The sequence below is a fragment of the Methylococcus sp. S1M genome, assembly GCF_051295855.1.
GTDB classification, from domain to species: Bacteria; Pseudomonadota; Gammaproteobacteria; order Methylococcales; family Methylococcaceae; genus Methylococcus; species Methylococcus capsulatus.
The window spans coordinates 285,445-341,880 of sequence record NZ_JBPDXO010000002.1 but is presented as its reverse complement, the minus strand read 5'-3'; the positions used below and the strand labels follow the sequence as shown (position 1 = coordinate 341,880).

The window sequence follows — 56,436 nt, the reverse complement described above, 5'->3', positions numbered from 1 at the left end:
CCAGGAGTTCGGGCTGCCCCTGCTCGATCTGGACGCAGTCGTCTTCGACATTCCCCCCACGCAGTGGGTCGGCGAGAAGCTGATACGCCGCCATCACATCCTGCCCTTGCTGCGACGGGGGAATCATCTCTTCGTCGCGGTCTCGGATCCGACCAATTTCCTGGGACTGGATGAAATCACTTTCCAGACCCGTCTCGTCACCGACTGTGTCCTGGTCGAGGAGAACAAGCTTTCGCGCTGCATCGAGGCGGTCCTGGATGCGGCGGATACCAGCCTGAAGCAGCTGCTCGAAGAGGATCTGGACAGTCTGCAGATCACCGCCGGGGACGACGAAGGCCCGCACGCCGAGCCGGAAATCTCCGGTATCGACGATGCGCCGATCGTGCGCTTCGTCAACCGCCTTCTGCTGGACGCGGTGCGGAAGGGGGCCTCGGACATCCATATCGAGCCTTACGAAAAGTTCCTGCGCATCCGCTTCCGGCACGACGGCATCCTGCATGAGGTGGCGAATCCGCCGCCTGCGCTGGGCGTCAAGATCTGCGCTCGCATCAAAGTGATGTCGCGCATGGATATCGCGGAACACCGCATTCCCCAGGACGGACGCATCAAGATGACGCTGTCGCGCTCCCGCGCCATCGATTTCCGCGTCAATACCTGTCCGACGCTGTTCGGGGAAAAGATCGTGCTGCGTATCCTCGATCCGAGCTCGGCCCAGATCGGCGTCGAAATGCTGGGATTCGAGCCGGAACAGCGGGACAATTTCCTGCGTGCGCTGGAAAAGCCCTATGGCATGATCCTGGTTACCGGCCCCACCGGCAGCGGTAAAACCGTTACCCTCTACACCGGTCTGAACCTCCTCAACCGCGTCGAAGCGAACATCTCCACGGTGGAGGACCCGGTCGAGATCACAGTGCCGGGGATCAACCAGGTCAATGTCAATTACAAGACCGGCCTCACTTTCGCCGAGGCGCTGCGGGCGTTTCTGCGCCAGGACCCCGACATCATCATGGTGGGCGAGATCCGCGACCTGGAAACCGCCGAAATCGCCGTCAAGGCGGCCCAGACCGGGCATCTGGTGCTGTCGACCCTGCACACCAACGATGCCCCGCAGACCTTGAACCGTCTGATGCAGATGGGGATCCCCGCGTTCAACATCGCCTCCTCCGTGCTCCTGATCATGGCGCAGCGGCTGGCCCGCCGGCTTTGTCCGCGGTGCAAGCGGGAGGAGAAAGTGCCGCCCGAGGTCCTGCTCGCCTCCGGCTTCCGGGAGGAAGACATCGGCAATTTCACGCTGTTCGGGCCGGCGGGCTGCGATCAATGTGTGAAGGGCTACAAGGGGCGGGTCGGCATTTACCAGGTCATGCCGATTTCGGAAGAAATCAACCGCATCATCCTGGAGGGAGGGAACGTGATGGCCCTGACCGAGCAGGCGCATGCGGAAGGTATCGCGGATCTGAGGGAGTCTGGCTTGAAGAAGGTGAAGGCGGGTATCACCAGCCTCGAGGAAATCGACCGCGTGACGAGGGACTGAGCACGTGGCGAACCAGGAAACCGCTTTGTTCGTCTGGGAGGGCCTGGACAGGAACGGCAGCCGGACCCGGGGTGAAATCAGCTCCCGGTCGGAGATCACGGCGCGCACGGAGCTGAGGCGCCAGGGCATCCGCGTCGTCAAGATCAAGAAGAAGCCCAAGCCCCTCTTCAGTGGTCCACGCCAGAAGATCACGCCCAAGCACATCGCCGTGTTCAGCCGCCAGTTGGCGACCATGCTGTCGGCCGGGGTTCCCCTGGTCCAGGCATTCGACATCGTGGGCCGCGGCCATGACAATCCGGCCATGCAGGATCTGCTGATGAGCATCAAGGCCGACGTGGAAGCCGGCACGACCCTGGCGGACGCCCTGTCGAAGCATCCGGTCCATTTCGACGAGCTTTTCTGTAATCTGGTCCGGGCCGGCGAACAGGCCGGCGTGCTGGAAACCTTGTTGCACAAGGTGGCGGACTACAAGGAAAAAACCGAGTCCCTCAAGGGCAAGATCAAGAAGGCTTTGGCTTATCCGATCGCCGTCGTCGTGGTTGCGGTGATCGTGACGTCGATCTTGCTGATTTTCGTGGTGCCGACCTTCGAGGATCTGTTCAAGAGCTTCGGCGCCGATCTGCCGGCCTTCACCCAGATGGTGATCAACCTTTCGCGTTGGCTGCGGGACTGGTGGTACGTGGTGTTCGGCTCGCTAGGCGTAGCCGCCGCGGCGTTCGTGAAGGCCCGGCAGCGCTCGCCGGCGTTCAATCATCTGCTGGACCGGCTGGCCTTGGGGCTGCCGGTCGTCGGCGCCATCCTGCGCAAGGCCGCCGTCGCGCGCTTCGCCCGGACCTTGTCCACCATGTCCGCGGCCGGCGTGCCCCTGGTCGAGGCGTTGCAATCGGTGGCGGGGGCGACCGGAAACATCATCTACGGTGAAGCGGTCATGCGTATGCGCGAAGACGTATCCACCGGCCAGCAGCTCCAGATGTCGATGCGCCAGGCCAATCTGTTTCCCAACATGGTGATGCAGATGGTGGCGATTGGCGAGGAGTCGGGGGCGCTCGACAGCATGCTGTCCAAGGTCGCCGATTTCTACGAGGAAGAAGTGGACAATGCCGTGGATTCGTTGAGCAGCCTGCTCGAACCTTTGATCATGGTGGTTCTGGGCGTGTTGATCGGGGGGCTCGTGATCGCCATGTATCTGCCGATTTTCAAACTGGGTTCCGTCGTCTGAAGGAGGGATCTTTGACCGACTTTATGATGTTGTTGCCGACCGGGCCGGCGGGGGTTGCCCTCTGCGGATCGTTCGGACTGATCATCGGGAGTTTTCTCAACGTGGTCATCCACCGCCTGCCGCTCATGATGGAGCAGGCCTGGCGCAGGGAGTGCGGGGAGTTGCTCGAGCCCGGCACCGGACGGCCGGTGGGGGAAGCCGAATACAACCTGTGGAGACCCGGATCGCAGTGTCCGCACTGCCAGGCGCCGGTCCGGTTCTGGCAGAATGTCCCCGTGTTCAGCTATCTTTGGCTGCGTGGCCGTTGTGCCGCTTGCGGCACGGCGATTTCCTGGCGTTATCCTTTGGTCGAAACGCTCACGGGGGTGCTGTTCGCAATGGTGGCTTGGCATTTCGGCGCGTCCTGGCAGGCGCTGGCGGCGTGCGCCCTAACGGCTGGCCTGATCGCCTTGGCTTTCATCGACCTGGATCACTTGGTACTGCCGGACGACATCACGCTTCCCCTGTTGTGGCTGGGGCTGCTGCTGAACGCCCAAGGTCTCTTCTGCACTCTGGAGACGGCGCTGTACGGTGCCGTTGCAGGCTATCTCCTGCTATGGACGGTGCATCGCGGCTTTCTGCTCCTGACCGGCCGGGAGGGCATGGGGTTCGGCGACTTCAAGCTACTCGCCATGCTCGGTGCCTGGATGGGTTGGCCGATGCTGCCGGTCATCATCCTGTTCTCATCCATCTCGGGTGCGGTGATCGGTTCGGTTGCGCTGGCAGTCGGCGGCAAGGGGAGGGACACGCCGATTCCCTTCGGGCCGTTTCTGGCGGCGGGCGGCTGGATCGCCCTGCTGTGGGGAAATGCGCTCAACGACGCCTATTGGCGCTGGGCCGCTCCCGGAGGCTAGCATAACGATGCTCGTAGTCGGTTTGACGGGCGGTATCGGCGCCGGCAAGTCCACGGTCGCCCGCATGTTCGCCGCACGCGGCGTCGAGGTGTTCGAGGCGGACGAAGTGGCACACCGACTGCTGGAGCCGGGACAGCCGGCGCTCAAGGCCGTCGCCCGGGCGTTCGGCAGCGACATCCTCGGCGCGGACGGCAGACTGGACCGGGCGGCGCTGCGGCGCCGCGTGTTCGCCGAACCGAAGGCCCGCAAGCGTCTGGAAGGGATCGTACACCCCCTGGTCTATGCCGAACTCGCGCGTCTGGTGCTGGGAGCGGCAGGCAGCTATTGCGTGCTGTCCGTTCCGCTGTTGCTGGAGACGGGCCGGCGCCGGTTCGTGGACCGCCTGCTGGTCGTGGATTGTCCGGAAAGCCTCCAGATCGAGCGGGTGGTCCGGCGGAGCGGTCTGCGGCCCGAGGAGGTGCGGGCCATCATGGCTGCCCAGGTCTCCCGCAGTGAGCGGCTGGCGGCGGCGGACGACGTCATTGTCAATGCCGCCGACACCGCCGGCCTGGAGGCGGAGGTGGATGCCTTGCACAGGCGCTACAGCCTTCTCGCCGCGGCTTGACTAATGGGGACCAAAGTTGACAATGTCGCCGTCGACCGATCGTCTGGTCCGACGATCCCGCGGGCATATCCCTATCCCCCAATCCGACCGGTTTCCCGAACTTGAAGAATCAAATCGTTTATGAGTTTCCGTTGAACGAACGGATGCGCTTGTTTATGCGCCTGGAGCAACTGTTCCGTCAGGCCCGGCATTTCAACCAGGGCGGTTCGGTCTGGGATTGCCGTGCGGTCGTGGCGACCTTGAACGAGATCGTCGCGCTGCTCGCCCGGAATGACATCAAGTCGGAGCTGCTCAAGGAACTCGATCGGCTCGGCGGCGGGTTGGGCAAGATGCAGGGCAACCAGCATATCGACCAGGCCGCATTGGCGACGGTGCTCGGCCAGATCGATGCCGCCGCCCAGCGTATCTACGGCCATAGCGGACGGATCGGCTATCAGGTGATGGAGAACGAACTGTTCAAATCGGTCGCGCAGCGGACGGCGATTCCGGGCGGCACCTGTTCGTTCGATCTGCCGGGCTATCATTTCTGGCTGGAGCGGGACGTCGAGCGGCGAAGGAACGAGGCCACCGAATGGCTGGACTGTTTCCATCCCGTCCAGGAGGGGATCGCGCTCATCCTCGGGTTGCTCCGTGACAGTGCCGCTGGCATCTGGGAAACCGCCCATGGCGGATTCTTCCAGAAAAATCTGGATCATGCCGCGGCGGTGCAGCTGCTGCGTGTTGCGGTGCCGATCGAGCTGCCCTATTTCGCCGAAATCAGCGGCAGCAAGCACCGTTTCACGGTCCGTTTCCTCACCGGCCTGCCGAACGAGCGTCCCGTCCAGTGCAGTGAGGATGTGCCTTTCCAGTTGACCGTCTGTCTGCTTTGAAGCTCATTGTCGATGTCGCACATTTACACCGTCGTGCGTTGTCCCCGCTGCGGCAAGCCGGTGCCCTGGAACGAAACGCAGAGCTTCAGGCCATTTTGCAGCGAACGTTGCCGGCTGATCGATCTGGGCAGTTGGGCCAACGAGGACTACGCCATTCCCGGTGAACCGATCGGTCCGGCGGAGCCGTCCGAGGACCGGAACGGCACGGAAGAACCCCCTGCCGCTTGAGCCGGGTCCCTCTCAGCCGTTTCCGGACCTTCCCTCGGTTTCCAGGCGGCTGCGGTACCAGGCGAGTTTTTTCCGCAGCGCTACCACCTCGCCGATGATGATCAGGGTGGGGGCCTTGATTCCCGCGTCGGCGACCCTGTCCGGGAGCGTTTCCAGCGTGGCGGTCAAGACCTTCTGGTCGCGGGTGGTGCCCTGCTGGATCAGCGCTGCGGGACGGGATGGCGGCGCCCCGTGGCGGATCAGTTCGGCGCAGATCTGTGGCAGGCCCTGTAAGCCCATGTACACCACCACGGTCTGGTGGGGTTGGACCAGCTGAGGCCAGTCCAGATCCTGCAGGGTTCCATCCTTCAGGTGGCCGGCGACGAATACGCAGGCATGCGCATGGGCGCGGTGGGTCAGGGGGATGCCGGCATAGGCGGCGCATCCCGACGCCGCCGTGATTCCCGGGACGACCTGGAATGGGATGCCGCAGGCCATCAGGGTTTCGATCTCTTCGCCGCCCCGACCGAAAATGAAGGGGTCGCCGCCTTTGAGGCGGACCACCCGGTTGCCTTCGGCGGCCAGATTCGCCAGCAGGGCGTTGATATCGTCCTGCGGGATGCTATGGCGGCTGCGTTCCTTGCCGGCATAGATGCGCCGCGCGTCCCGGCGCGCCAGCGCCAGGATCTCGGTCGAGACCAGACGGTCATAGACGATGACGTCGGCTTCCTGGATCAGGCGCAGAGCGCGTAGCGTCAGGAGGTCCGGATCGCCGGGTCCCGCGCCGACCAGCGCGACCGAGCCCCACGCCGGTCTTTCTTGCCGGGCGGCCGCGTCCGCTGCTTCGAGCAGCACGCGCTCTGCCTCCTCGGCGCGCCCCTGCAGCGCCAGTTCTGCGGCTGGCCCCTCCAGTGTCCGCTCCCAGAAATGGCGGCGGGCGCGCGGTTCGGGAATCGCCTGCCGGACCCGTTCCCGCAAGTCGGCGGCGAGCCGGGCCAGCGTACCGAAACGGGAGGGAATACAGGTCTCGATGCGGGTCCGAAGCTGCCGGGCCAACACGGGTGAGGCGCCACCGGTGGAAACCGCGACCAGCACTGGCGAGCGGTCGATGATGGCCGGGAAGATGAAGTCGCACAGGTCGGGGCAATCGACCACGTTGACCGGGATGCCGTGTCGCCGCGCAGCGGTTGCGACGGCGGCGTTGACCGCGCGGTCGTCGGTTGCCGCAATGATCAGCCGGAAACCTTCGCTGTCGGTCGCCTCGAAAACTTTGGTACGTAGTCGGATCAGGCCGCGGTCGGCGAGTTCGACGATGACCGCTTCGGCGCTGGCGGCGATCACGGTGACTGCTGCGCCCGCATCGAGCAGCAGGCCGAGTTTGCGGACGGCGACCTCGCCGCCCCCCACGATCAGGCAGGGGAGGTCGCGAAGCTTGAGGAAAATCGGCAGGTAATCCATGGAACGGCTTTTGTTAGAATGAGGCCCCGGGCAACGGAGTCAAAAAACATGATCGTCATCGACCAGGAGCTGGATACCAGCGGGCTGATGTGTCCGCTGCCACTGCTGCGCCTGAAAAAGGCCCTGCAGACTCTGGGCAGCGGCCAGACCGTGCGTGTACGGGCGACCGATCCCGCCTCGGTCCTCGATTTCGGCGTCTATCTCGAACAGGCGGGCCATGTGCTCGTCGATTATGCCGAAGAGGCCGGGACGCACCTTTTCCTCATCCGCAAAGGCTAAGAGGATCGTCAGGCCGCTCGCAGGCTGATCACCGGCCAGCCCCGTTGCTGGGCCGTGCGGTGCAGCAACGGGTCGGGGTCCACCGCCACGGGATGGGCGACACGCGAGAGCAAGGGAATGTCGTTGTGGGAATCGCTGTAGAACCAGGTGTCTTCCAGGTCGTGACCGTCGTTGTCCGCCAGCCAGGCCGAAAGCCGCTGGACCTTGCCCTCCTGGAAGGACGGGATGCCCTCGACCCGGCCCGTATAGCGGCCTTCGCGGAACTCGGGCTCGGTGGCGATGAGGTTGTCGATGCCGTACAGCCGCACGATGGGTTCGGTCACGAAGCGGTTGGTAGCGGTGATGACCAGGAGCGTATGGCCGGCCGAGCGGTGCCGTTCGACCAGCTCCCGCGCCGCCGTTTGCATGATCGGTAGGATTTTTTCTTCGATGAATGATTCACGCCAGCGAAACAACTGCTCGGGGTCGTTTTCCCTCAGCGGGCGCAAGGCGAACTCCAGGAATTCGCCGATATCCAGTGTGCCGTTCTTGTAGGCTTCATAGAAACGGGTGTTGGCCATTTCATAGATCTCGGGATCGACGATGCCCCGGTCCACCAGGAAGCGCCCCCACAGGTAGTCGCTGTCGCCGGCGAGCAACGTGTTGTCGAGGTCGAATATTGCCAGAGTCACGGGTTTCCTTTACATTCCAAATACATTGACGGAATTTCGCAGCGGTGTACTGCTTCGTCTGCCTTCGAGCTTTTCCACCGGCTCCTTTGGGGCGGTGGCAGGGGCGATGGCCGGCGGAACGACGCTATGGCACTTGCGACCGGGAACAGTATACCAGTTGGAGATTATGGGCGGATTAGCGGGAGATATGATCGATGCCGAGGGCTATCGCTTGAATGTCGGCATCATCCTCAGCAACGACGAGGGCCGGGTGTTCTGGGCGCGCCGGGCGGGCATGCGGTCATGGCAGTTCCCTCAGGGAGGCATCAAGGTCGATGAAGACCCGGATGCCGCGATGTTCCGCGAGCTTTACGAGGAAGTGGGCCTGGAGCGCCAGTACGTCGAAATCATCGCCCGCACCAAGGGCTGGTTGCGCTACCAGCTTCCGGAGCGCTTCATCCGCCGGCGCTCTTATCCGCTTTGCATCGGCCAGAAGCAGATCTGGTACATTCTGCGTCTGACCGGAACCGATGCCAACATCCGGTTGGACTGTTCCGAGCGTCCGGAGTTCGACCGCTGGTGCTGGGTCGATTACTGGCATCCCTTGAGCGATGTCGTTTATTTCAAGCGGGAAGTCTACCGCCAGGCCTTGAGCGAACTGCAGCGGGCTTTGCAGGCCGGCCGGCCGGCCGGCGCTCAGGCCGTGTCCGATGCCGGCGGTACCGCGACCCGGCAGATCCCCGTGGCCACCGAACCGTCCGGACCCAGCTCGAGCCAGCGGTAGCCAGGCCGTTCCGCATCCAGCGCGAAGGTCTGGCTGGCGGGGCGGAACTGGATGCAGGTCGAGGGGGTCCCCAGCACTCGCGTTCCCTCGATCTCCACGTCCGCGACCTGATGCGTATGGCCGTGCACGACCGCCTTTACCTGCGGGTGCCGGCGGAGGACGGCGAAAAACTCGCCGGCGTTGTCGAGGATCATCGTGTCCATCCAGGCGCTCCCCGAGGGAACGGGATGGTGATGCAGGGCGACGAGGGTGTGCAGCGACGGATGACGGCTCAGGGTCCGTTCCAGCAGGTCGAACTGTCCCGTCGACAAGGATCCGCCGGCCGAGCCGGGTACGGTGCTGTCCAGGCAGACGATCAGCCAGCGGCCTCGCCGGATCACGGGTTGGTGCAGCAGAGGCGTGGATTCCAGGACGTGGCGGGCGAGCGCGGGTTCGTCGTGATTCCCCGGCAGCCAGTGGCACGGCGCCGGCAGTGCGGCACAAATCCCGGCGAGCCGCCGGTAGCTTTGCGGCACCGGCTCCTGCGCCAGGTCGCCGGTGAACAGGACCAGGTCGAAGCGGCGCCGGTTCGCATGGTCGATGACGGCGCCCAGGCTGGCCGCGCTGTCACTGCCGTAAAACCGGGACTCCGCATCGGGCAGGATGTGCGAATCGGTGAGCTGGAGGAGGCACAGCGTTCCGGAGTCTGGCATGGTGTTCAGCTTTTTCGGGGAACTTCACACGGCCTGATCGTCTTGATCAGCACCTGGGAGTTGCGCTCGGGGCTGTAACTGGCACGCCGCTGCGCAGGCAGGTCCGTGAGTGAGGCAGGCTCGAAACCGCGTTCGCGGAACCACTGCATGGCCTGGGTGGTCAGTGCGAAGAGCCGCGCCAGGCCGAGCTTGCGGGCCCGCTGCTCGATGAATTCCAGCAGCCTTTCGCCCCGGCTTTCGCCCCGGTATTCGGGGTGCAGGGCGAGGCAGGCGAACTCGCCCACGGATTCGGCCGGAAATGGATGCAGGGCGGCGCAGCCTACGATCAGTCCGTCGCGCTCGATGACGACGTAGTCCTCGATTTCAGTCTCCAGGCGTTCACGGGAGCGGTTCACCAAGGCGCCGGTCTGTTCGAGCGGCCGGATCAGATCCAGGATGCCGACCACGTCGTTGATGCGGGCCGGGCGCAATTCCTCGAACGGATTGGCGCTGACGAGGGTGCCGACGCCGTCGCGGGTGAACAGCTCCAGCAGCAGGGCGCCGTCGATGTGGCGGTCCAGCAGATGGGCGCGGGCCACGCCGGAGCGGCAGGCCTTGAGGGCGGCGGCCAGGTGGGCGGCCACGCCCGGTTCCAGCGAACCGCCGCGTTCCAGCAGACGCTCGGCTTCCTGCACCGTGATCTGGTGGATCATCCGGCCGTCGGGACCGGCGCAGGGCTGTTCCATCAGCAACAGAAGCTTGTCGGCCCCGAGGGCTCCGGCCACGGCAGTCGCCACCTCCTCGGCGCTGAGGTTGAAGATTTCCCCGGTGCGGGAATAGCCGAGCGGAGACACCAGAACCACGCTGCCTTCGTCCAGCAGCCGGCGCATCGCCCCGGCGTCCACCCGGCGCACCTCGCCGGTGTAGCCGAAATCCACGCCGTCGCGTACGCCCAAAGGTTTGGCGACCACGAAATTGCCCGAGGCCACCCGGATCCGTGCCCCGGCCATGGGTGAATTGGCGGCGCCCATCGACAGCAGGGCCTCGATTTCGACACGGACGGCGCCGGCGGCCTCCTGCACGCATTCCAGTCCGGTCGCATCGGTGATCCGCAGACCCTGGTGGTAGCGCAGTTCCGCACCGCGGCTGCGCAGGCGCCGCTCGACTTGAGGACGGGTACCGTGCACCAGCACCAGCCCGACCCCCAAGCTGTGGAGCAAGGCGAAGTCGTGGACCAGCTCCGCGAAGCGCCCATCGGTCAGGGCTTCGCCGCCGAAACTGACGACGAAGGTGCGGTTCCGGTGCGCATGGATGTAGGGAGCGGCGCTACGGAGCCAGCGTACGAAGGTCTGGGGAGCTATGTCTGGATTCATCCCGAGCTATCCTCCGTCAGGGTGCCGGCGCGATGCAGTAGCGCTCGATGAGACCGCGGAGAATCGCAGTTGCAGGCTCGATGTGTTCCAGCGGGAGGTATTCGTCGGGCTGGTGGGCCTGTTCGATGTGGCCGGCGCCCAGGACCACGGTTTCCACGCCGAGCCGGGACAGGAAGGGGGCCTCGGTGCCGAAGGACACCGCGCCGGCCCGGGCGTGACTGAGATGCTCGCAGCTGCGCACCAGATCGGCATCCGCCCGGGTCTCGAAAGCCGGCACGCCGCCGAACAGGGATTCGACGGAAAGCCCGAGCCGCGGCGAAGCCGGCAATGCCTGTCCCAGCCGCTGCTTCAGCAGGCTGCGGAGTTCCCCGATATCCATGCCGGGCAGAGGCCTCAGGTCGATGCTCAGCTCGCAATGGCCGCAGATGCGGTTGGGATTGTCGCCGCCGTGGATGGCGCCGAGGTTCAGGGTCGGCACCGGCACGGCGAAGGCCGGATCGCGGTAGCGCTCCTGCAACTCCTCGCGGATGGCCAGCAGTTCGGAAATCACCCGGTGCATGCCCTCGATGGCGTTCGCGCCGAGGGCGGGATCGCTGGAGTGCCCGGTCTGGCCGCGGACGCGGATCGACTCCATCATGACGCCCTTGTGCATGCGAATGGGCCTGAGGCCGGTCGGTTCGCCGATCACGCAGCAGCGGGCCGGGGCGAGCTGTTCCGGCAGGAGCGCCTTGGCACCGGCCATGGAGCTCTCCTCGTCCGCCGTGGCGACCAGCAGCAGGGGCCTCCGCAGCGTAGCCGGGTCGATTTCGCTCGCAGCGGAGAGCACCAGAGCAAAGAAGGATTTCATGTCCGCACTGCCGAGGCCGTAGATCCGCCCGTCCTTCTCGACCGCCGTGAACGGGTCGCTGTGCCAGCGGTCGGGATCGCAGGGCACCGTGTCGGTATGGCCGGACAGCGCCAGACCTCCGCCACGTTCCGTCGGCCCGAGGCTGGCGATCAGGTTGGCCTTGCCGTGTGCCAGCGGCTGGATCGCGACGCGGAATCCCAGTGCTTCGGCCCATTCCGCCAGCAGGTCGATCACCGCCCGGTTGGACTGGTCGAAGCGCGGATCGGTGCAACTGACCGAAGGCCGGGCGATCAGCGCCCGGATCATCTCGCGCAGGGACGGCAGGCGCCGGGCCATGGTCGCCGTGACGGTGTCAGAGGCCTTCGTCGGTGACGGCGCCTTCCGAGGCCGAGCTCACCAACCTGGCGTATTTGGCCAGCACGCCCTTGGTGTAGCGCGGCGCCGGTTGAGTCCACTGCGCCAGGCGCCGGCCGATTTCATCGTCGGTGACGTGCAGGCTCAATTCGCGGGTCTCGGCGTCGATGGTGATGGTATCGCCGTCCCGGACGATCGCCAGCGGCCCGCCGGTGTAGGCCTCCGGCGTGATGTGGCCGACCACGAAGCCGTGGGTGCCGCCGGAAAAGCGGCCGTCGGTGATGAGGGCGACCTCCTTGCCCAATCCCTTGCCCATGACCGCCGAGGTCGGCGAGAGCATCTCGCGCATGCCGGGGCCGCCCTTGGGGCCTTCATAGCGGATGACGATGACGTCGCCTTTCACGATCGTGCCGTCGAGGATGGCCGTGAGCGCCGCTTCCTCGCAGTCGAATACGCGGGCGGTGCCGGTGAAGCTCAGTCCTTCCTTGCCGGTGATCTTGGCGACCGCGCCTTCCGGCGCCAGGTTGCCCCTCAGGACCACCAGATGGCTGTCCTTTTTGATGGGGTTGTCCAGCGACCGGATCATGTCTTGTCCGGCCGGGTAGTCGGGCGCGTCGGCCAGGTTTTCTTCCAGGGTCTTGCCGGTTACGGTCATGCAGTCGCCGTGCAGGAGTCCCGCGTCCAGCAAGGTCTTCATCAGCGGCTGGATGCCGCCGATTTCCACCAGTTCGGCCATGGAGTATCTGCCGCTGGGTTTCAGATCCGCCAGCATCGGCACTTTGCGCCCGATGCGGGTGAAATCGTCGAGCTTCAGGTCGACGCCGCAGGCGTTGGCCATGGCCAGGAGGTGCAGCACGGCGTTGGTGGAGCCGCCCAGGGCGATCACCACCGTGATGGCGTTCTCGAACGCCTTCTTGGTCATGATGTCGCGGGGTTTGAGCCCCAGGTCCAGGAGCTTGAGGACCTGCGCGCCGGCCCGCTCGCAATCCAGTTCCTTGGCGCGGGAAATGGCCACCTGGGCCGAACTGCCCGGCAGGCTCATCCCTAATGCCTCGATGGCGGAGGCCATGGTGTTGGCGGTATACATGCCACCGCAGGAGCCCGGACCGGGGATGGCATTGGATTCGATGGCGTGCAGTTCGGCATCGTCGATGCGGTGGTTGGCGCGGGCGCCGACCGCTTCGAACACCGACACCACGTCCAGCTTCTTGCCGTCGTGGCAGCCCGGCAGGATGGTGCCGCCATAGACGAACACCGCCGGACGGTTGAGGCGGGCGAGGGCGATCAGGCAGCCGGGCATGTTCTTGTCACAGCCGCCGATGGCGACCACGCCGTCATAACCCTGACAGGCCACCACGGTTTCGATCGAGTCGGCGATGACTTCCCGCGACACGAGGGAGTATTTCATTCCTTCGGTGCCCATCGAGATGCCGTCGGAAATGGTGATGGTGTTGAAGATCACTGCCTTGCCGCCACCGCCGTCGACGCCGCGTGCTGCGTCCTCGGCGAGCTTGTTGATGTGCATGTTGCACGGCGTCACCATCGCCCAGGTGGAAGCGATGCCGATCTGCGGTTTGGCGAAGTCGGCATCGGCGAAGCCGACGGCGTGCAGCATCGCGCGGCTCGGGGCGCGCTCCATGCCGTCGACGACCTGGGACGAATGGGGACGGGGGTGCTTGTCGGTCATGATGAGTTTCCTTGTGAAATGTCCGGTTCGCCGGGGATGAGGTGCGTCAAAACGAATCCCAGCTGCTGCGTCGGCGCCAACCGAGCCGGGGAGCGATCAGGCCCAGCAGGAAGCCGCCGGCCAGTACGCCGGCGCCGATCAGGAACCAGCGCTGCCGGCTGTCTTCGGCCAGCGCCTGGTTCTCCAGCCGCTTGGCTTCGAGATCACGTTCGACGGTCGCCAGGGTTTCCCGCAGCCGGTTGCGTTCCGCTTCGATCTGAAGGGCATTGGCCGAAGTCTGCCGGATCGCGGCCAGTTCGGCCGTCAAACGCTCGTTTTCCGCGCCGAGACTGCGGGAGTTCGATTCCGCCGCCTCCCGCCCGGCCCGGAGGCCGGCGAGCTCCGCTTCCAGCGATTTACGCGCGTTTTCCAGTTCGGCGAGTTTCTGTTTGAGCTCGAGGTTTTTCTGCTTGACCTCATTGAAATCCTTCAGGAGAACGACTTGCCCGCCGCGTGGTTTCGAGACCTGGGCCGGAGGGGGGGCGGCATCGGCCGGCACGCGGCCGTGTTCTGGTGCAGCGTTCGCTGCCGAGGCCGCGGCAAGCAGAAAACAGGCTAGGGTCCTTTTCATTTCGGGCCGAACACCAATGAGAGTACGGACGAATGCGGATGGGGACGGGTCATGTCCTGCATCGAAACCGGAATTATAACGCCGACAGCGGAGTCCCCAAGGCGGCCGGTAAACCGCTTCAGGCCGTCAGCAGGAATTCCAGCAAGGCTTTCTGGGCATGCAGCCGGTTTTCGGCTTCGTCCCAGACTACGCTTTGTGGTCCTTCCAGCACCTCTGCGGACACTTCCTCGCCGCGGTGGGCGGGAAGGCAGTGCATGAACAGCGCGTCGGCGTGGGCCAGGGCCATGAGCGCCGCATTCACCTGGTAGTCCCGAAACGCGCCCGTGCGCTCGGTCTGCTCACTCTCCTGCCCCATGCTGGCCCAGACGTCGGTCACAACCAGGTCGGCGCCGTTCACCGCGGTCCGGACGTCATGACCAACCTCCACGCATTTCCCCGCCGCTTCGACCAGCTCGGCTTCGGGTTCATACCCCGGCGGGCAGGCGATGCGCAACCGGAAATCGAGCAGTCCGGCGGCGTGGACGTAGGTCTGGCACATGTTGTTGCCGTCGCCGATCCAGGCGACGGTCTTGCCGGCGATGTCTCCCCGGTGTTCGAAATAGGTCTGCATGTCTGCCAGCAGCTGGCAGGGGTGGAAGCGGTCCGTCAGCCCGTTGATCACCGGTACCCTGGAATACTCGGCGAAGATTTCCACGGTGCGATGGGCGTGGGTGCGAAGCATGATGCAGTCCACCATGCGGGACAAAACCCGTGCCGAATCCTCGATCGGCTCGCCGCGCCCGAGCTGGGTGTCCCGCGGCGACAGGAAGATGGAACTGCCGCCGAACTGGGCCATGCCGACCTCGAACGACACCCGGGTACGGGTCGACGATTTTTCGAACACCATTCCCAGGACCTTGTTTTTCAGGGGTTCGTAGGGTTCCTTCCGGGCCTTGAGATCGATGGCGCGGGCGATCAGCGCACGGAATTCGGCGGAACTGAGATCGCGCAAGGTGACGAAATGACGCGGTTTCATGGCGAATCTGCTGGATCGGTGATATCAGCCGGCGGCGTCCAGATGGGCTTCGACGAGGGAGCACAATCGCTCCACCAGATCGTCGGCCTGGGCATCCGTCAGTATCAGGGGCGGGAGCAGGCGCACGGTCCGCTCCGCGGTGACATTGATGAGCAGGCCCCGCTCCAGGGCCATCCCGACGAGGCGGGTACAGGGGCGCTCGAGTTCGAGACCGATCATCAGGCCCAAGCCTCGGATTTCGATGACGCCGGGACGTCCGCTCAGGCGGGTCCGGAAGCCGTCCAGCAGTCGCTGGCCGAGGATCTCCGCCCGCTGGGCCAGGGACTGCCGGGTCAGGGTGTCGATCACCGCCAGGGCCGCAGCGCAGGCCAACGGATTGCCGCCGAAGGTGGAGCCGTGCTTGCCGGCCGTGAGCATTTCCGCGGCCACGCCGCGGGCGAGACAGGCACCGATCGGCACGCCGTTGCCGAGCGCTTTCGCCAGTGCCATCACGTCCGGGGTGATCCCCGTATGTTGGTGGCCGAACATCCGGCCGGTACGGCCCATGCCGGTTTGTACTTCATCGAGCATCAGCAGCCAGCCGCGGCGTTCGCACAGCGATTTGAGCCGCGCCAGGTAGTCGTCAGGCGGAATGCGGACCCCGCCTTCGCCCTGCACCGGTTCGACCAGGACGGCGACGACGTCGGGGTCGTCGACGGCGGCGACGGCCTCCGCGTCGCCGTAGGGGAGGCGGACGAAGCCGCCGACCAGGGGGGCGAATCCTTCCTGCACCTTGGGGTTGCCGGTGGCGCTCAGCGTGGCCAGCGTCCGGCCGTGGAAGCTCCCTTCCATGACGACGATTTTCGGGGTGTCGATACCGCGGTGATGGCCGTAACGGCGCGCGATCTTGAGCGCGGCCTCATTGGCCTCGGCGCCTGAGTTGCAAAAGAAGGCATTGTCCATCCCGCTCAGGTCGCATAGCTGCTTGGCCAGGTCTTCCTGCAGCCCGATACGGTAGAGGTTGGAGCAGTGGACCAGCCGCCCCGCCTGATCGCACAAGGCCTTCGCAACTGCCGGATGGGCGTGGCCCAGGCTGCAGACGGCGACGCCGGAAACGGCGTCGAGGTAGCGTTTGCCTTCGGTGTCGAAAAGCCAGGCCCCCTCACCGTGGGTGAACGTCACGGGTTGCCGGGCATAAGTCGGCATGATGTTGCTCGTCATCGATGTGCGGAAAAACCCGAAAAAACAAAAGGCAGTCGAACCAGACTGCCTAGATGAGGTTCGGAAGGTTAACGGAAAAGAGGGAACAGCACAAGAACTTCATCGACCCGATACGGCAGGCCGTTTCAACCGGGCTGGCAGGTGCCGGGCCGTCGGTCGTTCCGCTTGACGTTTCGGGGTGGGTGTCGAAAAATCGACAGGTTTCATCCGAAGTGAACGAGGCAAACAGTGGACGTGATCGAGAATATCAAGCGCCAGATCGCAGACAATCCCGTCATCTTGTACATGAAGGGGACGCCCGATTTTCCCCAATGCGGATTTTCCGGACGAGCCGTTCAGATTCTCGACAAGTGCGGCGTTGAATACGCTTTCGTCAACGTCTTCGAGGCGCCCGAGGTCCGTGAAAACCTGAAGCTCGTGTCCCATTGGCCGACGTTTCCCCAGTTGTTCGTTCGCGGGGAGCTGGTCGGCGGCAGCGACATCATGATGGAGCTTTACGAGAGCGGCGAACTGCAGAAACTGCTGGCGGGGGTAACGAAGGCCGGGGAGCAGCAGGACTGAATCCGGCCGATCACTCCGGCGGCAGGAGTTCGGTCATCCGCTTCCAGCGGTTGACGATGGTGCAAAACAGCCGGGCGGTCTGGTTGGCGTCGTAAGCGGCGGAATGGGCCTCCTGATGGTCCCAGCTGAGTCCCGCCGCTTGCGCCGCTCGTGCCAGCACGGTCTGGCCGTAGGCGAGTCCCCCCAGGGTCGCGGTGTCGAACGTGCTGAATGGGTGGAAGGGGTTCTTCTTGATCCTGGCGCGGCTCGATGCCGCGTTGAGGAAGGCGATGTCGAAGGCCGGGTTGTGACCCACCAGGATCGCCCTCGTGCAGCCGTGCTGGCGGATGGACTGCTGGACGGCGTCGAAAATCTGCGACAGAGCCTCGCGTTCGTCCACCGCGAACCGGAACGGATGAAACGGGTTGATTTTGTTGAAGTTCAGTGCGGCCTCATCCAGCTTGGCGCCTTCGAAGGGTTTTACATGCAACTGATGGGTGCGGACGGGGTGAAGATTCCCCGATTCGTCCATATCCAGGTGGACGGCGGCGATTTCGAGCAAGGCATTGGCGTGCGGATCGAACCCTGAGGTTTCGACGTCCACGACGACCGGCAGATAACTCCGGAAACGCCGGGCCAGGGGGGATTTGCGGGATGTCATGACGAGTGCCGATCGCGGGTTTGCGGTGCATTAAACCCATTGTAAGGCGATTTCGGGGGGGATTGCATTGCGGATTGCGGTGTAGCGTTTAGAATACGGGATACGCGTCAAGATCCCCTGGAATCACGAGATCAAGGGTACAAAAACAGTATGGAAAACTCTCGAATCATAGGCGGCCGGCTGGCGCTGGTCTTCATCGTCGCAGCAGGGGCGGCCGGCTGTGCCTCGGACAAGGTCAAACAGGAGGGGCCCAAGGCGGGCGCCCCCCGGACGCATGTCGATTCGCGCGACCCTTGGGAGGAGTGGAACCGCGGTGTTCAGTCCTTTAACGATGGACTCGACGACTATTTCATGAAGCCCGTGGCCAAGGGCTATCAATGGGCCACTCCCAAGTTCGTCGACAAGGGGGTCACGAATTTCTTCAGCAACGTCGACGACGTCTCGGTGATCGCGAACGATCTGCTGCAGTTCAAATTGTTGCAGACGGGGCAGGACCTGGGGCGCTTCCTCGTCAACTCGACGATCGGCATGGCGGGATTCATCGACGTGGCCGATAAGCTCGATCTGCCCAAACACTACGAGGATTTCGACCAGACTTTGGCGACCTGGGGGGTGCCATCCGGTCCCTATCTCGTGCTGCCCGTCATCGGGCCGGGTTCGCCGCGCGGTGTGGTCGGGTTTGCCGGCGATACCGCGGCCAATCCCATCAACTACATCACTCCCGCGAGCATTCCCTGGGGCGCGGGGGCCGGGCGGTTCGTGGACGTCCGGGCCGACATGCTGAGCGCTACCAAGATCGCCGACGAGGCGTCGGTGGACCGTTACGAGTTCATCCGCAATGCCTATTTCCAGCAGCGGAACTATCTCATTCATGATGGCAATCCTCCACTGGGGGAGGATTTTGGCGGGGGCGAGGGCGTGGAAATGGAGTTCGAGCTGCAGGGCATCGAAGACCGCGCCAACGAAGCCATCGAGAAGGAAAAGGCAAAACCGGTATCGCCCTGACGGTTTCTTGCTTTACTGCAAAAAGCCCGCTCGTGAAGCGGGCTTTTTTCTGGACGGTCTAACCCGAGTGGCGGGATGCCCGCCAAGGGATGCCTTCTCCGGCCATGGCGGGAACCAGGCTGTCCCGTCCGAATGGCAGAGTGTCGGGAACCTGCCACGGCGTCCGGTGCAGGGTGAGGGTTCCGCGGTTCCTGGGGAGGCCGTAGAAATCGGCGCCGTTGTGGCTGGCGAAGCGCTCGAGCTTGTCCAGCGCGCCGGCCCGCTCGAATGCAAGGGCGTAAAGTTCCACGGCCGTGAATGCCGTGTAGCAGCCGGCGCAACCGCAGGCACTCTCCTTGTGCAGCCGGGGGTGGGGAGCGCTGTCGGTGCCCAGAAAGAAGTGAGCGTCGCCGCTGGTCGCGGCCGATACCAGTGCCTGCCGGTGGGATTCGCGCTTGAGCACCGGCAGGCAGTAATGGTGAGGGCGGATGCCGCCGGCCAGCAAGGCATTGCGGTTATAGAGCAGATGGTGGGCCGTGATGGTGGCCCCGATCCGGGGACCGCAGCCTTGCACGAACTCCACACCCTCCTTCGTCGTCACGTGTTCCAGGACGATGCGCAATGCCGGGAAGCGCCTGACCAGCGGTTCGAGGACCGATTCGATGAATCGCGCTTCCCGGTCGAAAATGTCGATTTCCGCGTCGGTGACCTCGCCGTGAACCAGCAGGGGTACATCATGCCGTTCCAGGGCTTCGAGCGTCCGCTGGATCTTTTCGATGGCCGTGACGCCGGCCTCGGAGTGGGTCGTGGCGCCGGCCGGGTAGAGCTTGAAGCCGATGATTTCGGGCGTTTCGGCCGCGCGCCGGACTTCATCGGCCGGCGTGGCATCCGTCAGATAAAGCGCCATCAGCGGCTCAAAACGCGCGTCGTCCGGCAGGGCCGCCAGGATACGGCCACGGTATTCCAGTGCGGCCGTCACCGTCGTCACCGGTGGCTTCAGGTTGGGCATGACGACCGCCCGGCCGAACTGGCGGGCACTGTGGTCCACGATGTCCGCCATGGCTGCGCCGTCGCGCAGGTGCAGATGCCAGTCGTCGGGTGTCGCCAGCGTGATCGAGTCCATGCCGATTCCGGGGAGATGAGCTGCTCCTGGAATTATACCGGCCTCCCGCCGGTTTTCCTTCAGAATGCCAGCTTGACGCCCGCCCAGGCGGCCCTGGGCGATCCTGGTCCGACGAAGCGGTTGTTGGTATAGGCAGGTCCCAGCACTTCCTGCGGATTGCCATACATGCCGAACGTCTGGTATTGCGCGTCGAACAGGTTGTTGACGCGGAAGAACATCGAGAAGTGCTCGTCGTAGCGGTATTCTCCGTGCAGCATCACGAGGGTGTAGTCCTGCAGCGGTGCGGTCAGATTGGCTTCGTCGCCGCGCAGATACTGCCCGCTGTTGTAGATGATCTCGGTGCCGGCAGTGAGCCCTTCCAGAATGGTCACGGAAGCATTGAACTTCAGCATGTTCTGCGGGATGCCGGGGATGTGGTCGCCTTTTTGCACGTAGATCAGGCCGTCCCGGGCATAGGGGTTGTTCGGACTGTTCTCGACGAACGGCGTCTGAAAAGTGGCGTCGAGCAGGGTGTAGTTCAGCCCCAGCCTGAACCGCTCGAATTCGGCATTGATCCCAAACTCAAAGCCCTGGCGCAGGGTCTGGCCGACGTTGTCGAAATAGCCCTGGTTGTTGTACACCCCGCTGGCGGCGATGAACAGGATGTCGTTGCTGTTCTCGGTCTGGAACAGCGTCGCGTTCCAGTTGACATCGCCTTCCAGTCCCCCCCCGAAATCGATGTCCTCGAACATGCCGCGCGCGCCGATTTCGCCGGTGGTCGCGACCACCTGTTTGAGCGGCGGATCGGATAGGAAGGCGTTGGGCAGCTTGCAGGGCTGGGCCGGGTCGGCACAGCTGAGTTCGAGCGGCGTCGGCGCGCGGTTCGACTGGCTGAAGTTGCCGAAGAAGTTGAGTTCCGGTCGCCAGTTGTAGGTGAGGCCGGCGGAAGGATTGATCCGGTCGTAGCTGTGTTTGCCGTTCAGCTCGGTACCTATCTGATCGGTGAGTTCGATCTGGGTCAGATTGTAGCGGCCCGATACGGTGAAGGTGAGTTCGTCGGTGAGCGAAAACGAATCGCTCAGATAGACTCCGTAGTTGTAGACGCTGGTATGGAGGCGCACCCGCGGCTCTTCAAGGATGACACCGCTGCCCAGGGTGCCACGGCTGCTCAAGAGTGCAGCCAGTTCGGTGTCGGCGCCGTAATCGACCTGACCCTGATTGTAGACGCCGCCGACCAGCAGACGGTTGCCGTAGCCGCCCAGCGTCTGGTTGAAGGCCGTCTGCAGGCTGCCGCCGTAGTTGCGCTGGTTGGTCTGGGTGAAATTGTTGGTGGCGCCCTCGACCTTGGGGGTGGACACCACGGGCCTGCCTTCGATGTCAAGTACTTCTTCGCCTTCCCCGCCGTCGTTGCACATATAGGTGGGATCGTTTTCACAGGGTTCGTAGTCCGAACCGTCGCCGTTGAAGGTGCTGATCAGGTTCTGGCGGAAGAAGGCGTTGCCGGACAGTTCGATGTCGTCGGTCAGCCAGTGGTTGCCGTCCAGCGAGGCCAGGAAGAGGTTCGTCTTGGTCTGGTCCGGATAGGTGAAGACGGCGTTGGGCTGCTGGTCGTAGAGCTGGACCGGGACAGCGCCGTTGCCGACCATGTTGTCGTCGGTGGCCGCGAAGTTCAAGTTCAGGTTGGAGCGGTCGTCGTTTTTCCAGCTGAGGGTGGAGAACCACTGCATCACGCCGGTGGGTGAGTATTCGCGCCAGCCGTCCTCGTGGAAATTGCGGAAATGGAAATAGGCGCCGAATTCGCCGTTGTTCCAGCCTGTCTCGACCTCCTCCGAGTTGCGTCCCCACGAACCGCCGAACAGTTCCGCGCGGTAGCCCGGTGCGGTGAAACCGGTTTTGGTGCGGACGCTGATCGCGCCACCCAGGGTGTTCTGGCCGAACACCGGATTGGAACCGGATTCGAGGCTCATCCTGTCGATGGCGCCCTCGGGGATCAGGTCCCAGTTCACCGTGTCGCCGAAGGGCTCGTTGAAGCGGATGCCGTTGACGTAAATGGAAAGCCCTTGCGGCAACCCCAGCAAAGGCGAGGCGACGAAACCGCGGTACTGCACGTCCGGCTGGAACGGGTTGTTCTGGGCGTCATTGACATTGACGCTGCCGAAGAAGCGGTTCATGTAGTCCGGCAGAGTGACGCTTTCCGCCTGGTCCAGCTCCTTGGCGTCGACGGTCTGGACATGCGAAGGCAGCTTGTATTCCTCCACCCCTGAATCACCCACCGGCGAGTCGGTTATGACCTTGACGGTTTCCATTTGCACCGTCTTGTCCCCCGCCGCCCCGGCGTCGGCCGTGCTGGAGGTGTCCTCCGCTGCGCCGGCGCACTGGGCGAAACTCAAGGCGGCGAGGCTGCACACCGTGATCTTGCGCATGTCGATGTCACTCTCAAAAAATCGCGCAATGATAGGGAACGGCTGCCCGGAATGGATAGGGAAAATATCCCGTCTTTCGGAGGCTTTCCGGATTTGACAAAACCCTCCTGTACCCAGAGACGGCCGCCGGCGCGTCATCTTGCCGGTTCGAGTCAACTGAGGAGCCAAGGCAGCCATGCAGTATGCAGGTGTGGTCCTCGTCCTGATCATCCATTCGATCGTTTTCACCTACGACGCACTGGTGCGGCTCAAGCGCCGCCACGATCTGGTTTCGAACTTGCTGGAAACCATGAAGGCACATGTCGCGAACGAAAAGGTGCGCTGGAGGCACTCATCGCTGCCGGTGATCGGGCGATGTCGGTTCGGGGCCCCGCCCGTGCCTTCTTCGAGCTTGACGAAACCGCCCAGCGCAGGGTGCCGGCCGTTTGCTTCGATGGCAGGGGCCGGTGCTGGGGACGCGGTGGGCGGTCCTGATTTTTGCGGGAGCGGCCCACGATGATGGCGCGGGCCGCGTCAGCCATGAGCTCGGCGCCGCGCAGCTCCGGCGGGTCCGGCTTCGGCGGGGGAGGTTCCGGCAGTGGTTTCGGCGGCAGGGGGACTATCCGTCCTGCTGCGGATGCTCCGCCGTCCGTGCTATGGTTTATCCACACGGGCAAACCGGCCTTACAGGCCTCGACCGCCCTCCGTAACCGACCACTGAGGATCACGCCAAGTCATGAACGACCGTAACGATTCGAGCAATGACCAGGGGTTGCGCTTGTCCGTCTTGGGCATGCGTTGTGCCGGATGCGTCGAGGCGGTGGAAACCGCGTTGAAGGATGTGCCGGGTGTGGAGTCCGTCAGCGTCAATTTCGGCGACCATTCCGCCCTGGTGAAGGGCGAGGCCGATCCGGAAAGCCTGAAGGCCGCGCTCAAGGAGGCGGGCTATGACGGTGCGGTGATGGAAGCCCTCGAAGACCCGGCAGCGCAGGAGCGGGCCGAAGAGGAGCGCTACCGCGAACTGCTGAAAAAAGCCGCCTGGGCCGGCTCACTGGGCGTGCCGCTGATGCTGGGGGCGCACCTGGATTGGTTTCCGATGATCGGAACGGCCTCGGGGACGACGTTCTGGACCCTCGTTTCGCTGCTCACCCTGGTCGTGCTGTATTTCTCCGGCGGGCATTTCTTCCGCGGCGCGGTCAAGTCGTTCCAGCACCGCCAGGCGAACATGGACACCCTGATCGCGCTGGGCACTGGCGCGGCCTGGTTTTATTCGACGGTTGCCATCGACTCCGTCGAGCTGCTGCCGGCGCAAGGGCAGCATGCCTATTTCGAGGCGGCGGCGGTCATCCTCGCGTTCATCAATCTCGGTTCGGCGTTGGAGACGCGCGCCCGCGGCAAGACTTCTTCCGCGATCCGCGCGTTGATCGGCCTGCAGCCCCGCACCGCGCGGGTGATCCGCGACGGCCAGGAACTCGACGTACCGATTGCCGAGGTCGGTCTGGACGAAATCCTGCGGGTACGGCCGGGAGAAAAGATTCCCGTGGACGGCGTCCTGGTCGAGGGCCGGTCGACCGTGGACGAGTCCATGCTGACCGGCGAGCCCATGCCGGTGGAAAAAGGCGAGGGCGATACCGTGGTGGCGGGCACTTTGAACCAGTCCGGCAGCTTCTTGTTCCGCGCCACCCGCATTGGGCGTGATACCGTACTGGCGCAGATCATCGCCAGCGTGCGTCAGGCCCAGTCTACCAAGCCCGAGATCGCCCGCCTGGTGGACAAGGTGTCCGCGGTGTTCGTGCCAGTGGTGGTCGGCATTTCCGCCTTCACCTTTCTGGTCTGGTGGATTTTCGGGCCGGCGCCTTCGTTCGGCTATGCCTTCGTCACCGCGATGACGGTATTGGTCATCGCCTGTCCCTGTGCCCTGGGGCTGGCGACGCCGATTTCGATCATGGTCGCGGTCGGCCGCGCCGCCCAGCACGGCATCCTCATCCGCCGGGGCGAGGCGTTGCAGAGCGCGGGCCGTCTCACCGCCGCGGTGCTGGACAAGACGGGGACGATCACCGAAGGCCGGCCCAGCGTGATGGGCATCGACACGGCCCCGGGCTGGTCGGAGGAACGGGTGCTGGGCCTGGCCGCGAGCCTCGAAGCAGGGTCCGAACATCCGCTGGCTTCGGCGGTGCTGCGGGCCGCGGAGGCGGGCAAGATAGCCACGTCCGCGGTGGAGGGTTTCGCCGCGGAGCCTGGTCACGGTGTGGCCGGCAGCGTCGACGGCAGTCGCTTGCTGCTCGGCAACGTGGCCATGATGGAAAAGTACGGCGTCGATTTGCATGCGTTCGAGGGTCTGCTGGCGAACTGCTTCCAGGAGGCGCTGACGCCGCTCCTGCTGGCGGCCGACGGCCGGGTGGTCGGTCTGCTGCGGGTCGCCGACCCGATCAAGCCGGATGCGCGCGAAGCGGTGCAACGCCTGAAGGAGCTGGGTGTCCGGGTATTGATGGTGACCGGCGATCATGAGGCGACCGCCCGGGCGATCGCCCGCTCGGTCGGGATCGACGAAGTCCGAGCCCAGGTATTGCCGCAGGACAAGGCGACGGTGGTGAAAGAACTCCAGTCGCGCGGCGAGATCGTCGGCATGGTCGGCGACGGCATCAACGACGCTCCGGCCCTTGCGCAAGCCGATGTGGGTTTCGCCATCGGCACCGGCACCGACATCGCCATCGAAAGCGGTGACGTCGTGATCATGGCGGGTTCGCCGCTGAAAGTCTCCGAGGCCGTTCACTTGTCGCGGCTGACGGTGCGCAACATCAAACAGAATCTGCTGGGGGCGTTCATTTACAACACCCTGAGCATACCGATCGCAGCCGGAATCCTGTATCCCTTCGCCGGCATACTGCTGAACCCGATGATCGCCGGCGCGGCCATGGCGCTTTCTTCGGTCACCGTGGTCACCAATGCCAACCGTTTGCGCTGGCTATGAATCGGCGGAAAAAGGCCTATGCTTGTCCGCTGCAGCCGAGACAACCCACAACTAGGAGGAGCACATGACGGCATCTGCACGGGCCACGGTATCGCTGGGTTTCACCGCAGAGCTTTTTCCGCCCGGCACCCATATGTGCTACATCTACAACGACGAGCGGGAACGCCTGGAAATCATGTCCGAGTTCGTGCGCAGCGGCATCGAAAGCGCGGAAAAGATCGCGTATTTCGTCGAGGAAATGAGTCCTCAGGCGCTGCGCGACTACCTCGCGGGCCTCGGCATCGTACCCACCGAGGAGACGCAGTTGGAAATCGACCCGTCCGTCGACGTGTATTGCCCGGAGGGCCGTTTCTCGCCCGACAGGATGCTGGGCCGGTTGCGTTCGGCCTACGAGGATGGCATCCGGGAAGGGTTCAACGGCGTCCGGCTGACCGGGGAAATGCACTGGGCGCTGCGGGGGCTGCCGGGCTCGGAACGGCTCGCCGAATACGAGTCCCGCATCAACCTCCTGGTGGTCGATTGCCCGCTCACCGTGATTTGCCAGTACGACGCCAACCACTTCGATGGCGCCACCCTCTTCAAGATTCTCAACGCCCATCCCATGATGATCGTGCGGGGACAGGTCGTGCACAATCCCTACTACCTCTCCCCGGAGGAATATTTCGCCCGTTATCCTGTCCCCAACGTCTGAGCGATGACACGGCTGGAATTGGAGGCGACCGTCCTCGGCCGTCTCCTGGTGATTCAGGAGACGCTGGACATACTTCCCGACCCTGCTGGCATAGGGGAGTTCTTGAACGCTGCTTTGGCCGAGGTGCCCGGGGTGGCGGGCGCCCATCTTTGCATCGATGGCAGGCTGATGCCGGCGTGTGCCGAGCTTGCGTCCCTGTGTGCCGGGATGGAGTCCAATCATGCCCGGATCGTGGCCGGCCCTCTGGGGAAAGGCCAGCGGCTTTTCGTTTACCCCTTGCGGATCGCGTCTCGTTTCTATGGGGTATTGCTGCTGCGCCTGTCGGATCCGGCGGAGTTCCGCAATTACCGTGATTTCCTCAGCAACATCGCCAATGTCGTGGCAAGGACACTGGAGAATCGCGTGTTCGTGGCGGAACTGGCCCGCTCCAACCGCCTGCTCGAACAGCGCGTGGAAGAGCGCACCCGCGCATTGTCGGAAAAGACCCAGGAGCTTCAGCGCGAATGCGACATTCGCCGGGCCGTCCAGGACGATCTGGCCGAGAGCGAGGAGAAGTTCCGCCAGATCAGCACGGCGGCGTTGGACGCCATTGCGATCATCGACGGTCACGGTCGGGTGACCTACTGGAACCCGGCGGCGGAGGCCATGTTCGGTTACTCGAGTGATGAAATCATGGGGCGCGATCTCCATGAGGTGCTGGCGCCTGGTCCCTACCTCGAGCGTTACCGCGCCGGAATCGCCGAGTTCCGGCGGAGCGGCACCGGTGCGGCGATCGGCCAGACACGGGAAATGTTCGCATTGCGCAAGGGGGGCACTGAATTTCCGATAGAGCTTTCGGTCTCTTCGGTGAAGATTCGCGGGGAGTGGGCTGCCATCGGCATCATCCGGGACATCACCGAGCGCAAACATGCGGATGCCCTCAAGGCCCGGCTGGCCGCCATCGTCGAGTCGTCGGAGGACGCCATCGTGACCAAGAATCTCGATGGCATCATCACGAGCTGGAACGCCGGTGCCGAGAAGATGTACGGATACCGCGCCGAGGAAATCATCGGCCAGCCCGTCACCCGGCTGGTGCCCCCGGAACTCCACGGCGAGATTCGCCGGTGTCTGGCGGAAATTGCCCAAGGCAGGGCGGTCAGGGGCGTTGAGACCCGGCGTCTGACCCGGAGCGGGAAGCTGTTCGACGTTTCGCTGACGATATCCCCTCTGCGCGGTGAAGACGGGAAAGTGGTGGGCGCTTCCGTGATCGGGCGCGACATCACCGAGGTCAAGCGATCGGAGCAGGCGTTGCGGCGGCTCAACAGGGTTCTCGAGACCATCATCGGCTGCGACAGCGTCCTGGTCCGGGCGCGGAGCGAAGCCGAGCTGCTCGGCGAGATGTGCCGCGTCATCGCCGACGCCGGCGGCTATGGCAAAGCTTGGGTGGGCGTGCTCCCGGAGGATGCGAACGCACATCGGCCGCCTGAGGTTTATCACAGCTCAACGCCGGGGATTGCGGATTTCGCTGCTCGGCTGCGGGATCGCGGGGTGTTCGATTCCATCCTCCGCAGCGTGGGCCATTCGGGGGTCAGGCGGGTGGCCAGGGAGGTCGACGAAGCATCGCCGCTGTTCCCCTTGCGTCACTGTGCCATCGCCCTGGGCTGTGATGCCTTCGCGCTGATTCCGATACGGAACGGCTCGGAGGTCACCGGCATGCTGGGGCTCTGCGGGGACACTGTGGAGGCTTTCGATGGCGACGAAATGGCGCTGCTGGAAAAGCTTGCGGGGGACATGGCCTACGGCATCGCTCATCTGCGGGATCAGGCCGAACGCCTGAAGACCGCCGATCGGATCACGCGAAGCCTGGAGCAGACGATTCAAGCCGTCGCCACCACCCTCGAAATGCGGGACCCTTACACCGCCGGCCACCAGCGGCGGGTGGCCGAGCTGGCTGCGGCCATCGCGAAAAAGCTGAATCTTTCCGAAGACGAAGTGCAAGGTATCCGCCTGGCCGCCATGGTCCACGATCTCGGCAAGATTCGCATCCCCGCCGAAATCCTGACCAAGCCCGGGCGGCTGACCCCCTTGGAATTCGATTTCATCAAAACCCATTCCCAGGTCGGGTACGACATACTCAAGGACATCGCATTCCCCTGGCCGATCGCAGACATGGTTCTGCAGCATCACGAGAAGCTGGACGGTTCGGGGTATCCGCAAGGACTGGCCGGTGAGGCCATTCTCCTCGGTGCCCGGATCATCGCGGTCGCGGACGTCATGGAGGCGATGTCGTCACACCGCCCCTACCGGCCCGGTCTCGGCAAGGAAGCGGCTTTGGCGGAATTGGAGGCGCGCCGCGGGAGCTGGTACGACCCGCGGGTCGTCGACGCCTGCAAGGCCCTTTTTCGGGACGAAGGCTACCCTCTGTAATAAACTCCCTTCGCGGGCAGGCTCGAGGCGCGGCTGGTGACGCCCGGAGGCGGTGAGTCGTAACCGAGTGTCGAGATCAGAGCACGGACTCATGCTTGAGCCTGGCAGGGTGCGGTGCGCGCTGCCAGAACCGAGGTGAAATGATAAGATGCGTGCGGCTACTGCACGCACCCACGCCTCGGTGGTGAAACTGGTAGACACAAGAGACTTAAAATCTCTCGGCTGCAAGGCCGTGCCGGTTCGATCCCGGCCCGAGGCACCATAGCTATCGCAATAGCAGGCATTGCAGCGTAGTGGTGCAGTGAACTGGTACACAACTGCGAGCGACCATGGCTGCATTTCAGCGTCGTAACGGCGCGAGACGCGCCATCGTCCCCGAATAGCCGGACATCCGATCCGCCCCGCCACATTCGACACCGAAACCGAGGCCCCCGGCCCAAAAAGCCGGCGACCGGCAGGGAGGGGACGCGATGCCGATCGCCGAAGATGGGAGATGATGAACCATGAATAGTCACCCGCAGCTTTGCCGAGGTGGCTGATTCACGGTGAACAGTTCAGCACGGGGTTGTGTCTTGAATGTGTGCGGAATGTCAGCATTGTGTAATCGCCTTCTGGCGTGCCGTACAGGCGAAGGCCCCGTGGTCTGCCGAACCGGCGAGGGCGGAGTCTTGCCGGGACGGCTCCCTTTCCAGGTCGTTTGGAACAAGAGCCCGCTCGATGGAAGGAACCGCCTTCCGTTCCTCGTCTTTGACTTCGTCCCAGGCGGCAGTGTAGATTCCGTCCACTTTTCATAGCCGACTTCAAAAGGTATCAAATGGCCAGTTTTCCGCGTTGCCCCGGATGCAATTCCGAATTCACCTATGAAGACGGCGACATGTTCATCTGTCCGGAATGCGGATACGAATGGGCCAGAACCGCCGCAGGCGAAAGCGCGGAAGGCGGGAATGTGGTGAAGGACGCTTACGGCAACGTGCTGAAAGATGGGGACAGTGTGACGGTGATCAAGGATTTGAAAGTCAAGGGCTCATCATCGGTGGTCAAAGTCGGTACCAAGGTCAAGAACATTCGTTTGGTCGATGGCGACCATGACATCGATTGCAAGATCGAAGGTATCGGCGCGATGGGTCTGAAATCGGAATTTGTCAAGAAAGCCTGAATCGGCCTGCGGTGACAAGGAGGGGGCCAAACATCCATCCCACCCATCAGGTGCAGCTATGAGAGAGAATCATGTGCGTGAATCATCGATCTTACACGAGCGTCGCAGCTTTCTTGTCGCATCCGCGGGAGCCGTCGCCTGGTTGGCGGCAGGCGGGCTCCCCAGAGTTTCGAAGGCTGCATCCCCCCATGTCTTGCCGCCGCTGCCTTATGCCGAGAACGCCCTGGCGCCGGTGATTTCGGCCAATACCATCGGCTTTCACTATGGCAAGCATCACAAGGGTTATGTGGACAACCTGAACAAGCTCGTGGCAGGGACGGAATATGCCGATTCTACTTTGGAAAAAATCATTCACGATACTGCCGGGAAGGCGGACCGGACTTCGATTTTCAATAATGCGGCCCAGGTTTGGAATCATACCTTTTACTGGAAAAGCCTGCGGCCCAACGGTGGTGGCGAGCCCCCGGCCGCACTGAGGCGGAAAATCGAAGCTTCGTTCGGCAGCGTCGCTGCTTGTAAAAAGGAGTTCGCGAGCGCAGCGGTTTCGCAGTTCGGTAGTGGCTGGGCCTGGCTCGTTCTCGATGGCGACAAACTCGAGATCATCAGGACGGCCAATGCCGACATTCCTTTGACGTCCGGAAAAAAGCCATTGCTGGTAATCGACGTCTGGGAGCATGCTTATTATCTGGACTACCAGAACCGCCGCGCCGATTATGTGAATGCCGTTCTCGAAAAGCTGTTGAACTGGGAGTTTGCTCTCCAGAACGCCAGCTAACGGGTGAAGGGGCGGCCAGCCGGGCACGTGAGGTGAGGGAGGGGCAACCCCGGCCGGCCGCCGAAAGGGACCCAAGCTACGCGAGACACCGAGGAGGATCGTCATGGTGTTTCCATTCCCTAACGACAGTTCAACACTCGTGTGTATCGGGATTATTTCCGGGATGTAGCCGGTTTTTCCGGTCTTTGTGGCGGGAAGGAGACGGAGAGGGCGGGGCGCACGGGGACGCCATAGTGTTGCCGGTCGAGTTCGGGGGCGGGGATCGTGGAGGGCCGCGGCGGGGTTCGAGGCAGGGAGCGGCCAGCTAGGGCGGCTGGCCGCTGGGGCACCGGTTCCATGGTTGACTGTCGATGTGGGCCGGGGAGTAGGCTTCGACCCACGATGCCAAGTAGATCACGAGGTTGTATCGGGAGTATTTCCCCAACGTTGCGGAGCGGACAGAGTCGGTCCGGTCCGTTCGGCGAGCGGCCCGCCACCGTTTTGCCGGGCATCGGGAGTGGGCCGGTAGGCGCAGCGGTCGTATCTATGGCATGATGCAGGGTTTCTCACACAAAACCGTCGGAGTCATTCATGCGCATCATGTTGCTGGGAAGCCCTGGGTCTGGTAAGGGTACGCAGGCCAAGTACCTCACGGAGCGTTTCGGCATCCCCCAGATTTCCACCGGCGACATGCTGCGTGCCGCGGTGCGCGAGGGTACGCCTCTGGGCATGGAGGCGAAGAAGATCATGGATGCCGGGCAGCTGGTGTCGGATTCGATCATCCTCGCCTTGATCAAGGAGCGTATTGCCGCGCCGGACTGCGCGAACGGCTTTCTGTTGGATGGCTTTCCTCGAACGATCGTCCAGGCCGACGCTTTGGCCGAGTTGGGCGTGACGCTCGACCACGTGGTGGAGATCGCGGTGGATGACGAGGAGATTGTCCGGCGTTTGAGCGGCCGGCGGGTGCATCCGGCTTCCGGGCGTACCTACCACGTGGTGTTCAATCCCCCAAAGGTGGAAGGCAAGGACGACGAGACCGGCGAGCCGCTGGTCCAACGCGAGGATGACAAGGAGGAGACCATCCGCAGGCGCTTGGAGATCTACCATGTCCAGACCAAGCCATTGGTCGATTACTACCGGAGCAAAGCGGCACAGGGCGGGGTGAAGTTCCACACCGTGCCGGGGGTGGGCAGCGTCGAGGCGATCCGTGACGCGGTGCTGGCCAGCCTGGCCTGAAGATGCCGCCGGAACCATCTTTGCATCTAGAAGCCATGAGCGGAAAAACCCTTTACGACAAGCTGTGGGACGACCACGTCGTGCATGTCGATGCGGACGGATCGTGCCTGATCTACATCGATCGTCATCTAATCCACGAGGTGACCTCGCCTCAGGCATTCGAAGGGCTGCGGATGGCGGGGCGTGTACCCTGGCGGGTGGATGCCAATCTTGCGGTGGCCGACCACAACGTCCCCACCGCCGACCGCGACAGGGGTATCGCCGATCCGGTGTCGCGCCTGCAGGTGGAAACCCTGGACAAGAACTGCGCCGATTTCGGCATCACCGAATTCGCGATGGACGACGTGCGCCAGGGTATCGTGCATGTGATCGGGCCCGAGCAGGGCGCGACCCTGCCGGGCATGACCATCGTTTGCGGCGATTCGCATACTTCGACTCACGGTGCTTTCGGGGCGCTCGCCTTCGGGATCGGCACTTCCGAGGTCGAGCACGTACTGGCCACGCAATGCCTGGTGCAGCGCAAGGCGAAGAACATGCTGGTCCGCGTCCAGGGCAAGCTGGCGCCGGGCGTGACGGCGAAAGATCTGGTACTGGCGGTCATCGGCCGTATCGGAACCGCCGGCGGCACCGGCTACACCATCGAATTCGCTGGCGAAGCCATTCGCGGTCTGTCGATGGAAGGCCGGATGACGGTCTGCAACATGGCGATCGAGGCGGGCGCACGTGCCGGCCTGGTGGCGGTGGACGAAGTCACGCTCGACTACCTCGAGGGCCGCCCGTTCGCTCCGGCGGGCGCGTTGTGGGAGCGGGCGGTCGAGGCATGGAAAGACCTGCACAGCGATCCGGATGCGGTATTCGACAAGGTCGTCGAGATCGATGCCGCCAGCATCAAGCCGCAGGTGACCTGGGGAACTTCGCCGGAACAGGTCGTGCCGGTGGATGCCGAGGTGCCCGACCCGGCCACGGAAGCCGATCCCGTGCGGCGGGAAAGCATGGAGCGGGCGCTGCAGTACATGGATCTCCTGCCGGGCACGCCAATCGGCGCGATCCGGGTCGATCGGGTGTTCATCGGCTCCTGCACCAATGCCAGGATCGAGGATCTGCGCGCCGCGGCGGAAGTCGTCCGGGGGCACAAGCGCGCTGCCAGCGTGAAGCAGGCACTGGTGGTGCCCGGCTCGGGTTTGGTCAAGCGGCAGGCGGAGCAGGAGGGGCTGGACAAGGTGTTCCTCGAGGCCGGTTTCGAATGGCGCGACCCGGGTTGTTCCATGTGTCTGGCGATGAACGCCGACCGCCTGGAACCCGGCGAGCGTTGCGCCTCGACCTCCAACCGGAATTTTGAGGGGCGCCAGGGCTATGGCGGGCGTACCCATCTGGTGAGTCCGGCCATGGCGGCTGCGGCGGCCATTCACGGGCATTTCGTCGACATCACCGAAGGAGGGCGCGCATGAAGCCTTTCAAGAAATTCACTTCGCGAGTCGTGCCGTTGGACCGCGCCAATGTCGACACCGACGCCATCATTCCCAAGCAGTTCCTGAAGTCCATCCGCCGCAGCGGGTTCGGTCCCTATCTGTTCGACGAGTGGCGTTACCTGGACCGTGGCGAGCCCGACATGGATTGCAGCCACCGTCCGCTCAACCCGGAGTTCGTGCTCAACCTGCCCTGTTACGCCGGCGCCAGGATATTGCTGGCCCGCAAGAACTTCGGCTGTGGCTCCTCGCGCGAGCATGCGCCCTGGGCGCTGGAGGATTACGGCTTCCGCGCCATCATCGCGCCGAGTTTCGCCGATATCTTCTACAACAACTGCTTCAAGAACGGCATCCTGCCCATCGTGCTCGACGAGGCCACGGTCGACCGGCTGTTTAGCGAGGCCGGGCCCGGCTTCGAGCTCACCGTCGACCTGGAGTCGCAGACCGTGGCGACGCCGTTCGGCGAGACCTTCCATTTCGACGTGGATGCCTCCCGCAAGCATCGTCTGCTGAACGGCCTGGACGACATCGGTCTGACCCTTCAGCATGCCGATGCCATCCGCGCCTACGAAGCCGCCCGCAGGAAGTCCGCACCCTGGCTGTTTGCCGTCCCTTGAAATCTCGAGTAATTCAGGTATCGCTTCAATGACTATCAAAATCGCTGTCTTGCCCGGTGACGGCATCGGTCCCGAAATCGTCGCCGAGGCCCTGAAGGTTCTGGACTGCCTGCGGTCCGACTTCGGCCTCGCGGTCGAAACCGAACACGCCCTGATCGGCGGCGCGGCCTATGATGCGCACGGCACGCCGTTCCCCAAGGAAACCCTGGAGCTGTGCCGGGCTGCCGATTCGATCCTGCTTGGAGCGGTCGGCGGTCCCAAATGGGAGCCGTTGGATTATTCGCTGCGGCCCGAGCGGGGGCTCCTGGGCTTGCGTTCGGAGCTGGAACTGTTTTCCAACCTGCGCCCGGCGGTGCTCTATCCTCAGCTGGTGTCGGCTTCGACCCTCAAGCCCGAGGTGGTCGCCGGCCTCGACATCATGATCGTGCGGGAGCTGACCGGCGGCATATATTTCGGCAAGCCGCGCGGTCGTCGCATCAACGAGGACGGAGAGCGGGAGGGCTACAACACCCTGGTATACAGCGAATCGGAAATCCGCCGCATAGCCCATAGCGCGTTCCAGATCGCCCGGAAGCGTAACAGGCGCCTGTGCAGCATCGACAAGGCCAATGTGCTGGAATGCACGGAACTGTGGCGCGAGGTGGTGATCGAGGTCGGCAAGGACTATCCCGACGTGGCGCTGAGCCACATGTACGTGGACAACGCCGCGATGCAGTTGGTCCGTAACCCGAAGCAGTTCGACGTGATGCTGACCGACAACATGTTCGGCGACATCCTGTCCGACTGTGCCGCCATGCTGACCGGCTCGATCGGCATGCTGCCTTCGGCTTCCCTCGCCGAGAGCGGCAAGGGGATGTACGAGCCCATCCACGGTTCGGCCCCGGATATCGCCGGCCGCGGCATCGCCAACCCGATCGCCACCATCCTGTCGCTGGCCATGATGTTGCGCTACAGCTTCGATGACGCGGTCTCGGCAGAGCGGATCGGGAAGGCGGTGCAGACGGCGCTGGATCAGGGTTTCCGCACGGCGGACATCGTCTCGGAAGGCACCGTCGAGGTCGGTACCGCTGCGATGGGCGATGCCATCGTCGCCGCCTTGCGCGCCGTCTGATCCGAACGCTTCCCGGAGAGAGGGACCGCCAACCGAATTTCACCGAACCGAGTCATATCATGAGCAAGACCTACAACGTCGCCGTGCTGGGTGCCACCGGGGCCGTCGGCGAAACGATGCTGTCCATCCTGGACCAGCGCCAGTTCCCGGTGGGTGAGGTATACGCGCTGGCCAGCAGCCGTTCCGCCGGTCAGCGCGTGGAGTTCCGGGACAGCCGGCTCAAAGTGTTGGACGTCGAGGAATTCGACTGGTCCCAGGTCCAGATCGGGCTGTTTTCGCCCGGCGCCTCGGTTTCTGAAATCTACGCGCCTCAGGCGGCAGCGGCCGGTTGTGTGGTGATCGACAATACCTCGCGATTCCGCTACGAGGACGACATCCCGCTGGTGGTGCCGGAGGTCAATCCGGAGAAGATCGCCGATTACCGGAACCGCGGCATCATCGCCAACCCCAACTGTTCCACCATCCAGATGCTGGTGGCGCTGAAGCCGATCTACGACGCCGTCGGCATCGAACGCATCAACGTCTGCACCTACCAGGCGGTGTCCGGCACCGGCAAAAAGGCCATCGAGGAACTCGCCGGTCAGGCCGCGCAATTGCTCAACGGCCGGCCGTGCCAGTCTTCGGTGTATCCCAAACAGATCGCTTTCAACGTGTTGCCGCAGATCGACGTCTTTCTGGACAACGGTTACACCAAGGAAGAGATGAAGATGGTCTGGGAGACCCGGAAGATCATGGGTGATGATTCCATTCGGGTGAATCCGACCACGGTGCGGGTGCCGGTGTTCTACGGTCATTCGGAGGCCGTGCACATCGAGACCCGTGACAAGATCACGGCGGATCAGGCGCGGGCGTTGCTGCGGAAGGCGCCGGGCGTCGTGGTGCTCGACGAGCACCAGCCGGGAGGCTACCCGACCGCCGTCACGGAGGCCGCTGGCAAGGACCCGGTGTTCGTCGGCCGTATCCGCGAGGACATTTCTCATCCGCGCGGTCTGAATCTGTGGGTGGTCGCGGACAACATCCGCAAGGGCGCGGCGCTCAACAGCGTGCAGATTGCGGAGATATTGATAGACAAGTATATTTGAAACATCAACTTTTATAATTCTTATCGACGACTCGCGGTGTACGGAGCGGAGAGGATCAGATTGGCGCGTCGGTCCCTGACGCTCATCGGCATCCTTGTTTCTCCCGGCTCCCATGCCCTGGGGGTCGGGGAACTCAGGTTGCAGTCCGCCCTCAACCAGACGCTGAAGGCCGAGGTGCCTCTCGTCGTTTCGGACGAGAAACTCGAGGACATCAAGGTGATGCTCGCTTCGCCGGAGGCTTTCGCCCAGGCCGGCATCGAGCGCCAGCAGTTCCTGTCGAGCCTGCGGTTTCAGGCGGAGCGGCGTGCCGACGGGAGCGGGGTGATCCGTATCAGCTCCCGGGAGCCCATCCGTGAGCCGTTCCTGAGTTTTCTCATGGAGGTCGATTGGCCGGATGGCCGGGTCGTCAAGGAGTTCACCGTGTTGGTCGATCCGCCGACCCCGGTCCTCCCCGACCTGGGTTCTCCCGGCCGGTCCGAGCGGGTCTCCCAATACCCGCGCGAGCCGGTGCCGCGTTCGCTGCATGCCGCGGACCATCCCGCTTTCCCTACCGCCGGTCGCGCCGGGTCCGCCGGCGAAATGTCGGAATTCGGTCCCGTAAGGCGTCGCGACACACTCTCTTCCATCGCCAAGGCCGTCAATGCCAACGGCGACCTCACTCCGGACCAAGTCAAGGTCGGCATCTACCGCGCCAACCCGGAGGCTTTCGTCGGGGGCAACGTCGATGCTCTCAGGCAGGGAGCCGTGTTGAACATTCCTCCGCACTCGGTACTGGCAGGGCTGCAGCCGGCAGACGCTGCCAGGGAATGGCGGGAATTGCGGCGGGCGGCGCGTCGCGGTGGCTCGGAAGATGCCCCCGTCTCCCCGCCGGCGACGTCGCCTCCCATGCCTCTGTCGGAAGGGGGAGAGGCGGCGGCCCACGGCTCCCGACTCAAGCTTCTTGCGCCTGGCGGCAAAGGGCAGGTTGGCGGCGCCGGCGCCCGGGAGGACATCGCCCTGGAGCTCGCCGAGAGCCTTCGTCAGGAAAATGAAGAAATTCGCGCCCGACTGGGGGCGCTCGAACAGCAGCTTTCCGCCCTTCAGAAACTCCTCGAATCGAAGGAGCAGCAAATCGCGGCGATGCAGGCTGTCGCCCCGGCTGCAGGAGCGGGCACCGGTGTCTTGCCGGCCGCGACATCTCCCCAGGCGGACGCGACTCCATCGCCGGAGCCGTCGCCGGTCGCCGAAACCGGCGCCGCAGCGCCTGTGACTGTGGTGATCCAGCCTCCGGCGGAGGCAACTGCGCCGTCGGAGGATTCGCCTGCCAATGGCTCATGGTTTTGGGGGCTGGGTGTGGGCGCCATCACGCTCGCGGCGGCGTTGGCCTGGTGGGCGAACCGGAAGCGTTGGCTGTTCGACCTTGGCCTAGGGCTGCCTTCGAGTCTCGATAGGTTGATGACCGGCAGCAAGGAATCTGCGGCGACGCGGACCGTTTCCGCCGCGGGTGTCCGCAGTCTGGAAGCATACGGCAACATGGTCAAAGGGGTGGACGCCGTGGAGCCGGTCGACCCGATCGCCGAGGCCGATGCTTTTCTGGCCAACGGAAAGCATGTCCAGGCCGAACAGCTGATGCGGGCTGCCGTCGCGGCCCACCCCGAACGCGACGAATTTCACCTGAAACTGCTCGAGGTTTTGTATCTGGAAGGGAAATACCAGGCGTTCGAGGAGCTGGCGGAGGAGTTGTCGGGCTGGCGCGAGACGCGGCCGGAACTTTGGGGGGAGGTATCCCGCTTGAGTCTCAAGCTGCGCCTGAAATCTCCTGTCCCGGCCGATGCTCCGGACGGTTTCCCCGATGCGGCCTCTGTGCCGGCGCTCCCGCCGCTCGCGGGCGAGACCGCTCCCGAGCCGCCACCGCCGCCTGCGGCCGCGGAACAAGTACCGCCGGAGGCCGTCGAGGCGGAGCTATCGGCCGGCGCTGCACATGGAGAGGAGGCTACGACCGAAGATATACCCCCTCTCGAGTTCGATCTCGCTGGGCTGGAACCGGCGGCGCGGGGTGGAATCGTGAAGGAAGAGCCGGAGATCGTCCATGACGCCGGCAATCTCATCGCTTATGAACCGGAGCCGTATGCCGGTTCGGCAGGTCCCCGGGATGAGTCCCTCGAGGCGCTACTCGCGGAGCTGGACGGTCTTGGCGAAAATGCCGAAAGATCTCCGGCACAGGAGACCTCCGCCCTCCTGTCCGAACCGCCGTTGACCATCGAGATCGAGGCGGTTCCGGCGCAGCGAAGTGAGAGAAGCGCCGGGGAGCCGGGTTCGAGTGCGCCTGGCCTGACACGGGAAGACACGGATCCGTATGGGGACATCACCGACATGGACCCGCTCGAGACCAAGCTCGACCTCAGCAAGGCCTATGTCGACATGGGTGACTCCGATTCGGCCCGCGAACTACTCGAGGAGATCCTCGCCGCGGGGAGCGAACGCCAGAGGGCTGAAGCTCGCGTGCTCATGGAGCGGCTGAGGGAGGGGCAAAGCCGGTAGTCGGGCGTTTCGTGGCACGCCGTACCGCCTGTCGGACCGGTCGCGGTCCTGAAGGTGAAAGGTTCATCGGGCGCAGCGCCGATAAAGTGGCAGCGGCTCGTCCGCGGCGGCTTGGTAAGTCACGCTGAATTCGTTGAGCAGAGGCAGCGCGGTTTGCAGGTTCGCATCGTACGTGAATTCGAAGGCGTTGAATCCCACGCGCCGCAGATAGAACACCTGGTCCGGGATGAGGGCTCCGCGCGCCCGCAGTTCACCGCGGTAGTCGTAGCGCTCCCGCAGCAGCCGCGCGATGGAAAAGCCGCGACCATCGCCCATGCTGGGGAATTCCACCACGACCAGCGGGAACTGGTCGAGTTCGCCGGCGAAGTCTTCCACCCGATCGTCTCCACTGAGACGCAGCCCCAAGGCGCCACCGTGGGCGGCCAGTTCGCTCTTCTCCCGCTTCCAACGTGCGAGCGAGACGGTGCAGGGGGCGGCACTCACCGGTTCGTCGTCGGCCAGGTGGTGCCAGGTGTCGGTGACGATGGCTCCGTCTTTAATGATGGGCATAGACGCGCTCCTGAAACGGGTTGATGCCGAGACGCCGCACGGTATCGAGGAAGGATTCCCCGTCCTGACGTAGCTCGATGTAGGTTTGCAGAATGGTTTCCACGGCTTCGGCCACGTGGGTCTTGTCGATGGCGGGCCCGAGGCGCTCGCCGAGGGAGGCGTCATTGCTGGAGCTGCCGCCGAGCGTGAGCTGGTACCATTCCTCGCCTTTCTTGTCGACGCCCAGGATGCCGATGTGGCCGACGCTTTGATGGGCGCAGCCATTCATGCAGCCGGAGATGTTGATCCGCAGGTCGCCGAGGTCGTGCAGATAGTCGAGATCGTCGATGCGCGAATAGATGTCTTCCGCCACCGAGATCGAACTGGCATTGGCCAGCGAGCAATAATCCAGACCGGGGCAGCAGATCATGTCAGTCGCCTTGCCGATGTTGGGCGTCGCCAAGCCGATGGAGTCCAGGCGCTGCCAGAGTTCGTGCAGGTCGTCCTGATGCACATCCGCGAACACCAGGTTCTGGGTGTGGGTGGCGCGGACCTCGCCGAAGCTGTAACGCTCCGCGAGGTCGGCCACGGCATCCAACTGGGTGTCGGCGACATCACCCGGCGGCACGCCGCGGGCTTTCAGCGAAAGGAATACCGCCCGGTAACCGGGGATCTTGTGCGGCGTGGTGTTGTTCCTCAGCCAGACGGCGAAGCGCGGGTCGGCCGCTGCTTGGGCGTCCGGGCCGGGACCGGCCACGGTCTTGTACTCGGGCGCCGTGAAATGCCTCCTCACACGCTTGATCTCGCCGGTGTCCAGCACCAATCGCTGGCGGATTTGCACCCATTCGGCCTCGACCCGACGGGTGAAATCTTCGATGCCGGTCTCTTTGAGCAGGATTTTGATGCGCGCCTTGTATTTGTTGTCGCGCCGCCCGAAGCGGTTGTATACGCGCAGGATGGCTTCCAGGTAGGAGAGGAGATCCGTCTTGGCGAGGAAGGGGCGGATGGTCTGGCCGATGATCGGGGTGCGTCCGAGGCCGCCGCCGACCAGGACCTCGAAGCCGGTTTCGCCCGTCTCGTTTTCGACCATCTGCAAGCCGATGTCGTGTACCTGGGTCGCGGCGCGGTCTTTCCTCGCACCGCTGACGGCGATCTTGAACTTGCGCGGCAGGTAGCTGAACTCCGGATGCAGGGTCGACCACTGCCGGATGATTTCGCAATAGGGCCTGGGGTCTTCGATCTCGTCGGGACAGACGCCGGCCAGCGGGTCGCTGGTGACGTTGCGGATGCAGTTGCCGCTGGTCTGGATGGCGTGCATTTGGACCGTCGCCAACTCCGCCAGGATGTCCGGCACGTCTTCCAGGCGTGGCCAGTTGAACTGGATGTTCTGGCGGGTGGTGAAATGAGCGACGGATTTGTCGTAACGGCGGGCGATCTCGGCCAGCTTGTGCAGCTGCCGGGACGAGAGCACGCCGTAAGGGATGGCGACGCGCAGCATGGGGGCATGACGCTGGAGGTACAGCCCATTCATCAGTCGCAAGGGACGGAACTGGTCCTCGCTCAGTTCGCCCTGGAGAAATCGGCGGGTCTGGCTGCGGAACTGGGCAACCCGTTCGTCGACCAGCCGCTGGTCATATTGGTCGTATTGATACATGGCGTGTTTGCTGTGGGTGTTCGCTTCGGCGATATCCTGAGTTTTTTGCTATGAAATCGACGATAACACCATCGCATGTCGGAGTCGACGCCTGCAGCCGGTGCATGGTGGTGGGGCTGAAACGGCATGCGCGCCGCTGGCGCGCCGGCGCCCGGTGGATTCGTCAGTCCGGATGTTCTTCTTATATAATCGCGGGTCGGATTTGGGAACAGGCGGGCCGCTCATGGAGCGGCCGCGTTTTTATTTGATTCATAACAATATAGAGGATCTGGCCTTGTTACGCGCATTCGTCTTACTGTCGCTTTTTCTGGGGCTGCCCGGGCTTGCCCTGGCGGAGGAAACCCGGAATCTCGATCTGACTGCAACCCATCGGGGATTATACTGTGTTCTGATCTTCGTCGTGGCCTATGCCTTCGTGATGACCGAGGAATTCACCCATCTTCGGAAATCCAAGCCGGTGATCCTGGCTGCCGGCATCATCTGGGCGCAGGTTGCTTATATGGCCAGCACCGCCGGCGTCGCTGCCGAGGAGGTGCACCGGGCGTTCGAGCACGACCTCAAGGAATACGCGGAACTGATGCTGTTCCTGCTGGTCGCCATGACCTACATCAACGCCATGGCCGAGCGCAATGTGTTCGAGGCGCTCCGGTCCTGGCTGGTGACCCGAAAATTCGGTTACCGCAAACTGTTCTGGATCACCGGCGTCATCACCTTCTTCCTGTCTTCCGTGGCTGACAACCTGACCTCGGCGCTGTTGGTCGGCGCGGTGGTGATGGCGGTCGGGGCCAAGAGTCCCAAGTTCGTCAGCCTCGGTTTCATCAACCTGGTGATCGCGGCCAATGCGGGCGGCGCGTTCAGCCCCTTCGGCGACATCACCACCCTGATGGTCTGGCAGGCGGGAAAGGCGGAATTCTTCGACTTCTTCGAGCTGTTCATTCCTTCGGTGATGAACTTCGTGGTGCCGGCTGCCTTCATGCATTTCGCCATCCCGAATGAATTGCCGGATTTCCCCGAGGAGGAAGTCGTCGTCATGAAACCGGGTGCCCTGCTGATCTGTGGCCTGTTCGTGCTCACCATATCGATCGCCGTCAGCTTCAAGCAGTTCCTCCATCTGCCGCCGTTCCTGGGCATGATGGTGGGCTTGTCCATCCTGATGTTCTACGGCTACCGTCTCAAGCTGTATTTTCCGGGCTCCAACGGCGACCGCTTCGACGTGTTCGCCAACGTCCGGGACGCCGAATGGGACACGCTGCTGTTCTTCTTCGGCGTGGTGTTCGCGGTGGGCGGCCTGGGCTACATCGGCTATCTGGAGCTGGCTTCCGTCGCCATGTATGACGGCCTCGGCGCGACCACGGCCAACATCATCGTCGGTTTGCTGTCGGCGGTGGTCGACAACATCCCGGTGATGTTCGCGGTGCTGAACATGAACCCGGACATGGACATCTACCAGTGGATGCTGGTCACCCTGACCGCGGGTGTGGGCGGTTCCATGCTGTCGGTGGGCTCGGCGGCCGGTGTGGCGCTGATGGGCACCTCGCGCGGCATGTATACCTTCTTCAGCCATCTGAAATGGACGCCCGCGGTGGCTGCCGGCTATGTCGCCAGCATCGCGACGCACTATTTCATCAACGGCTGATCGCCCCTGTCCGCAGGGCGACGGCAACAGGCCCGCGGCCGAACCCGCGGGCCTTTTCGCATCCGGCGTTCCCTATCCGTTGCCGCAATGCGGTCGATTCTGCCGGGGCGACGATTTTTCGACGTCGAAGTAGCAACCGGACAGGGCATCGTGGATTTCGCCCAGTTTGATCTGCAGATCGTCGATGAAACGATGCAGTTCGGTGCGGCGGCGGCTTTCCTCGTCTTGGACCCGGTCGATGGCCTCCACCAGCTTTTCGCGGACACAGCTGCCTTGCGGCAGACGGTCGAGCGCATCCAGCATGTCACGGAGGCAGAAATGGCAGGAACGGGGAAACAGGGTGTCCTCCAGGAGGAACTTCACCACCGAGTCGCGTCCGACGGCGGTCTGGCAGTGGCGCCGGTACATGTGGTAGGCGGTCATCGACTTCAGCACGCTCATCCATAGCAGGTTTTCGAAAGGCGTCACATCCTTGCCTTCCGGTGACAGGTCGACCCAGCGGACATCCAGTATGCGGGTGGTCATGTCGGCCCGTTCCAGATTGCAGCCGAGCCGCACGAATTCGTAGGCTTCGTCATGGCTCATGGTGCCGGCGATCAGGCCGGCGATGGTCTGTACGCCGACGATGATATCGTCGAGGTAGGCAAAGCGGCGTTTCGGCGACTCGCTGTCCGGTATGCGCGCCATCGCCTCGAGGTACAGAGCGTTGATATGCTCCCATCCTTCCCGCTGGAGGATGTCCCGGATGCTGCGGGCATTCTCGCGGGCGGCCCGCAGCGAGCTGACGATAGAGCCGGGATTGCGTGCCTCCGTGATCAGGAAACGGCTGACCTGGCTTTCGCCGCGACTGGAATAAAGCGTGGCGAACGTTTCCTCGCTCCCCGTGATGGTCAGCAGAGAATCCCAGCTGGGACGGATTTCCCGGGGCAGGTCCAACATCACGTTGGCGTTGGCGTTGATCATGCGGGCGGTGTTTTCCGCCCGCTCCAGATAGCGCGACATCCAGTAGAGGCTTTCCGCGACGCGCGACAACATCGCCATGTCAGGCTCCTTTTCCGTCGATGATCCAGGTGTCCTTGCTGCCCCCTCCCTGGGACGAGTTCACCACGGTCGAGCCTTTCTTGAGGGCGACGCGCGTCAAGCCGCCGTTGGTCACGTAGGTGTCCCGGCCGCTCAGCACGAAGGGGCGCAGGTCGAGATGGCGCGGCTCGGCCCGATGATCGACCAGGGTGGGTGCCGTAGACAGGGTGAGCATGGGTTGGGCCATGTAGTTGCGAGGATCGCGACGGATACGCTCGGCGAATTCCGCGCGCTCCTCCGGGCTGGCCGTGGGGCCGATCAGCATGCCGTAGCCACCCGATTCGTTGGCCGGTTTGACGACCAGACGGTCGAGGTGGTCCAGCACGTAGCGGCATGTCTCCGGATCGACGCAGCGGTAGGAAGGCACGTTGGGCAGGATGGGTTCCTCGTTCAAGTAATAGCGGATGATGTCGGGAACGTAGGTGTATACCACTTTGTCGTCCGCCACTCCGGCGCCGGGAGCGTTGGCCAGCGCCACCTTGCCCTTCTTCCAGGCGCGCATGAGTCCCGGCACCCCGAGCACCGACGCCGGGTTGAAGGCTTCCGGGTCGAGAAACAGATCGTCGATACGCCGGTAGACCACGTCGACCTTGTGCAGACCTTCGATGGTGCGCATGTAGACGCAATCGTCGCGGCCCACGACCAGGTCGTTGCCTTCCACCAGTTCGGCGCCCATCTGCTGGGCCAGGTAGGCATGTTCGAAATAGGCGGCATTGTAGATACCGGGCGTCAGCACCACGATCTGAGGATTGGAGACCGGCGCGAGCGATGCCAGGCACTGGCGGAGCTGGGCCGGATAGTCGTCGACCGGGGCGATGGCGTAGGATTCGAAGAGCTCCGGCAACACCCGTTTCATCACCAGACGGTTCTCCAGCATGTAGGACACGCCGGAGGGGACCCGCAAATTGTCCTCCAGCACGTAGAACCGGCCGTCCTTGTCCTTGACGAGGTCGGTGCCGCAGATATGGGCCCAGACGCCGAGCGGTGGGTCGATTCCCATACACTCGGGCCGGAAATTCCTGGAATCGGCCAGCAGGTCGCGGGGGAAGACACCGTCCCGGACGATGTGCTGAGCGTGGTAGATGTCGTCGATGAACAGGTTCAGTGCCCGGGTGCGCTGTTTCAGCCCACGTTCGACGCTCCTCCATTCCTCGGTTCGGATCAGCCGTGGAATGATGTCGAACGGCCAGGCGCGGTCGATGGAGCCCTCGTTCTCACAGTAGACTGTGAAAGTGATGCCCATGCTCAGGATTTCGGCTTCGGCGGCGGCTTTGCGTTCCTGGAGGTCGGTTTCGGAGAAGCCGTCGAGATGGTCGAACAGCGCACGGGCGATTCGACGGGGCATGCCATGCTCGTCGATCAGCTCATCGAAACATTCCGGATTGGGATAGTCTTGCAGTGCCAGGCTCATGATCGTGTTTCGATCCTTGGAAGCTGAAATCGTTTCAGAATGCCGACGGCCCACGGTGACGCCGAGAGCGGGCCTTCCTGCCGAAACACAAGCGATTTCCGGGCCATGCCGCGCCGTCTTCCGTCTCTCTTCCCCTGTGTCATGACCGGTGCCCCTTGGGGCGTGGGGCGGTCCCACCCGAGGCTGGGCGGGGTTGGGGCGCGCAGGAAACGCCTTGCGCCGATTCGGTGCAAGTGCCGGAATTCCCGGTGATCGTGTGGCGGCTTGAGATCGGGGGCCGTTTCGAGCTAGAGTCCTGCGGTTCCAGCGCGCAATCCTATGTTAAGGAAACCGGATGACTTATTGCCTTGCCATCAAGGTCGACCAGGGGTTGGTGTTTGCCTCCGATTCCCGTACCCATGCCGGCGTCGATTACGCCAGCGTCTACAGCAAGATGTACCGCTTCGACCTGCACAGCGACCGCTTGATGATCGTCCTGGCCGCCGGCAACCTGGCGACGACACAGGCCGTGATCAACCTGATACGACGCGATCTGGAAAATCCCGGAGCGCTCTACAACCTGAATACGGTGGCCTATCTGTACGATGCCGCATCCTACATAGGGGAAACCAGCGTGCGGGTTCAGGAGCAACACGCCAGCGCCATGCAACGCTGTGGTATCTCCGGTGAGGCCAGTTTCATCCTGGGTGGCCAGATTCAGGGGCAGCCGCCCGAAATCTACCTCATCTATCCGCAGGGCAATTACATCACGGTTTCGCCCGACAATCCTTATCTTCAGATCGGCGAAACCAAGTACGGCAAGCCCATCCTCGACCGGATGATCGCCCCTGCGACGACGCTCGAAGATGCGGCGCGTTGCGCCTTGGTCTCCATCGATTCGACCATGCGCAGCAACATCTCGGTGGGGCCACCGGTGGAGGTCGCCATCTACCGGCGGAATTCCTTTGTCGTCGGCCACTATCTGCATCTCGATTATTCCAGCCCGCTTTATGCATCGATCCAGAAACAATGGGCCGAGGGTATCCGCAATGCTTTCACCCTGTTGCCGCGGTTCGAGTGGGAAGATGGCGGATCGATCGGTTCAGAACAGAGCCAATAGGGTCAGCAGTCCGACACAGGCGCCGATCAGAATGATTTTCAGGCGGTTACGCATATACCAGGTTTTGGCCTTGCCGACCGTGTCCCGCCAGTAGTCCTCGATTCGCCGCTGGCGCTCGTCCCAGCCACGGGCAATCTTGCCGACCAGCATGCTGCCCAGCCAAGTCAGGACGCCGACCGCCAGCCAGGCCGTCAGGACCTGGGCGCCGCGCGGCGTGAGGCCGAGCACGGCTTCGAACACCGTGTCCAGCAGCATCTCCATGGCTTCGAGAAGGAGCTCCGCGGTATGCGACAGGATTTCCACGACGAGTTCGCCTTCGACGGCGATGACGAGCAAGATTACGAAAGTGACGAAGAGATAGAATTTGCCCGTGCGCATGAGTCCGAACTTATGCCGTCATGGTTGATGGAGGAGTCGAAAGATCACCGACCGCTCCGTGCCGCTACGGTCGGATCCATTGCGCTCGGATTTTAACCGTAAAATGGAGCTTTTTCCGTCAGGTTTACGGGGGATGCGATGAACCGGCGACAGCACGAGGCTGGTCAGCCGATACCGGCAGCGGAGCAGGGCGGTTGTCTGGCCGACGCCATCCGGCCGTTCCACGTCATGGCAATCCTGGCGCGCGCGAGGGAGCTGGAGTCCTCCGGGCGTTCGATCGTCCACCTCGAGATCGGCGAGCCGGATTTTCCGACACCCGAACCGGTGGCTGCGGCGGCGACCCGATTTCTGGCCGGCGGACAGGTGCGCTATACCCCCGCTGCCGGGCTGCCGGAACTGCGAGAGCGTATCGCGGCCTACTACGCCGAACGCTATGGGGTGGCGGTCGCGCCGCAGCGGATATTTCTCACCCCGGGCGCCTCGGGTGCGTTGTCTCTGGCGCTGGCCGTCGCCCTGTCACCTGGCCGGCGTGTGATGCTGGCCGATCCCGGCTACCCTTGTTATTCCAATTTCGTGCGTCTGTATTCGGGTGATCCGCATGCCGTGCCGGTGGGGGCCGAGCAGGATTTCCAGTTGAACGCCGCCTTGTGCCGAATGCACTGCGGGGGAGACGTTCCGGTGGCGATCAGTGCCTCGCCTTCCAATCCGACCGGCACGGTCATGCGTACAGGGGTGTTGCGGGAGCTGGTGGAATGGTTCGAAGCCGAGGGGGGCATCCTGATTTCGGACGAGATTTACCACGGGCTGGAATACGGCGGACGCGCGGTCAGTGCCCTGGAGTTCGGTCAGCACACATTCGTCGTCAACAGCTTTTCGAAGTATTTCGGCATGACCGGCTGGCGTCTGGGCTGGGTGGTCGTGCCGGAGGCATACGCGGCCGCCGTGGAACGGGTGGCTCAGAACATCTTCATTTCCGCGCCCACCCTGTCCCAGTACGCGGCGCTGGCGGCATTCTCGGAAGAAAGTCGCGCCGAACTCGAACGCCGCCGACGGGCTTTCGAGGCGCGCCGTGATTTTCTTTGGGGGGAACTGGTGAAACTGGGATTCGGAGTGCCGGTCGCGCCGTCCGGAGCGTTCTACATCTATGCCGACTGCTCGGCGTTTGCCGAAGACAGCGCGGAGTTCGCCGCGCGCCTCCTGGAGACGGCCGGCGTCGCGGTGACACCGGGCAAGGACTTCGGCGCCCAGTCGCCGGAGCGTTATCTGCGTTTCGCCTATACGGCCGACATTCCGGTGCTGCAGGAGGCGGTCGGACGGATTCGCCGTTTCGTGACCGGTTAAAAGGCCGGTATCAACGGCCCCGGCCGATTTCCTGCATCTGGGCTTCGATCCAGCGCTCGGCTCGAGCGGTGACTTCCGCCGCGTCGAGACTGGCGGCATCGATCGCTGGTCCGACGCGGACCTGGATGGTACCGGGGTACTTCAGGAAAGCGCGGCGGCTCCAGTATTCGCCGGCATTGTGCGCTACCGGCACCACCGGACAGCCGGCGCGGTGGGCCAGCATGGCGCCGCTGGCGCCGTAGTGTCCCTTCTTGCCGGGGGCGACGCGGGTGCCTTCCGGGAACACGACCACCCATAGCCCTTCTTTCAGCCGTTTGACGCCCTCGTTCAGCACCTGCCTGAGCGCCGCCGTCTTGTGCGCCCGGTTGATGGCGATGGGCTTGAGCGTCGCCATCGCCCAGCCCCAGACCGGCAGCCTCAGCAGTTCTTGCTTGAGGATGAAGACCAGGGGCGGGAAGATCACCTGCAGCGCGAGGGTTTCCCAGGCCGACTGGTGTTTGCAGAGGATGACGCCGGGCTGGAGCGGAATGTTTTCCCGGCCCTGGACCTGGAAGTCCAGCCGGCACACGATCCTCAACATCCAGAGATTGAACCGGACCCAGCGGTTGGCCAGAGCCCAGCGTACGCCGAACGAGAAAGGACGAGCAGCGATCATGCATGGCGCGATGACCAGCGTCGAGAGGGCCATGCCTGCGAAAAACACCGCCGAACGCAGAATGATCTCAAGTCTGGCTGAAAACGATGTGTTGTGCGGCTGCATAGAGGTCGGGGAAGGTGGGGACATCGAGTTCGGGATTCCGCTCCAGCGTGCGCATGCCCTTGCCGGTTTCGACCAGGATCGGCGCAGCGCCCGCCGCCGCCGCCGCCTCGATGTCGCGCAGCGAATCGCCCACGGCCGGCGTGCCGGCGAGTTCCGCATCGTATTTTTCGGCGAAGGCGTAGAACAGCCCAGGCCGGGGTTTGCGGCAGCCGCAGACGTCTTCGGGGCCATGCGGGCACAGGAAAATGTCGAAGATTTCGCCGCCGGTCTCCCGGACCAGGGTGCGCATCTTGTCGTGGATCGCTTCCAGCGCGGCGGGACTGAACAATCGGCGGGCAATGCCGGACTGATTGGTCAGCACCACGACCCGGAAGCCGTGGCGGGTCAGCAGGGCAATGGCGTCGAGGCTGCCGGGAATCGGGCGCCATTCCTCCGGCGACTTGATGTAGTGGTCGGAGTCTTCGTTGATGACGCCATCCCGGTCCAGGATCACATAGCGCATGTCATTGAGCCGGCTGCAGGGTGGAGATGTCGGCGACGTTCAGGAACAGCCCCTCGACCAGGGCCAGCAGCCCGAGCCGGTTGCTGCGCAGGGACACGTCCTCGCACATCACCATCACCGTGTCGAAGAATGCGTCGACGCAGTCCCGCAGTTGTGCCAGGCGACACAGCGCTGTGGTGTAGTCGCGGGCGTGCAGCAGCGGCAGGATGTCGGCGTGCGCCTTGCGGGCCGCTGCCAGCAGTGCCTTTTCCGAAGGCTCGATCAGGATCCGTTCCTCCGCATTCGCGACCACCGTTTCGCCCGATTTGCGCAGGATGTTGCGGATGCGTTTGTTGGCCGCGGCGAGGCTTTCGGCGGCAGTGAGGCCGCGGAATTCGCGTACCGCAGCGAGCCTGTCCAGGAAATCGGCCAGGTTGGTTGGCCGGATCGCCAGGACGGCCTCGAACTCGTCGTGGCGGTAACCCTGCTCCAGGCAGTAGCCGCGCAGGCGCTCGTAGATGAAGTCCAGCAGCGCCGAGCGGGTCGCCTCTGGATCGAAGCCATGGGGGAGCAGGTTCAACGCCTTTTCCAGCAGGACTTCGACATCCAGGTCGAGCCGTTTCTCAATCAGGATGCGGATGATGCCCAGTGCGGCACGGCGCAAGGCATAAGGGTCGCGGTCCCCGCTGGGGACCAGGCCGACGCTGAAGATGCCGGCCAGAGTGTCGATCTTTTCCGCCAGCGCCAGGATTTCGCCGGTGCGCGAAGCCGGCAGCGCGCCGCCCGACACCTTGGGCAGATACTGTTCCTCGATGGCGAGCGCTACTTCGTAGGGTTCTCCTTCCGCAAGGGCGTAATAGCGGCCCATGAGACCCTGCAGTTCGGTGAACTCGCCGACCATGTGGGTCAGGAGGTCGGCTTTCGCCAGCAGGGCGGCGCGCTCGACAAAGCTGGGATCCACGTTCAGGGACTCGGCAATGAACACCGCCAGCTGCTGCACCCGCCGGGTCTTGTCGAGCACCGAGCCGAGCTTGTTCTGGAAGGTGACCTGGCCCAGTTCCTCGACCCGCTCTTCCAGGGTGCGCTTGCGGTCCTGGTTCCAGAAGAATTCGGCGTCCGCCAGACGCGGCCGGACCACGCGTTCGTTGCCCTCGCGCACGAACTCGGGCCGGCGGCTGTCGATGTTGCTGAAGGTGATGAAATGGGGCAGCAGTCCGCCTTCGGCGTCGACCACCGGGAAGTATTTCTGATTGTCCTGCATGGTGGTGATCAGGACTTCCGGTGGCAGGCTCAGATAGCGCGCCTCGAAGCCACCCAGCACCGGCACCGGCCATTCGACCAGGGCGGTGATCTCGTCCAAGAGATTGGGGTCGATCAGCGGCTTGCCGTTCACCGTCGCGGCGGTTTCCACGGCGAGCCGCTCGATGCAAGCGCGGCGCTCGCCGAAGTCCGGCAGCACATGGCCTCGAGTAGTCAGCAGGCCGGCGTATTCAGTGGGATTCGTGATCTCGATCGGGTCCGGCGCATGGCAGCGGTGGCCGCGGGTGGTCCGGCCTGAGGCGACGCCGAGAATCTCGCACTCGACTACCGTACCGCCGTAGAGCAGTACCACCCACTGCACGGGGCGGACGAATTCGGCCAGTCCCGAGCCCCAGCGCATGCGCTTGGCGATGGGCAGCGCGGTCAGTGCCTGGCGGATGATATCGGGGATCAGCGCTTCGGTGGCTCGGCCTCGGACTTCCTGGATCACGCCCACCCACTCGCCTTTCTCGGTCTTCAGGGTGATGAGCTGATCGGTGGTGACGCCGCAGCTTCTGGCGAAGCCCACGGTGGCCTTGGTGGGCGCCCCCTGGGCATCGTAAGCCGCGTTCAGCGCCGGGCCGCGCCGCTCGATGGTCTGGTCCGGCTGGGCCGCCGCCAGTCGGCGGACCAGCAGGGCGAGCCGGCGCGGCGTGGCGTAGGCTTCGATGCCGGCATACGACAGGCCGGCTTTTTCCAGCCCGGCAGCCACGTGGTCCTTGAGCGCTTCGCTCAGCTTGAGCAGGGATTTCGGCGGCAGCTCCTCGGTGCCCAGTTCGAACAGAAGATCGCGGGTCTCAGCCATGAGCGTGCTCCTCCTTGGCGTCGAGCATCGGGAATCCCAAGGCTTCGCGGCGCTGGTAATAGGCTTCGGCCACGGCCTTGGCGAGTTCGCGCACCCGCAGGATGAAGCGCTGGCGCTCGGTGACCGAGATGGCCCGGCGGGCATCGAGCAGGTTGAAGGTGTGCGAGGCCTTCAGCACCATCTCGTAGGCTGGGAGGGGCAGCCCCAGCGCGATGAGCTGGCGGCATTCGCGCTCGTAGGTGTCGAAGGCGCTGAAGAGGAATTCGGTGTTGGCATGCTCGAAGTTGAAGGCCGACATCTCGACCTCGTTCTGATGGAACACGTCGCCGTAACGGACGATGCCCTGAGGTCCCCGCGTCCAGACCAGGTCGTAGACGTTCTCCACGCCCTGCACGTACATGGCGATGCGCTCCAGGCCGTAGGTGATCTCGCCGCTGACCGGCCGGCAGTCGAGGCCGCCGACCTGCTGGAAATAGGTGAACTGGGTCACTTCCATGCCGTTCAGCCAGACTTCCCAGCCCAGGCCCCAGGCGCCGAGCGTGGGCGATTCCCAGTTGTCCTCGACGAAGCGGACGTCGTGTTCGAGGAGGTCGAAGCCGAGCAGGCGCAGCGAGCCGAGATAGAGTTCCTGGATGTCGGGCGGCGAGGGCTTCAGCACCACCTGGAACTGGTAGTAATGCTGCAGCCGGTTGGGGTTGTCGCCATAGCGGCCGTCGGTGGGGCGGCGCGAGGGCTGCACGTAGGCGGTGTTCCAGGGTTCCGGGCCGATGGCGCGGAGGAAGGTCGCGGGATGGAAAGTTCCGGCGCCGACCTCCAGATCCAGCGGCTGGAGGATCACGCAGCCTTGCTCGGCCCAATAGCGTTGGAGGGTCAGGATCAGATCCTGGAAGCTCGGGGTTTCGGGGGCGTTCGACGTAGGCACAAGCGGTCCGAAAGGTTTTCGTGCGGGCGGGAATTATATCCGAAAGTATGGGGTCAGCCCTTGGGGCGCGCGGCCGACTTCAGCCGGAACAGGCCGGAGATGTCGTCGTCGCCGTATCCCCGGGCCATGAGTTCGGCGTAGTCGTCCCGGCTCCGGGTGCTCAGCGGCAGGGGGATTCCCAATCTTTCCGCCATCTCCAGGCAGATGTTCAGGTCCTTGTGGTGCAGGGACAGCTTGAAGCCGGGCTGGAAGCTGCCGCGGATCATGGTCTTGCCGCGTTTGTCCAGGAACCAGTTGCCGGCGGCGCCGCCGGAGACCACGTCGATGACCTTGTCCAGATCCAGATCCAAGGCTTGCCCGAATGCCAGTGCCTCGGTGACGGCCTGGTTGATGCCGGCGCACATCACCTGGTTCACCGCTTTCGTGGCCTGGCCGGCGCCGGTGTCGCCCATGTGCATGAGGCGGTTGCCCATTGCTGCGAGCACCGGCCGGACTTTTTCCACGGTTTCGGCCCGGCCGCCGATCATCAGGGCCAGGGTGCCGTCGCGGGCGCCCTCGACGCCGCCGCTCACCGGGGCATCGAGAAAATCGCCGCCCGCCTGGCGGACGGCCTCGGCGGCGCGGCGGGCGGTGGCCACGCCGACCGTCGAGCAGTCGACGATGACCGCGCCCGGTCGGAGTCCGGGTGTGAGGGCTGCGATCACCTCCAGCACATCGGCATCCGCCGAAACGCAGGTCACGATCACGTCGCAGGCCGGAGCCATTTCCGTGAGCGTTGCCCAGGCAGGGGCGCCGGTCTCGGCGGCGAATGCCCGGGCTTTTTCCGGCGTACGGTTCCAGACGCCGGCCAGCAGGCCCGCCCGCCGGAGGTTGCGGGCCATGCCCAGTCCCATGGCGCCGAGCCCGACGAAGCCGGTCTTCATGCTCATTCCTCCAGGTAGGTGTAGTTGCTGAGTCCCGCGATCAGCTCGCTTTCGTACTGCTTGCGCTGGTGCATCGGGATGTCGGCTTCGATCAGCTTCTTGCGGTAGGAACGTTCCAGTTCGTCAGGATCGATGTGGACATAGCGCAGCAGATCGTCGGCGCCGTCGCCCCTCCGGGTGTGGGTGAAGGTATAACCGCCCGCGCCGTCCAGTTCGACATCCACCGAGTGGGTGTCCCCGAACAGATTGTGCATGTCGCCCAGGATTTCCTGGTAGGCGCCGACCAGGAAGAAGCCTATCAGGTAGGGTTCGCCGGGGGCCGGCGCATGCATACGCAGGGTGTTCTCGATGCTCTGCCGGTCGATGTAGGCGTTGATCCGTCCGTCGGAATCGCAGGTCATGTCCTGGATCACGGCGCGGCGGGTGGGTTCTTCGCCAAGCCGTTGCAGCGGCATGACCGGGAAGATCTGATCGATCGCCCAGGCATCGGGAATCGACTGGAAGACCGAGAAATTGCAGAACAGCTTGTCGGCCAGGCGCTCGTTGAGCTCGTCCAGCACGGCCCGGTGGGCCCTCAGCCGGATGTCGAGACGCTGCTGCACTTCGTGGCAGAGGGTGGCGTGGAGCCGTTCGGCTTCTGCCAGCTGGTCCAGGCCGATCTTGCCTTGAACGTACATGGTCCGGGTTTCGGCGAGGTCGAACTCGGCATCGTGGTAGATGCCCAGTACCGATTCGCTGTCCACCCGGCGGAGCAGGTCCTCCAGGTCCTTCAATGGCTGGGCCACCGAGGCGGAGACCGGGCTGGCGTCATAGGTGGCCGCCTCGATGTCGACGACGTTGGTTACCAGCACGGCATGGTGCGCGCTCATCGCCCGACCGGCTTCGGTGATCAGGTCCGGCTGGGGCAGTCCCTGTTCGGCACAGAGTTCGGAGAAAGCCCGCACGATGCTGTGGGCGTATTCATCCACGCTGTAGTTGATCGAGCAGTCGCTGACCGAATGCGTGCCTTCGTAGTCGATGCCGAGGCCGCCGCCGACGTCGACATGATCGACCGGCGCCCCCAGCCGCCGTAGTTCCGCATAGTAGCGGCCGGCTTCGCGCAGGGCGGTCTTGACGTCATTGATGTTGGCCACCTGGGATCCCATGTGGAAATGCATCAGCCGTACCCAGCCGAGTCCTCCGGCGCGCTCCAGCCGTTTGAGGAACTTCAGGATTTCACCCGCGTGCAGGCCGAATTTCGATTTTTCGCCGCCGCTATTCTGCCATTTGCCGGCGCTGATGCTGGAGAGCCTGATCCGTACACCGAGCTGCGGGGCGATGCCGAGCGCTTCGGATTCGCTCACCACCAGTTCGAGTTCAGACAGTTTTTCGACCACGATGAAGACCCGCAGCCCCAACCGGCTGCCGATCAGGGCCAGCCGGATGTAGGCGCGATCCTTGTAGCCATTGCAGATGATGGTGCCGGACTCCGCCAGGGCAAGGATGGCGAGCAGTTCCGATTTGCTGCCGGCCTCGAGGCCGACGCCGCCGGCGCGGAGAATGTTCTCGATGACGTTGCGCTGCTGGTTGACTTTGATCGGGTACACCGGCGTATAGCCGGCTCCGTAGTGGTAGGCGGCCCGCGCCTTGCCGAACGCCGACGTCAGAAGGCGGACCCGGTCGTGCAGGATGTGGGGAAAGCGCATCAGCACGGGCAAGGACAATCCCTCGGCACGGACGCCGCGGGCAATGGCGGCGATGCTTACGCCTCCCTCGACGCTTCCCCGCTGCGGACAGACCACGACTTCGCCCTCCGGCGCGATGTTGAAATACCCATCGCTCCAGTGCTCGATGGCGTAAGTGTCGCGGGCGTCGCTCAGCGTCCAGTTCGCTTTTGTCATGGGGACTGTCTTTCAAAAACCTCCAATTATGGGGAGAATGCGACATTTTTTCCACGCAGGAGGAGTTCCATGTGCGACGCACAGGACTGGTTTACCGAATCCTATCCCGATAATGGCAGTGCGCTGTCGCTGAAAGTCAGGGCTAAGCTGCACGAGGAGCAGACACCCTTCCAGCGCATCGAGATCTACGATACCGAATCGTTCGGCAAGCTCATGGTGATCGACGGCTGCACCATGGTGAGCGACCGCGACAATTTCCTCTATCACGAAATGATGACGCATCCCGTGCTGTACACCCATCCCGCCCCGAAGACCGTGTGGATCATCGGCGGCGGAGACTGCGGCAGCCTGCGAGAGGTGTTGAAGCACTCTGAAGTCGAGAAGGCGGTGCAGATCGACATCGACGAGCGGGTGACGCGGCTGGCGGAACGGTATTTCCCCGAACTGTGCGAAGCCAACGGCGACCCCCGCGCGGAGCTGTTGTTCATCGACGGCATCCAGTGGGTGAAGGAGGCGCCGGATGGGTGCGTCGACGTCATCATCGTCGACAGCACCGATCCCGTCGGTCCGGCGGAAGGGCTGTTCAACGAGGCGTTTTTTCGCCAATGCCACCGCTGTCTGCGCACCGACGGTATCCTGGTGCAGCAGAGCGAATCGCCCCTGTTCCACCTGCCTCTCATTGCCTCGATGCACCGCATCATGCGGCAGGCGGGTTTTGCCCAGACGCGCACGCTGTTCTTCCCGCAATTCATCTATCCCTCGGGCTGGTGGAGCGCGACCATGGCGGGGAAGGGGGACCTGAACCGGTTCCGCGCGGATGCGGCGGAGGCGAAGCTGTTTCCGACCCGGTATTACAACGCGGACATCCACCGGGCCGCGTTCGCCGTTCCGGAATTTTTCGGCGATGCCCTGCGCGAGTTGGTCTGAGCGCATGACAGCCGGCCATTTGTCAAGATGCGATCGGTCCGATACCATTTGTCGCCATGGAAGCTGATCGCATATACGATTATCTGGAGCGGATTTCGAACCTCATCCGCATGGATGCGCGCCGGTCCGAAAGCTTCAAAGGGCTGCAGCCCGTGCAGCTCGAAGCCCTCCATTATCTGGCCAGCTGCAACCGCTACAGCAATACGCCGCTGGCCGTCGCCGAATATCTCGGACTGACCAAGGGGACGGTCTCGCAAACCCTGGCCGTCCTGGAAAACAACGGCCTGATCGTCAAGGAAAGCGATGCCCGCGACCGGCGCGTGGTGCACGTGCTGTTGACCGAGACCGGCCGGCGGCTGCTGGACGAGTCGATTCCGCCCCGCGTGCTGCGCGCGGCACTGCGCGCGATTCCGCAGGATCAGCGTCCGTTGCTCGAATCCGCCCTCGCCGGCGTGCTCCAGGCGATGCAGGTCGCCAACCGGCTCAAGACTTTCGGGGCCTGCAAGAGCTGCCGTCATCACATCGTTCTGGAAGACGCCAGCCGCCGATGCGGCCTCACCGGCGAACGACTGTTCGAGGAGGATGCCGAGATGATCTGCCGCGAGCATCAACTGCCCGCCGGGGATTGAGGAGGGCGGACAGCCGGGAAAGCTGTCCGTGTAGTCCTTGTTGTGTCGCCGGGGCTGCGCCGTTACAGCGCCTGGTCGCCCGTCTCGCCGGTGCGGATGCGGATCGCCTGGTCGATGGAAGTGATGAAGATTTTGCCATCGCCGATCTTTCCCGTGTTGGCCGCCTTGACGATGGCATCGACTGCCGCATCGACCAGCGTGTCGGCCACTGCGATTTCCAGTTTCACCTTCGGGAGGAAATCCACGACGTATTCGGCCCCGCGGTAAAGTTCGGTGTGGCCTTTTTGCCGGCCGAACCCCTTGACTTCGGTGACCGTCAGTCCACTCACGCCGATATCGGAAAGCGCTTCGCGCACGTCGTCGAGCTTGAAGGGTTTGATGATTGCAGTGATGAGTTTCATGATCGTCTCCGCGGATCGTTGTTCTTTCAGGTGAGCGAATCGTGGCAGCAGCCGCTAGGCCGGTTTGTTCCGGATGATGTCTTCGACGACCGCCGGGTCGGCCAGTGTCGACGTATCTCCCAGTTGATCCAGCTCGTTGGCTGCGATCTTTCGCAGGATGCGCCGCATGATTTTACCCGATCTCGTCTTCGGCAGGGCCGGCGTCCACTGGATGATGTCAGGGGTCGCGATCGCGCCGATTTCCTCCCGGACCAGTTCGATCAGTTGCCGTTTCAGGTCCTCGCTCGGGACGGCATCGGCGACCAGGGTGACATAGGCGTAGATGCCCTGGC

At 63.8% G+C, this 56,436-nt stretch carries 51 protein-coding genes and 1 tRNA gene (2 of these 52 cut by a window edge); 27 read left to right on the top strand and 25 right to left on the bottom strand.

The window, feature by feature from the left end; translation table 11 throughout:
* The 6 genes from pilB to yacG all read left to right on the top strand — a co-directional run.
* On the top strand, positions 1–1,531 hold the 3' portion of the coding sequence (pilB, locus tag ACSHWJ_RS05185) for a type IV-A pilus assembly ATPase PilB (RefSeq protein ID WP_010961339.1). It extends 185 nt beyond the left edge of the window; 1,531 of the gene's 1,716 nt are visible here — the last part of the coding sequence; the start codon falls outside the window, past its left edge; its stop codon occupies positions 1,529–1,531.
* Between the two features lie 4 nt (positions 1,532–1,535).
* Positions 1,536–2,750: a type II secretion system F family protein gene (locus ACSHWJ_RS05180; RefSeq protein ID WP_010961338.1), complete on the top strand. Its 1,215-nt coding sequence runs from the start codon at positions 1,536–1,538 to the stop codon at positions 2,748–2,750.
* Positions 2,751–2,773: 23 nt separating this feature from the next.
* Positions 2,774–3,643 carry a prepilin peptidase gene (locus ACSHWJ_RS05175; RefSeq protein ID WP_432539500.1) on the top strand — a complete coding sequence of 290 codons (870 nt, stop codon included), beginning with the start codon at positions 2,774–2,776 and terminating at the stop codon, positions 3,641–3,643.
* Between the two features lie 7 nt (positions 3,644–3,650).
* Entirely contained in the window at positions 3,651–4,247 is a 597-nt protein-coding gene (gene coaE, locus ACSHWJ_RS05170) for a dephospho-CoA kinase (protein WP_017366378.1), read from the top strand.
* 101 nt (positions 4,248–4,348) lie between these two features.
* Positions 4,349–5,116 (top strand): cell division protein ZapD, encoded by a 768-nt coding sequence (gene zapD, locus ACSHWJ_RS05165; protein WP_432539402.1) that lies wholly within the window; start codon positions 4,349–4,351, stop codon positions 5,114–5,116.
* A gap of 12 nt (positions 5,117–5,128) precedes the next feature.
* Entirely contained in the window at positions 5,129–5,344 is a 216-nt protein-coding gene (yacG, locus tag ACSHWJ_RS05160) for a DNA gyrase inhibitor YacG (RefSeq protein ID WP_218798020.1), read from the top strand.
* A 12-nt stretch (positions 5,345–5,356) separates the two neighbouring features.
* Here the strand turns inward: yacG and cysG are convergent, their stop codons facing one another.
* Complete coding sequence (cysG, locus tag ACSHWJ_RS05155; RefSeq protein ID WP_432539403.1) at positions 5,357–6,781, bottom strand: siroheme synthase CysG; 1,425 nt, start codon at positions 6,779–6,781, stop codon at positions 5,357–5,359.
* Between the two features lie 48 nt (positions 6,782–6,829).
* Here cysG and ACSHWJ_RS05150 point away from each other — a divergent pair, with 48 nt between their 5' ends.
* The gene (locus ACSHWJ_RS05150) at positions 6,830–7,060 is read left to right on the top strand and encodes a sulfurtransferase TusA family protein (RefSeq protein ID WP_010961331.1); all 231 of its coding nucleotides are present in this window, start codon (positions 6,830–6,832) and stop codon (positions 7,058–7,060) included.
* Between the two features lie 8 nt (positions 7,061–7,068).
* Here ACSHWJ_RS05150 and ACSHWJ_RS05145 read toward each other — a convergent pair whose 3' ends face one another.
* Positions 7,069–7,731: an HAD family hydrolase gene (locus tag ACSHWJ_RS05145; protein ID WP_010961330.1), complete on the bottom strand. Its 663-nt coding sequence runs from the start codon at positions 7,729–7,731 to the stop codon at positions 7,069–7,071.
* Between the two features lie 187 nt (positions 7,732–7,918).
* Between ACSHWJ_RS05145 and ACSHWJ_RS05140 the strand changes: the two genes are divergently transcribed.
* Complete coding sequence (locus ACSHWJ_RS05140) at positions 7,919–8,494, top strand: RNA pyrophosphohydrolase (protein WP_010961329.1); 576 nt, start codon at positions 7,919–7,921, stop codon at positions 8,492–8,494.
* Here ACSHWJ_RS05140 and cpdA read toward each other — a convergent pair.
* From cpdA to ACSHWJ_RS05105, 7 genes are all read right to left on the bottom strand, one after another.
* A complete protein-coding gene (cpdA, locus tag ACSHWJ_RS05135; RefSeq protein WP_017366373.1) occupies positions 8,407–9,186 on the bottom strand; it encodes a 3',5'-cyclic-AMP phosphodiesterase in 780 nt (259 codons plus the stop codon). The genes ACSHWJ_RS05140 and cpdA overlap by 88 nt on opposite strands.
* Before the next feature lie 5 nt (positions 9,187–9,191).
* Positions 9,192–10,538 (bottom strand): amino-acid N-acetyltransferase, encoded by a 1,347-nt coding sequence (gene argA, locus ACSHWJ_RS05130; protein ID WP_432539404.1) that lies wholly within the window; start codon positions 10,536–10,538, stop codon positions 9,192–9,194.
* A 16-nt stretch (positions 10,539–10,554) separates the two neighbouring features.
* A complete protein-coding gene (gene argE, locus ACSHWJ_RS05125) occupies positions 10,555–11,721 on the bottom strand; it encodes an acetylornithine deacetylase (protein ID WP_432539405.1) in 1,167 nt (388 codons plus the stop codon).
* Positions 11,722–11,737: 16 nt separating this feature from the next.
* Positions 11,738–13,426: a dihydroxy-acid dehydratase gene (ilvD, locus tag ACSHWJ_RS05120; protein WP_218800343.1), complete on the bottom strand. Its 1,689-nt coding sequence runs from the start codon at positions 13,424–13,426 to the stop codon at positions 11,738–11,740.
* Between the two features lie 46 nt (positions 13,427–13,472).
* Complete coding sequence (locus tag ACSHWJ_RS05115) at positions 13,473–14,036, bottom strand: TIGR04211 family SH3 domain-containing protein (protein ID WP_333687725.1); 564 nt, start codon at positions 14,034–14,036, stop codon at positions 13,473–13,475.
* A gap of 118 nt (positions 14,037–14,154) precedes the next feature.
* A complete protein-coding gene (gene argF / locus ACSHWJ_RS05110; RefSeq protein ID WP_010961323.1) occupies positions 14,155–15,051 on the bottom strand; it encodes an ornithine carbamoyltransferase in 897 nt (298 codons plus the stop codon).
* A 24-nt stretch (positions 15,052–15,075) separates the two neighbouring features.
* Positions 15,076–16,251, bottom strand: a complete 1,176-nt coding sequence (locus ACSHWJ_RS05105; protein WP_432539406.1) for an aspartate aminotransferase family protein — start codon at positions 16,249–16,251, stop codon at positions 15,076–15,078.
* 228 nt (positions 16,252–16,479) lie between these two features.
* Here ACSHWJ_RS05105 and grxD point away from each other — a divergent pair, with 228 nt between their 5' ends.
* Positions 16,480–16,812 carry a Grx4 family monothiol glutaredoxin gene (gene grxD, locus ACSHWJ_RS05100; protein WP_432539407.1) on the top strand — a complete coding sequence of 111 codons (333 nt, stop codon included), beginning with the start codon at positions 16,480–16,482 and terminating at the stop codon, positions 16,810–16,812.
* 10 nt (positions 16,813–16,822) lie between these two features.
* Here grxD and rnt read toward each other — a convergent pair whose 3' ends face one another.
* Positions 16,823–17,452 (bottom strand): ribonuclease T, encoded by a 630-nt coding sequence (gene rnt / locus ACSHWJ_RS05095; protein WP_010961320.1) that lies wholly within the window; start codon positions 17,450–17,452, stop codon positions 16,823–16,825.
* A gap of 150 nt (positions 17,453–17,602) precedes the next feature.
* Between rnt and ACSHWJ_RS05090 the strand changes: the two genes are divergently transcribed.
* Positions 17,603–18,457 carry an MlaA family lipoprotein gene (locus tag ACSHWJ_RS05090; RefSeq protein ID WP_218800340.1) on the top strand — a complete coding sequence of 285 codons (855 nt, stop codon included), beginning with the start codon at positions 17,603–17,605 and terminating at the stop codon, positions 18,455–18,457.
* Positions 18,458–18,515: 58 nt separating this feature from the next.
* Here ACSHWJ_RS05090 and pyrC read toward each other — a convergent pair whose 3' ends face one another.
* Together pyrC and ACSHWJ_RS05080 are read right to left on the bottom strand one after the other, a co-directional pair.
* Complete coding sequence (gene pyrC / locus ACSHWJ_RS05085; protein WP_432539408.1) at positions 18,516–19,559, bottom strand: dihydroorotase; 1,044 nt, start codon at positions 19,557–19,559, stop codon at positions 18,516–18,518.
* Between the two features lie 59 nt (positions 19,560–19,618).
* Complete coding sequence (locus ACSHWJ_RS05080; RefSeq protein ID WP_041361195.1) at positions 19,619–21,961, bottom strand: TonB-dependent receptor; 2,343 nt, start codon at positions 21,959–21,961, stop codon at positions 19,619–19,621.
* 715 nt (positions 21,962–22,676) lie between these two features.
* Between ACSHWJ_RS05080 and ACSHWJ_RS05075 the strand changes: the two genes are divergently transcribed.
* From ACSHWJ_RS05075 to ACSHWJ_RS05020, 12 genes are all read left to right on the top strand, one after another.
* Entirely contained in the window at positions 22,677–24,911 is a 2,235-nt protein-coding gene (locus ACSHWJ_RS05075) for a heavy metal translocating P-type ATPase (RefSeq protein ID WP_432539409.1), read from the top strand.
* Between the two features lie 64 nt (positions 24,912–24,975).
* A complete protein-coding gene (locus ACSHWJ_RS05070; RefSeq protein ID WP_432539410.1) occupies positions 24,976–25,602 on the top strand; it encodes an MEDS domain-containing protein in 627 nt (208 codons plus the stop codon).
* A gap of 3 nt (positions 25,603–25,605) precedes the next feature.
* Positions 25,606–28,008 (top strand): PAS domain S-box protein, encoded by a 2,403-nt coding sequence (locus ACSHWJ_RS05065; RefSeq protein WP_282213289.1) that lies wholly within the window; start codon positions 25,606–25,608, stop codon positions 28,006–28,008.
* 175 nt (positions 28,009–28,183) lie between these two features.
* Positions 28,184–28,270: transfer RNA gene (locus ACSHWJ_RS05060), tRNA-Leu, on the top strand.
* A gap of 552 nt (positions 28,271–28,822) precedes the next feature.
* Complete coding sequence (locus ACSHWJ_RS05055; protein ID WP_010961312.1) at positions 28,823–29,164, top strand: zinc ribbon domain-containing protein YjdM; 342 nt, start codon at positions 28,823–28,825, stop codon at positions 29,162–29,164.
* Between the two features lie 58 nt (positions 29,165–29,222).
* A complete protein-coding gene (locus ACSHWJ_RS05050) occupies positions 29,223–29,939 on the top strand; it encodes a superoxide dismutase (protein ID WP_154656644.1) in 717 nt (238 codons plus the stop codon).
* 570 nt (positions 29,940–30,509) lie between these two features.
* A complete protein-coding gene (gene adk / locus ACSHWJ_RS05045) occupies positions 30,510–31,154 on the top strand; it encodes an adenylate kinase (protein WP_017366361.1) in 645 nt (214 codons plus the stop codon).
* Between the two features lie 35 nt (positions 31,155–31,189).
* Entirely contained in the window at positions 31,190–32,602 is a 1,413-nt protein-coding gene (leuC, locus tag ACSHWJ_RS05040) for a 3-isopropylmalate dehydratase large subunit (RefSeq protein ID WP_010961309.1), read from the top strand.
* Complete coding sequence (gene leuD, locus ACSHWJ_RS05035; RefSeq protein WP_010961308.1) at positions 32,599–33,237, top strand: 3-isopropylmalate dehydratase small subunit; 639 nt, start codon at positions 32,599–32,601, stop codon at positions 33,235–33,237. Before leuC ends, leuD begins: the two co-directional genes overlap by 4 nt.
* A gap of 28 nt (positions 33,238–33,265) precedes the next feature.
* Positions 33,266–34,348: a 3-isopropylmalate dehydrogenase gene (gene leuB, locus ACSHWJ_RS05030; RefSeq protein WP_218798009.1), complete on the top strand. Its 1,083-nt coding sequence runs from the start codon at positions 33,266–33,268 to the stop codon at positions 34,346–34,348.
* A gap of 59 nt (positions 34,349–34,407) precedes the next feature.
* Positions 34,408–35,430 carry an aspartate-semialdehyde dehydrogenase gene (locus ACSHWJ_RS05025; RefSeq protein ID WP_218798008.1) on the top strand — a complete coding sequence of 341 codons (1,023 nt, stop codon included), beginning with the start codon at positions 34,408–34,410 and terminating at the stop codon, positions 35,428–35,430.
* 60 nt (positions 35,431–35,490) lie between these two features.
* Positions 35,491–37,950 carry a FimV/HubP family polar landmark protein gene (locus ACSHWJ_RS05020; RefSeq protein WP_282213290.1) on the top strand — a complete coding sequence of 820 codons (2,460 nt, stop codon included), beginning with the start codon at positions 35,491–35,493 and terminating at the stop codon, positions 37,948–37,950.
* Between the two features lie 63 nt (positions 37,951–38,013).
* On the opposite strand, the gene ACSHWJ_RS05015 is transcribed toward ACSHWJ_RS05020, so the two are convergent.
* Entirely contained in the window at positions 38,014–38,499 is a 486-nt protein-coding gene (locus tag ACSHWJ_RS05015; protein ID WP_218798006.1) for a DUF934 domain-containing protein, read from the bottom strand.
* Positions 38,486–40,132, bottom strand: a complete 1,647-nt coding sequence (locus ACSHWJ_RS05010; RefSeq protein ID WP_432539411.1) for a nitrite/sulfite reductase — start codon at positions 40,130–40,132, stop codon at positions 38,486–38,488. The genes ACSHWJ_RS05015 and ACSHWJ_RS05010 overlap by 14 nt, the downstream gene beginning before the upstream one ends.
* Positions 40,133–40,355: 223 nt before the next feature.
* Between ACSHWJ_RS05010 and nhaD the strand changes: the two genes are divergently transcribed.
* Positions 40,356–41,768 carry a sodium:proton antiporter NhaD gene (gene nhaD, locus ACSHWJ_RS05005; protein WP_282213292.1) on the top strand — a complete coding sequence of 471 codons (1,413 nt, stop codon included), beginning with the start codon at positions 40,356–40,358 and terminating at the stop codon, positions 41,766–41,768.
* A 72-nt stretch (positions 41,769–41,840) separates the two neighbouring features.
* On the opposite strand, the gene ACSHWJ_RS05000 is transcribed toward nhaD, so the two are convergent.
* Together ACSHWJ_RS05000 and ACSHWJ_RS04995 are read right to left on the bottom strand one after the other, a co-directional pair.
* Positions 41,841–42,809: an alpha-E domain-containing protein gene (locus ACSHWJ_RS05000; protein ID WP_432539412.1), complete on the bottom strand. Its 969-nt coding sequence runs from the start codon at positions 42,807–42,809 to the stop codon at positions 41,841–41,843.
* Position 42,810: 1 nt separating this feature from the next.
* The gene (locus tag ACSHWJ_RS04995; RefSeq protein WP_432539413.1) at positions 42,811–44,259 is read right to left on the bottom strand and encodes a circularly permuted type 2 ATP-grasp protein; all 1,449 of its coding nucleotides are present in this window, start codon (positions 44,257–44,259) and stop codon (positions 42,811–42,813) included.
* Between the two features lie 334 nt (positions 44,260–44,593).
* On the opposite strand from ACSHWJ_RS04995, the gene ACSHWJ_RS04990 reads away from it, so the two are divergent.
* A complete protein-coding gene (locus tag ACSHWJ_RS04990) occupies positions 44,594–45,358 on the top strand; it encodes a proteasome-type protease (protein WP_218798001.1) in 765 nt (254 codons plus the stop codon).
* Here ACSHWJ_RS04990 and ACSHWJ_RS04985 read toward each other — a convergent pair.
* The gene (locus ACSHWJ_RS04985; RefSeq protein ID WP_432539414.1) at positions 45,341–45,736 is read right to left on the bottom strand and encodes a hypothetical protein; all 396 of its coding nucleotides are present in this window, start codon (positions 45,734–45,736) and stop codon (positions 45,341–45,343) included. The genes ACSHWJ_RS04990 and ACSHWJ_RS04985 overlap by 18 nt on opposite strands.
* A gap of 138 nt (positions 45,737–45,874) precedes the next feature.
* Between ACSHWJ_RS04985 and ACSHWJ_RS04980 the strand changes: the two genes are divergently transcribed.
* Positions 45,875–47,077 (top strand): aminotransferase class I/II-fold pyridoxal phosphate-dependent enzyme, encoded by a 1,203-nt coding sequence (locus tag ACSHWJ_RS04980; protein WP_010961297.1) that lies wholly within the window; start codon positions 45,875–45,877, stop codon positions 47,075–47,077.
* Positions 47,078–47,087: 10 nt separating this feature from the next.
* Here the strand turns inward: ACSHWJ_RS04980 and ACSHWJ_RS04975 are convergent, their stop codons facing one another.
* Genes ACSHWJ_RS04975 through speA form a run of 6 tightly spaced genes read right to left on the bottom strand, consistent with a single transcriptional unit; the run spans position 47,088 to position 54,147 of the window.
* Positions 47,088–47,765 carry a lysophospholipid acyltransferase family protein gene (locus ACSHWJ_RS04975; protein ID WP_371129637.1) on the bottom strand — a complete coding sequence of 226 codons (678 nt, stop codon included), beginning with the start codon at positions 47,763–47,765 and terminating at the stop codon, positions 47,088–47,090.
* A 34-nt stretch (positions 47,766–47,799) separates the two neighbouring features.
* Entirely contained in the window at positions 47,800–48,339 is a 540-nt protein-coding gene (gene gmhB, locus ACSHWJ_RS04970; protein ID WP_017366347.1) for a D-glycero-beta-D-manno-heptose 1,7-bisphosphate 7-phosphatase, read from the bottom strand.
* 1 nt (position 48,340) lies between these two features.
* Positions 48,341–50,422 (bottom strand): glycine--tRNA ligase subunit beta, encoded by a 2,082-nt coding sequence (gene glyS / locus ACSHWJ_RS04965; RefSeq protein ID WP_432539415.1) that lies wholly within the window; start codon positions 50,420–50,422, stop codon positions 48,341–48,343.
* The gene (gene glyQ / locus ACSHWJ_RS04960; protein ID WP_010961293.1) at positions 50,415–51,344 is read right to left on the bottom strand and encodes a glycine--tRNA ligase subunit alpha; all 930 of its coding nucleotides are present in this window, start codon (positions 51,342–51,344) and stop codon (positions 50,415–50,417) included. The genes glyS and glyQ overlap by 8 nt, the downstream gene beginning before the upstream one ends.
* Before the next feature lie 53 nt (positions 51,345–51,397).
* Positions 51,398–52,267, bottom strand: a complete 870-nt coding sequence (locus tag ACSHWJ_RS04955; protein WP_256996565.1) for an NAD(P)-dependent oxidoreductase — start codon at positions 52,265–52,267, stop codon at positions 51,398–51,400.
* Between the two features lie 2 nt (positions 52,268–52,269).
* Positions 52,270–54,147, bottom strand: a complete 1,878-nt coding sequence (speA, locus tag ACSHWJ_RS04950; protein ID WP_017366344.1) for a biosynthetic arginine decarboxylase — start codon at positions 54,145–54,147, stop codon at positions 52,270–52,272.
* 69 nt (positions 54,148–54,216) lie between these two features.
* Between speA and speE the strand changes: the two genes are divergently transcribed.
* Entirely contained in the window at positions 54,217–55,074 is an 858-nt protein-coding gene (speE, locus tag ACSHWJ_RS04945; RefSeq protein WP_432539416.1) for a polyamine aminopropyltransferase, read from the top strand.
* Positions 55,075–55,130: 56 nt separating this feature from the next.
* Entirely contained in the window at positions 55,131–55,703 is a 573-nt protein-coding gene (locus ACSHWJ_RS04940) for a MarR family winged helix-turn-helix transcriptional regulator (RefSeq protein ID WP_017366342.1), read from the top strand.
* A gap of 62 nt (positions 55,704–55,765) precedes the next feature.
* On the opposite strand, the gene glnK is transcribed toward ACSHWJ_RS04940, so the two are convergent.
* Both glnK and acs read right to left on the bottom strand, forming a co-directional pair.
* A complete protein-coding gene (gene glnK / locus ACSHWJ_RS04935) occupies positions 55,766–56,104 on the bottom strand; it encodes a P-II family nitrogen regulator (protein ID WP_010961288.1) in 339 nt (112 codons plus the stop codon).
* A 54-nt stretch (positions 56,105–56,158) separates the two neighbouring features.
* Positions 56,159–56,436: the 3' portion of an acetate--CoA ligase gene (gene acs / locus ACSHWJ_RS04930; RefSeq protein WP_432539417.1), read on the bottom strand. Its footprint extends 1,657 nt past the window's final position; only the last 278 of its 1,935 coding nucleotides appear in the window; the start codon falls outside the window, past its right edge — the gene reads right to left on this strand; the stop codon is at positions 56,159–56,161.

Bases quoted from the DNA above. Each gene is read 5' to 3' on its own strand.
- ACSHWJ_RS05070 (WP_432539410.1), top strand. From the start codon at position 24,976: ATGACGGCATCTGCACGGGCCACGGTATCGCTGGGTTTCACCGCAGAG.
- ACSHWJ_RS05025 (WP_218798008.1), top strand. From the start codon at position 34,408: ATGAGCAAGACCTACAACGTCGCCGTGCTGGGTGCCACCGGGGCCGTC.
- adk (WP_017366361.1), top strand. From the start codon at position 30,510: ATGCGCATCATGTTGCTGGGAAGCCCTGGGTCTGGTAAGGGTACGCAG.
- leuB (WP_218798009.1), top strand. From the start codon at position 33,266: ATGACTATCAAAATCGCTGTCTTGCCCGGTGACGGCATCGGTCCCGAA.
- cysG (WP_432539403.1), bottom strand. From the start codon at position 6,781: ATGGATTACCTGCCGATTTTCCTCAAGCTTCGCGACCTCCCCTGCCTG.
- leuD (WP_010961308.1), top strand. From the start codon at position 32,599: ATGAAGCCTTTCAAGAAATTCACTTCGCGAGTCGTGCCGTTGGACCGC.
- ACSHWJ_RS05175 (WP_432539500.1), top strand. From the start codon at position 2,774: ATGATGTTGTTGCCGACCGGGCCGGCGGGGGTTGCCCTCTGCGGATCG.
- ACSHWJ_RS05150 (WP_010961331.1), top strand. From the start codon at position 6,830: ATGATCGTCATCGACCAGGAGCTGGATACCAGCGGGCTGATGTGTCCG.
- argA (WP_432539404.1), bottom strand. From the start codon at position 10,538: ATGAATCCAGACATAGCTCCCCAGACCTTCGTACGCTGGCTCCGTAGC.
- ACSHWJ_RS05000 (WP_432539412.1), bottom strand. From the start codon at position 42,809: ATGGCGATGTTGTCGCGCGTCGCGGAAAGCCTCTACTGGATGTCGCGC.
- ACSHWJ_RS04985 (WP_432539414.1), bottom strand. From the start codon at position 45,736: ATGCGCACGGGCAAATTCTATCTCTTCGTCACTTTCGTAATCTTGCTC.
- gmhB (WP_017366347.1), bottom strand. From the start codon at position 48,339: ATGCGCTATGTGATCCTGGACCGGGATGGCGTCATCAACGAAGACTCC.
- ACSHWJ_RS05115 (WP_333687725.1), bottom strand. From the start codon at position 14,036: ATGAAAAGGACCCTAGCCTGTTTTCTGCTTGCCGCGGCCTCGGCAGCG.
- ACSHWJ_RS05015 (WP_218798006.1), bottom strand. From the start codon at position 38,499: ATGCCCATCATTAAAGACGGAGCCATCGTCACCGACACCTGGCACCAC.
- yacG (WP_218798020.1), top strand. From the start codon at position 5,129: ATGTCGCACATTTACACCGTCGTGCGTTGTCCCCGCTGCGGCAAGCCG.
- ACSHWJ_RS05050 (WP_154656644.1), top strand. From the start codon at position 29,223: ATGAGAGAGAATCATGTGCGTGAATCATCGATCTTACACGAGCGTCGC.
- argF (WP_010961323.1), bottom strand. From the start codon at position 15,051: ATGAAACCGCGTCATTTCGTCACCTTGCGCGATCTCAGTTCCGCCGAA.
- ACSHWJ_RS04990 (WP_218798001.1), top strand. From the start codon at position 44,594: ATGACTTATTGCCTTGCCATCAAGGTCGACCAGGGGTTGGTGTTTGCC.
- rnt (WP_010961320.1), bottom strand. From the start codon at position 17,452: ATGACATCCCGCAAATCCCCCCTGGCCCGGCGTTTCCGGAGTTATCTG.
- ACSHWJ_RS05080 (WP_041361195.1), bottom strand. From the start codon at position 21,961: ATGCGCAAGATCACGGTGTGCAGCCTCGCCGCCTTGAGTTTCGCCCAG.
- ACSHWJ_RS05075 (WP_432539409.1), top strand. From the start codon at position 22,677: ATGAACGACCGTAACGATTCGAGCAATGACCAGGGGTTGCGCTTGTCC.
- ACSHWJ_RS05140 (WP_010961329.1), top strand. From the start codon at position 7,919: ATGATCGATGCCGAGGGCTATCGCTTGAATGTCGGCATCATCCTCAGC.
- ACSHWJ_RS04940 (WP_017366342.1), top strand. From the start codon at position 55,131: ATGGAAGCTGATCGCATATACGATTATCTGGAGCGGATTTCGAACCTC.
- speE (WP_432539416.1), top strand. From the start codon at position 54,217: ATGTGCGACGCACAGGACTGGTTTACCGAATCCTATCCCGATAATGGC.
- ACSHWJ_RS05065 (WP_282213289.1), top strand. From the start codon at position 25,606: ATGACACGGCTGGAATTGGAGGCGACCGTCCTCGGCCGTCTCCTGGTG.
- ACSHWJ_RS05105 (WP_432539406.1), bottom strand. From the start codon at position 16,251: ATGACGAGCAACATCATGCCGACTTATGCCCGGCAACCCGTGACGTTC.
- ACSHWJ_RS04995 (WP_432539413.1), bottom strand. From the start codon at position 44,259: ATGAGCCTGGCACTGCAAGACTATCCCAATCCGGAATGTTTCGATGAG.
- ACSHWJ_RS04980 (WP_010961297.1), top strand. From the start codon at position 45,875: ATGAACCGGCGACAGCACGAGGCTGGTCAGCCGATACCGGCAGCGGAG.
- ACSHWJ_RS04975 (WP_371129637.1), bottom strand. From the start codon at position 47,765: ATGGCCCTCTCGACGCTGGTCATCGCGCCATGCATGATCGCTGCTCGT.
- ilvD (WP_218800343.1), bottom strand. From the start codon at position 13,426: ATGACCGACAAGCACCCCCGTCCCCATTCGTCCCAGGTCGTCGACGGC.
- glnK (WP_010961288.1), bottom strand. From the start codon at position 56,104: ATGAAACTCATCACTGCAATCATCAAACCCTTCAAGCTCGACGACGTG.
- cpdA (WP_017366373.1), bottom strand. From the start codon at position 9,186: ATGCCAGACTCCGGAACGCTGTGCCTCCTCCAGCTCACCGATTCGCAC.
- speA (WP_017366344.1), bottom strand. From the start codon at position 54,147: ATGACAAAAGCGAACTGGACGCTGAGCGACGCCCGCGACACTTACGCC.
- pyrC (WP_432539408.1), bottom strand. From the start codon at position 19,559: ATGGACTCGATCACGCTGGCGACACCCGACGACTGGCATCTGCACCTG.
- ACSHWJ_RS04955 (WP_256996565.1), bottom strand. From the start codon at position 52,267: ATGAAGACCGGCTTCGTCGGGCTCGGCGCCATGGGACTGGGCATGGCC.
- ACSHWJ_RS05010 (WP_432539411.1), bottom strand. From the start codon at position 40,132: ATGTATCAATACGACCAATATGACCAGCGGCTGGTCGACGAACGGGTT.
- ACSHWJ_RS05090 (WP_218800340.1), top strand. From the start codon at position 17,603: ATGGAAAACTCTCGAATCATAGGCGGCCGGCTGGCGCTGGTCTTCATC.
- nhaD (WP_282213292.1), top strand. From the start codon at position 40,356: ATGGAGCGGCCGCGTTTTTATTTGATTCATAACAATATAGAGGATCTG.
- coaE (WP_017366378.1), top strand. From the start codon at position 3,651: ATGCTCGTAGTCGGTTTGACGGGCGGTATCGGCGCCGGCAAGTCCACG.
- argE (WP_432539405.1), bottom strand. From the start codon at position 11,721: ATGGCCCGGCGCCTGCCGTCCCTGCGCGAGATGATCCGGGCGCTGATC.
- leuC (WP_010961309.1), top strand. From the start codon at position 31,190: ATGAGCGGAAAAACCCTTTACGACAAGCTGTGGGACGACCACGTCGTG.
- ACSHWJ_RS05055 (WP_010961312.1), top strand. From the start codon at position 28,823: ATGGCCAGTTTTCCGCGTTGCCCCGGATGCAATTCCGAATTCACCTAT.
- glyS (WP_432539415.1), bottom strand. From the start codon at position 50,422: ATGGCTGAGACCCGCGATCTTCTGTTCGAACTGGGCACCGAGGAGCTG.